This window comes from Blastococcus sp. SYSU DS0616 (assembly GCF_054051015.1).
In genome coordinates this window covers 56,402-112,912 of sequence record NZ_JBJHAJ010000013.1, presented here as the reverse complement: position 1 = coordinate 112,912, position 56,511 = coordinate 56,402, and the positions used below count along the sequence as shown (strand labels likewise).

54 protein-coding genes (2 of these 54 only partly in view) are annotated in these 56,511 nt (G+C 76.2%); 20 read left to right on the top strand and 34 right to left on the bottom strand.

Features of this window, described 5'->3' with window-relative positions; all coding sequences use genetic code 11:
- Window positions 1–756, top strand: partial view of a carbohydrate ABC transporter permease gene (locus ACI79K_RS11945; protein ID WP_456589454.1) — the 3' portion only. Its footprint begins 168 nt before the window's first position; 756 of the gene's 924 nt are visible here — the last part of the coding sequence; its start codon lies beyond the left edge, outside the window; the stop codon is at window positions 754–756.
- Between the two features lie 196 nt (window positions 757–952).
- On the opposite strand, the gene wag31 is transcribed toward ACI79K_RS11945, so the two are convergent.
- The 18 genes from wag31 to mraZ all read right to left on the bottom strand — a co-directional run bounded on the left by wag31 (window position 953) and on the right by mraZ (window position 20,996).
- Window positions 953–1,687, bottom strand: coding sequence for a DivIVA-like cell division protein Wag31 (wag31, locus tag ACI79K_RS11940; protein WP_456589455.1), 735 nt, complete (start codon window positions 1,685–1,687; stop codon window positions 953–955).
- A 98-nt stretch (window positions 1,688–1,785) separates the two neighbouring features.
- Window positions 1,786–2,073, bottom strand: a complete 288-nt coding sequence (locus ACI79K_RS11935) for a YggT family protein (RefSeq protein ID WP_456589456.1) — start codon at window positions 2,071–2,073, stop codon at window positions 1,786–1,788.
- Between the two features lie 51 nt (window positions 2,074–2,124).
- On the bottom strand, window positions 2,125–2,823 hold the full coding sequence (locus ACI79K_RS11930; protein ID WP_456599786.1) for a cell division protein SepF: 699 nt from the start codon (window positions 2,821–2,823) through the stop codon (window positions 2,125–2,127).
- Window positions 2,824–2,869: 46 nt separating this feature from the next.
- Window positions 2,870–3,670: a YggS family pyridoxal phosphate-dependent enzyme gene (locus ACI79K_RS11925; protein WP_456599785.1), complete on the bottom strand. Its 801-nt coding sequence runs from the start codon at window positions 3,668–3,670 to the stop codon at window positions 2,870–2,872.
- Between the two features lie 81 nt (window positions 3,671–3,751).
- Window positions 3,752–4,483 (bottom strand): peptidoglycan editing factor PgeF, encoded by a 732-nt coding sequence (gene pgeF / locus ACI79K_RS11920; RefSeq protein WP_456599784.1) that lies wholly within the window; start codon window positions 4,481–4,483, stop codon window positions 3,752–3,754.
- 92 nt (window positions 4,484–4,575) lie between these two features.
- Window positions 4,576–5,880 (bottom strand): cell division protein FtsZ, encoded by a 1,305-nt coding sequence (gene ftsZ / locus ACI79K_RS11915; RefSeq protein WP_456589460.1) that lies wholly within the window; start codon window positions 5,878–5,880, stop codon window positions 4,576–4,578.
- A 367-nt stretch (window positions 5,881–6,247) separates the two neighbouring features.
- Window positions 6,248–7,078: a cell division protein FtsQ/DivIB gene (locus ACI79K_RS11910; protein WP_456589461.1), complete on the bottom strand. Its 831-nt coding sequence runs from the start codon at window positions 7,076–7,078 to the stop codon at window positions 6,248–6,250.
- On the bottom strand, window positions 7,075–8,535 hold the full coding sequence (gene murC / locus ACI79K_RS11905) for a UDP-N-acetylmuramate--L-alanine ligase (protein WP_456599783.1): 1,461 nt from the start codon (window positions 8,533–8,535) through the stop codon (window positions 7,075–7,077). Before murC ends, ACI79K_RS11910 begins: the two co-directional genes overlap by 4 nt.
- Window positions 8,532–9,629, bottom strand: coding sequence for an undecaprenyldiphospho-muramoylpentapeptide beta-N-acetylglucosaminyltransferase (gene murG / locus ACI79K_RS11900; RefSeq protein ID WP_456589463.1), 1,098 nt, complete (start codon window positions 9,627–9,629; stop codon window positions 8,532–8,534). The genes murC and murG overlap by 4 nt, the downstream gene beginning before the upstream one ends.
- Window positions 9,626–11,152 carry a putative lipid II flippase FtsW gene (gene ftsW / locus ACI79K_RS11895; protein WP_456589464.1) on the bottom strand — a complete coding sequence of 509 codons (1,527 nt, stop codon included), beginning with the start codon at window positions 11,150–11,152 and terminating at the stop codon, window positions 9,626–9,628. The genes murG and ftsW overlap by 4 nt, the downstream gene beginning before the upstream one ends.
- Entirely contained in the window at window positions 11,149–12,591 is a 1,443-nt protein-coding gene (murD, locus tag ACI79K_RS11890; protein ID WP_456589465.1) for a UDP-N-acetylmuramoyl-L-alanine--D-glutamate ligase, read from the bottom strand. Before murD ends, ftsW begins: the two co-directional genes overlap by 4 nt.
- Window positions 12,588–13,667, bottom strand: coding sequence for a phospho-N-acetylmuramoyl-pentapeptide-transferase (mraY, locus tag ACI79K_RS11885; protein ID WP_456589466.1), 1,080 nt, complete (start codon window positions 13,665–13,667; stop codon window positions 12,588–12,590). Before mraY ends, murD begins: the two co-directional genes overlap by 4 nt.
- Window positions 13,664–15,055, bottom strand: coding sequence for a UDP-N-acetylmuramoyl-tripeptide--D-alanyl-D-alanine ligase (locus tag ACI79K_RS11880; RefSeq protein WP_456599782.1), 1,392 nt, complete (start codon window positions 15,053–15,055; stop codon window positions 13,664–13,666). Before ACI79K_RS11880 ends, mraY begins: the two co-directional genes overlap by 4 nt.
- Window positions 15,052–16,608 carry a UDP-N-acetylmuramoyl-L-alanyl-D-glutamate--2,6-diaminopimelate ligase gene (locus ACI79K_RS11875; RefSeq protein WP_456589468.1) on the bottom strand — a complete coding sequence of 519 codons (1,557 nt, stop codon included), beginning with the start codon at window positions 16,606–16,608 and terminating at the stop codon, window positions 15,052–15,054. The genes ACI79K_RS11880 and ACI79K_RS11875 overlap by 4 nt, the downstream gene beginning before the upstream one ends.
- A gap of 110 nt (window positions 16,609–16,718) precedes the next feature.
- Entirely contained in the window at window positions 16,719–18,563 is a 1,845-nt protein-coding gene (locus ACI79K_RS11870; protein WP_456599781.1) for a peptidoglycan D,D-transpeptidase FtsI family protein, read from the bottom strand.
- Window positions 18,564–18,566: 3 nt separating this feature from the next.
- A complete protein-coding gene (locus tag ACI79K_RS11865) occupies window positions 18,567–19,139 on the bottom strand; it encodes a hypothetical protein (RefSeq protein WP_456599780.1) in 573 nt (190 codons plus the stop codon).
- A complete protein-coding gene (gene rsmH / locus ACI79K_RS11860; protein ID WP_456599779.1) occupies window positions 19,136–20,131 on the bottom strand; it encodes a 16S rRNA (cytosine(1402)-N(4))-methyltransferase RsmH in 996 nt (331 codons plus the stop codon). Before rsmH ends, ACI79K_RS11865 begins: the two co-directional genes overlap by 4 nt.
- A gap of 430 nt (window positions 20,132–20,561) precedes the next feature.
- Window positions 20,562–20,996 (bottom strand): division/cell wall cluster transcriptional repressor MraZ, encoded by a 435-nt coding sequence (gene mraZ, locus ACI79K_RS11855; RefSeq protein ID WP_456589472.1) that lies wholly within the window; start codon window positions 20,994–20,996, stop codon window positions 20,562–20,564.
- Between the two features lie 226 nt (window positions 20,997–21,222).
- Between mraZ and ACI79K_RS11850 the strand changes: the two genes are divergently transcribed.
- From ACI79K_RS11850 to ACI79K_RS11840, 3 genes are read left to right on the top strand one after another with little or no spacing between them, the layout of a single operon-like run.
- On the top strand, window positions 21,223–22,206 hold the full coding sequence (locus tag ACI79K_RS11850; RefSeq protein ID WP_456589473.1) for an AAA family ATPase: 984 nt from the start codon (window positions 21,223–21,225) through the stop codon (window positions 22,204–22,206).
- 2 nt (window positions 22,207–22,208) lie between these two features.
- Window positions 22,209–23,555: a DUF58 domain-containing protein gene (locus tag ACI79K_RS11845; RefSeq protein WP_456599778.1), complete on the top strand. Its 1,347-nt coding sequence runs from the start codon at window positions 22,209–22,211 to the stop codon at window positions 23,553–23,555.
- Complete coding sequence (locus ACI79K_RS11840; protein ID WP_456599777.1) at window positions 23,552–25,888, top strand: transglutaminase family protein; 2,337 nt, start codon at window positions 23,552–23,554, stop codon at window positions 25,886–25,888. The genes ACI79K_RS11845 and ACI79K_RS11840 overlap by 4 nt, the downstream gene beginning before the upstream one ends.
- On the opposite strand, the gene ACI79K_RS11835 is transcribed toward ACI79K_RS11840, so the two are convergent.
- From ACI79K_RS11835 to ACI79K_RS11825, 3 genes are all read right to left on the bottom strand, one after another.
- A complete protein-coding gene (locus tag ACI79K_RS11835; RefSeq protein ID WP_456589476.1) occupies window positions 25,876–26,274 on the bottom strand; it encodes a DUF3040 domain-containing protein in 399 nt (132 codons plus the stop codon). The two genes, ACI79K_RS11840 and ACI79K_RS11835, sit on opposite strands and share 13 nt — an antisense overlap.
- Window positions 26,275–26,438: 164 nt before the next feature.
- Window positions 26,439–27,653 (bottom strand): DNA polymerase IV, encoded by a 1,215-nt coding sequence (gene dinB / locus ACI79K_RS11830; RefSeq protein WP_456597245.1) that lies wholly within the window; start codon window positions 27,651–27,653, stop codon window positions 26,439–26,441.
- 105 nt (window positions 27,654–27,758) lie between these two features.
- Entirely contained in the window at window positions 27,759–28,415 is a 657-nt protein-coding gene (locus ACI79K_RS11825) for a permease (RefSeq protein WP_456589478.1), read from the bottom strand.
- Between the two features lie 250 nt (window positions 28,416–28,665).
- Here ACI79K_RS11825 and ACI79K_RS11820 point away from each other — a divergent pair, with 250 nt between their 5' ends.
- From ACI79K_RS11820 to ACI79K_RS11810, 3 genes are all read left to right on the top strand, one after another.
- The gene (locus tag ACI79K_RS11820) at window positions 28,666–28,938 is read left to right on the top strand and encodes a BatC protein (protein ID WP_456599776.1); all 273 of its coding nucleotides are present in this window, start codon (window positions 28,666–28,668) and stop codon (window positions 28,936–28,938) included.
- A 68-nt stretch (window positions 28,939–29,006) separates the two neighbouring features.
- Entirely contained in the window at window positions 29,007–30,257 is a 1,251-nt protein-coding gene (locus tag ACI79K_RS11815; protein WP_456599775.1) for a cupin domain-containing protein, read from the top strand.
- A 13-nt stretch (window positions 30,258–30,270) separates the two neighbouring features.
- Window positions 30,271–31,239 (top strand): sucrase ferredoxin, encoded by a 969-nt coding sequence (locus ACI79K_RS11810; RefSeq protein WP_456597241.1) that lies wholly within the window; start codon window positions 30,271–30,273, stop codon window positions 31,237–31,239.
- A 10-nt stretch (window positions 31,240–31,249) separates the two neighbouring features.
- On the opposite strand, the gene ACI79K_RS11805 is transcribed toward ACI79K_RS11810, so the two are convergent.
- The 3 genes from ACI79K_RS11805 to ACI79K_RS11795 form a co-directional block, all read right to left on the bottom strand.
- Window positions 31,250–32,437 carry an alkaline phosphatase family protein gene (locus ACI79K_RS11805; protein WP_456599774.1) on the bottom strand — a complete coding sequence of 396 codons (1,188 nt, stop codon included), beginning with the start codon at window positions 32,435–32,437 and terminating at the stop codon, window positions 31,250–31,252.
- Complete coding sequence (locus tag ACI79K_RS11800; protein ID WP_456599773.1) at window positions 32,434–33,171, bottom strand: class I SAM-dependent methyltransferase; 738 nt, start codon at window positions 33,169–33,171, stop codon at window positions 32,434–32,436. Before ACI79K_RS11800 ends, ACI79K_RS11805 begins: the two co-directional genes overlap by 4 nt.
- 67 nt (window positions 33,172–33,238) lie before the next feature.
- Window positions 33,239–33,724, bottom strand: a complete 486-nt coding sequence (locus ACI79K_RS11795; RefSeq protein WP_456589484.1) for a VOC family protein — start codon at window positions 33,722–33,724, stop codon at window positions 33,239–33,241.
- A gap of 164 nt (window positions 33,725–33,888) precedes the next feature.
- Between ACI79K_RS11795 and ACI79K_RS11790 the strand changes: the two genes are divergently transcribed.
- Both ACI79K_RS11790 and ACI79K_RS11785 read left to right on the top strand, forming a co-directional pair.
- On the top strand, window positions 33,889–34,074 hold the full coding sequence (locus ACI79K_RS11790; protein ID WP_456589485.1) for a hypothetical protein: 186 nt from the start codon (window positions 33,889–33,891) through the stop codon (window positions 34,072–34,074).
- A gap of 69 nt (window positions 34,075–34,143) precedes the next feature.
- A complete protein-coding gene (locus ACI79K_RS11785) occupies window positions 34,144–34,449 on the top strand; it encodes a hypothetical protein (RefSeq protein ID WP_456589486.1) in 306 nt (101 codons plus the stop codon).
- Between the two features lie 28 nt (window positions 34,450–34,477).
- Here ACI79K_RS11785 and ACI79K_RS11780 read toward each other — a convergent pair whose 3' ends face one another.
- The 3 genes from ACI79K_RS11780 to ACI79K_RS11770 are packed head-to-tail and all read right to left on the bottom strand — an operon-like array spanning window position 34,478 to window position 39,086.
- The gene (locus tag ACI79K_RS11780) at window positions 34,478–38,257 is read right to left on the bottom strand and encodes a DNA polymerase III subunit alpha (protein WP_456589487.1); all 3,780 of its coding nucleotides are present in this window, start codon (window positions 38,255–38,257) and stop codon (window positions 34,478–34,480) included.
- Window positions 38,254–38,763, bottom strand: coding sequence for an SAV_6107 family HEPN domain-containing protein (locus ACI79K_RS11775; RefSeq protein WP_456589488.1), 510 nt, complete (start codon window positions 38,761–38,763; stop codon window positions 38,254–38,256). Before ACI79K_RS11775 ends, ACI79K_RS11780 begins: the two co-directional genes overlap by 4 nt.
- The gene (locus ACI79K_RS11770) at window positions 38,763–39,086 is read right to left on the bottom strand and encodes a DUF6504 family protein (protein WP_456589489.1); all 324 of its coding nucleotides are present in this window, start codon (window positions 39,084–39,086) and stop codon (window positions 38,763–38,765) included. The genes ACI79K_RS11775 and ACI79K_RS11770 overlap by 1 nt, the downstream gene beginning before the upstream one ends.
- A 235-nt stretch (window positions 39,087–39,321) precedes the next feature.
- Here ACI79K_RS11770 and ACI79K_RS11765 point away from each other — a divergent pair, with 235 nt between their 5' ends.
- The 6 genes from ACI79K_RS11765 to ACI79K_RS11740 are packed head-to-tail and all read left to right on the top strand — an operon-like array spanning window position 39,322 to window position 44,725.
- Entirely contained in the window at window positions 39,322–39,870 is a 549-nt protein-coding gene (locus ACI79K_RS11765) for a YbaK/EbsC family protein (protein WP_456589490.1), read from the top strand.
- On the top strand, window positions 39,867–40,460 hold the full coding sequence (locus ACI79K_RS11760) for a GNAT family N-acetyltransferase (protein WP_456589491.1): 594 nt from the start codon (window positions 39,867–39,869) through the stop codon (window positions 40,458–40,460). The genes ACI79K_RS11765 and ACI79K_RS11760 overlap by 4 nt, the downstream gene beginning before the upstream one ends.
- Window positions 40,457–42,127: a phytoene desaturase family protein gene (locus ACI79K_RS11755; RefSeq protein WP_456599772.1), complete on the top strand. Its 1,671-nt coding sequence runs from the start codon at window positions 40,457–40,459 to the stop codon at window positions 42,125–42,127. The genes ACI79K_RS11760 and ACI79K_RS11755 overlap by 4 nt, the downstream gene beginning before the upstream one ends.
- Window positions 42,124–42,936 carry a carotenoid biosynthesis protein gene (locus tag ACI79K_RS11750; RefSeq protein ID WP_456589493.1) on the top strand — a complete coding sequence of 271 codons (813 nt, stop codon included), beginning with the start codon at window positions 42,124–42,126 and terminating at the stop codon, window positions 42,934–42,936. Before ACI79K_RS11755 ends, ACI79K_RS11750 begins: the two co-directional genes overlap by 4 nt.
- Window positions 42,933–44,069 (top strand): glycosyltransferase, encoded by a 1,137-nt coding sequence (locus tag ACI79K_RS11745; RefSeq protein WP_456599771.1) that lies wholly within the window; start codon window positions 42,933–42,935, stop codon window positions 44,067–44,069. Before ACI79K_RS11750 ends, ACI79K_RS11745 begins: the two co-directional genes overlap by 4 nt.
- Entirely contained in the window at window positions 44,066–44,725 is a 660-nt protein-coding gene (locus ACI79K_RS11740) for a flavin reductase family protein (protein ID WP_456599770.1), read from the top strand. Before ACI79K_RS11745 ends, ACI79K_RS11740 begins: the two co-directional genes overlap by 4 nt.
- A 6-nt stretch (window positions 44,726–44,731) precedes the next feature.
- Here ACI79K_RS11740 and ACI79K_RS11735 read toward each other — a convergent pair whose 3' ends face one another.
- Together ACI79K_RS11735 and ACI79K_RS11730 are read right to left on the bottom strand one after the other, a co-directional pair.
- Window positions 44,732–45,709: a carbohydrate kinase family protein gene (locus ACI79K_RS11735; protein ID WP_456589496.1), complete on the bottom strand. Its 978-nt coding sequence runs from the start codon at window positions 45,707–45,709 to the stop codon at window positions 44,732–44,734.
- Between the two features lie 137 nt (window positions 45,710–45,846).
- Window positions 45,847–46,542: a CDP-alcohol phosphatidyltransferase family protein gene (locus ACI79K_RS11730; RefSeq protein ID WP_456589497.1), complete on the bottom strand. Its 696-nt coding sequence runs from the start codon at window positions 46,540–46,542 to the stop codon at window positions 45,847–45,849.
- A 65-nt stretch (window positions 46,543–46,607) separates the two neighbouring features.
- Here ACI79K_RS11730 and ACI79K_RS11725 point away from each other — a divergent pair, with 65 nt between their 5' ends.
- A complete protein-coding gene (locus ACI79K_RS11725) occupies window positions 46,608–47,414 on the top strand; it encodes a lipase family alpha/beta hydrolase (protein WP_456589498.1) in 807 nt (268 codons plus the stop codon).
- Here ACI79K_RS11725 and ACI79K_RS11720 read toward each other — a convergent pair.
- The 4 genes from ACI79K_RS11720 to ACI79K_RS11705 all read right to left on the bottom strand — a co-directional run bounded on the left by ACI79K_RS11720 (window position 47,411) and on the right by ACI79K_RS11705 (window position 50,909).
- Window positions 47,411–48,211: an ABC transporter permease gene (locus ACI79K_RS11720; protein WP_456589499.1), complete on the bottom strand. Its 801-nt coding sequence runs from the start codon at window positions 48,209–48,211 to the stop codon at window positions 47,411–47,413. The two genes, ACI79K_RS11725 and ACI79K_RS11720, sit on opposite strands and share 4 nt — an antisense overlap.
- A 5-nt stretch (window positions 48,212–48,216) precedes the next feature.
- A complete protein-coding gene (locus ACI79K_RS11715) occupies window positions 48,217–49,137 on the bottom strand; it encodes an ATP-binding cassette domain-containing protein (protein WP_456599769.1) in 921 nt (306 codons plus the stop codon).
- Window positions 49,134–50,243 (bottom strand): LolA family protein, encoded by a 1,110-nt coding sequence (locus ACI79K_RS11710; RefSeq protein ID WP_456589501.1) that lies wholly within the window; start codon window positions 50,241–50,243, stop codon window positions 49,134–49,136. The genes ACI79K_RS11715 and ACI79K_RS11710 overlap by 4 nt, the downstream gene beginning before the upstream one ends.
- A 69-nt stretch (window positions 50,244–50,312) precedes the next feature.
- Window positions 50,313–50,909, bottom strand: coding sequence for a TetR/AcrR family transcriptional regulator (locus ACI79K_RS11705; protein WP_456589502.1), 597 nt, complete (start codon window positions 50,907–50,909; stop codon window positions 50,313–50,315).
- A gap of 76 nt (window positions 50,910–50,985) precedes the next feature.
- On the opposite strand from ACI79K_RS11705, the gene ACI79K_RS11700 reads away from it, so the two are divergent.
- From ACI79K_RS11700 to ACI79K_RS11685, 4 genes are all read left to right on the top strand, one after another.
- A complete protein-coding gene (locus ACI79K_RS11700) occupies window positions 50,986–52,527 on the top strand; it encodes a class I adenylate-forming enzyme family protein (RefSeq protein ID WP_456597225.1) in 1,542 nt (513 codons plus the stop codon).
- The gene (locus ACI79K_RS11695; protein WP_456589504.1) at window positions 52,524–53,291 is read left to right on the top strand and encodes a crotonase/enoyl-CoA hydratase family protein; all 768 of its coding nucleotides are present in this window, start codon (window positions 52,524–52,526) and stop codon (window positions 53,289–53,291) included. Before ACI79K_RS11700 ends, ACI79K_RS11695 begins: the two co-directional genes overlap by 4 nt.
- 125 nt (window positions 53,292–53,416) lie before the next feature.
- Window positions 53,417–55,645, top strand: a complete 2,229-nt coding sequence (locus tag ACI79K_RS11690; RefSeq protein ID WP_456589505.1) for a DUF222 domain-containing protein — start codon at window positions 53,417–53,419, stop codon at window positions 55,643–55,645.
- 53 nt (window positions 55,646–55,698) lie between these two features.
- Window positions 55,699–56,334: a hypothetical protein gene (locus ACI79K_RS11685; RefSeq protein WP_456589506.1), complete on the top strand. Its 636-nt coding sequence runs from the start codon at window positions 55,699–55,701 to the stop codon at window positions 56,332–56,334.
- Between the two features lie 39 nt (window positions 56,335–56,373).
- On the opposite strand, the gene ACI79K_RS11680 is transcribed toward ACI79K_RS11685, so the two are convergent.
- Window positions 56,374–56,511, bottom strand: partial view of an AI-2E family transporter gene (locus ACI79K_RS11680; protein WP_456589507.1) — the 3' portion only. The gene runs 1,065 nt beyond the window's last position; only the last 138 of its 1,203 coding nucleotides appear in the window; its start codon lies beyond the right edge, outside the window; the stop codon is at window positions 56,374–56,376.

Below are 56,511 nucleotides of genomic sequence, written 5' to 3'. Positions count from 1 at the left end.
ATCACCTCGTTCCGCCCGGAGATCGACATCCGCCGCTCCGGCTGGTGGACGGCGTTCAGCAACCCCGAGTTCACCCTCGACAACTACAACGAGGTCCTCTACGGGGGTAGCACCAACTTCGCCCAGCTCTTCGTCAACTCGGTCGTCATCACGCTGCCCGCCGTGGTGATCCCCATCAGCCTGGCGCTGCTGGCGTCCTACGCCTTCGCGTGGATCCCGTTCCGCGGCAGCAACATGCTCTTCGTCGCGGTGTTCGCCCTGCAGGTGGTTCCGCTGCAGGTGACCCTCATCCCGCTGCTGCGGCTCTTCGTCGACGCGGACATCGCCGGCTCGTTCTGGACCGTGTGGCTCGCCCACTCGATCTTCGCGCTCCCCCTGGCGATCTTCCTGCTGCACAACTTCATGAAGGAGATCCCGGCGTCGCTCGTCGAGGCGGCCCGGATGGACGGCGCCGGGCACGTGAAGATCTTCTTCCAGGTGCTGCTGCCGCTGCTCACGCCGGCCATCGCCGCGTTCGGCGTCTTCCAGTTCCTGTGGGTGTGGAACGACCTGCTGGTCGGCCTCACCTTCGCCGGCGGCAGCTCGGACGTGGCGCCGCTGACGGTGCGGGTGGCGGAGCTGGCGGGCTCCCGCGGCTCGGACTGGTTCCTGCTCGCGGCGGGCGCGTTCGTCTCGATGATCGTCCCGCTCATCGTGTTCCTCGCCCTGCAGCGCTACTTCGTCCGCGGCCTGCTGGCCGGGAGCGTCAAGGGCTGAGCCCCTCTCCCCCGCTGCACCGAGGGCCCCGGACCGGATCGGTCCGGGGCCCTCGCCGTGGGGCGAGGGCGACCGCGCGCTGCCGGCCGCGCGCCCCCGGACATGACGAAGGCCCCGGACCGTGGGGTCCGGGGCCTTCGACCCCCTCCCGGGTCCCGCCCCGAGCGTGCGAGGGGTGGGGAGGAGGGGGCCTTTCTCAGGCGCTGGCGTGCTGGTTCTGCCGGCCCGCGCTGGCGGGCTCAGCGGAGCCGCGGCTGTCGAGGTCGCGCAGGTGCGACTCGAGGTAGGACCGCAGCCGGGTGCGGTACTCGCGCTCGAACGTGCGCAGCTCCTCGATCTTGCGCTCCAGGCTGCTGCGCTTCTCCTCGAGGCTGCCCATGACCTCGATGTGCCGGCGCTCGGCGTCCTGGTCGAGCGCGGCGGCCTTGGCGCGGGCCTCCCGCTCGACCGTCTCCGCGCGGGTCCGCGCGTCGCCGATCATGGAGTCGGCGCGGTGCTTGGCCTCGGCGACCATCTGCTCGCTCTTGGCGCGCGCGTCGCTCATCAGCCGTTCGCTGTTGGTCTTGGCGCCGCTGAGCATCTGCTCGGCCTGGGTCTTGGCCTCGTTGACGTAGCGGTCAGCGGTCTCGGTGGCCAGCGCGAGCATGCGCGAGGCCCGGGCGCTGTCGTCCTCCCGGGGCTGCTGGACCGGCGGCGGCGCCGGGGCGGCCGGCGGTGCGGGGGCGGGAGCCGGCGGCTCGGGCCGCTCCTCCGCGCGGGCGCCGGCACGGCCCACGCTGGAGCGCAGCTCGTTGTTCTCCTCGATCAGGCGGGCCAGCTCGGCCTCCACGACGTCGAGGAACGCGTCGACCTCGTCCTCGTCGTAGCCCCGCTTGCCGATGGGCGGCTTCTTGAAGACGACGTTGTGCACGTCGGCAGGCGTGAGTGGCATCGCAGGTCACCTCAGGTCGGACGGCGGGAACAGGTACGTGGTGGGACCGGCGGCGGAGCGCCACCGTCCGACGGCACTGACCCGGGGGGTTTCAGCGGTCATGCGAGTGCGAGCGTGACGTTCCGGAGAACCACCACGGCGATCAGCAGCACCATAAACCCGAGGTCCAGTCGGATGGACCCCAGGTTCAGCGGCGGGATCACCTTCCGCACCGCCCGCAACGGCGGGTCGGTGGTGGAGTAGACGATCTCGAGTCCGGCCGCGACGGCGCCCGAGGGCCGCCAGCTGCGCGCCAGCACCATCACCCAGTCGACGACGAAGCGCGCGAAGAGCAGGATGAGGAAGACGAGCAGCACCGACGAGACGATCTGCCAGAAAAGAGACACGGGCCCCGCTCGATCAGGGCACCCCCGGGTGCCGACTCCACTCCACGCCGCTCAGGACTTGTCGGAGAACCCGCCCTCGCGGATCTTCGCCTTGTCCTCAGCGGTGACGGCGACATCCTGCGGACTGAGCAGGAAGACCTTCGCCGTGACGCGCTCGATACTACCGCGCAGTCCGAAGCTCAGGCCCGCAGCGAAGTCGACGAGCCGCTTGGCGTCGGCGTCGTCCATCTCGGTCAGGTTCATGATGACCGGCATGCCGTCGCGGAAGCGCTCCCCGATGGTGCGCGCCTCGTTGTACGTGCGCGGGTGCAGCGTGACGACCTGGTAGCTCTTGGCCGCGGGTGCGGGCGCCGCCTCCGGCTCGGGCTCGGGGGCCGCCACCGGCTCGCGGACGGCCAGGCCGGCCGCGGCGACGGGGCCGCTGGTGGTGCTCAGCGCGCGGGCGCCGGTCGACCCGGACCCGGCGCCGACCGGCGCGAGGCCGAGCGGGCGGGCCTGGATGCGACGCACCGAGATGGGCTCGGGGTCGCGGGCCGCGGGGACCTCGGCGGGAGCGGGCTCGTCGTCGGCGTACCCGTCGGCGTAGTCGTCGTCATCGGCGTAGCCGCGATCGGCGTAGCCCTCGCCGTAGCGGTCCTCCTCGTAGCGGCCGTAGCGACGGTCGCGGTCGAGCTCGTCCGACGGGCGGGCGTCGTACCGGCCGTAGCCGCGGGGGTCGTCGTCCTCGACGAGCCCCAGGTAGATCCCCATCCTCCGCATGGTTCCGGCCATCGGACCTCCCCCTCTGCTGGTGTCCTCAGCGTCGCGTCTGCACGGTCGTCGTCACATCGTCCCCGTCCGCCCGGTGCTCGAGCGGCTCGTGTGACTGCTGTGACTCGCGTGGCTGGTGTTCCTCGAACTCACCGCAGGGTAGGGGGCGGGCACCGAACAAGGCGGTTCCGACACGCACGATCGTCGCGCCCGCCGCGACCGCCTCCTCCAGGTCGGCGCTCATGCCCGCGGAAACCTCCACCGCCTGCGGGTGGTCGGCGCGCAGGCGGTCGGCCAGGGCGGCCAGCCGGGCGAACGCGGGGGCCGGTCGCTCGCCCCGGGGAGCCACGGCCATGAGCCCGCGCAGCCGCAGCCCCGGCGCCGACGCGACGAGGTCGGCGAGCGCGGGGACCTCCTCCGGGCGCGCCCCGCCACGCGCGGCGAGCCGGCCCTCGGGCCCGCCGAGGTCCACCTGCACGAGCACGTCCACCGGCCGGCCGGCCTCCTGGCCGGCGCGGTCCAGCGTCGCGGCCAGGGCGGCTCGGTCCAGCGAGTGGACGACCGCCCCGGTCCGGGCCACCGCGGCGGCCTTGTTGCGCTGCAGCTGGCCGACGACGTGCCACCGCAGCTCCACGTCGGCGAGCGCCGCGGCCTTCCCCAGCAGCTCCTGCACGCGGTTCTCGCCGAAGTCCCGCTGGCCGAGCGCGGCCAGCGCGCGCACGTCGTCCGCGGGCCAGGTCTTGCTCACCGCGAGGAGGGAGACGGTCGCGGGGTCGCGCCCGGCGGCCCGGGCGGCGCGGTCGATGCGGGCGCGCACCGCGCGCAGGTTCTCAGCGAGCGAGCTCACGTCCTGGAGTGTCCTCCCAGCGACCGGCCCCCGCGCAGGGGCCCGCCGCGAGCCGGCGAGCGACGGGGGGCACGGGGGTCCTCATGCCAGCCAGACCAGCCCGGCCTGGCGGCCGGTGACGCCGTCGCGCCGGTGGGAGAAGAGGGTGGGGTCCTCGACGGTGCAGCGCGGGTCCTGCACCACCTCCGGGATTCCGGCGCGGCGGAGGACCTCCTTCACCCCGGCCCGGAGATCGAGCCCGGGGGTGCCCGAGCGGGTGCGGACCGCGGCCGCCGGTGCGACCCGCGCGACGTCGGCCTGCATCGCCTCGGGCACCTCGTAGCAGGCACCGCAGACCGCGGGGCCGAGCAGGGCGGTCACGTGCCGGGCACGGGCGCCCAGGCTCGCCATCGCCGACAGCGCCGCGGGCAGCACCCCCTGCCGGACGCCCTCGCGGCCGGCGTGCACGGCCGCGACGACACCCGTCTCGTGGTCGGCCAGCAGCACGGGCACGCAGTCGGCGGCCAGCACGGCGAGCACCAGCCCCGGGGTGGCGGTGACCAGGGCGTCGGTGGCGGCGACCGGCCGGTCCTGCGGCCCGTCGACGACGGCCACGCCGCTGCCGTGGACCTGGTCCATCCACACCAGGTGGCCCTGCGGCACGCCGAGTTCCCGGGCCACGCGGGCCCGGTTGGCCGCGACGTCCCCGGGATCGTCACCGACGTGGGACCCCAGGTTGAAGGAGTCGTACGGAGAGCGGGAACGGCCGCCCCGCCGGTCGGTGACGACCCTGCGGGGTCGCACCGCCGACGGAGCGGCCGGATTCGTAGGCATCGGAACGTGAGCCTACTGCCCTGGCCCCCTCTGGAAGGCCCCCTCGCAGGGCCCCGCGGCGAGCGTGCGAGGCGCGGGGGGCGAGGGGGTCCTCAACCCTTGAGGAACTCCGGGATGTCCAGCTCCTCCTCGAAGTCCTCGTTGGACAGCGGCCGACGGCCGTTCGCGGCCGGCCCCGGGATGGGCGGCAGCGGCGGCACGGTCAGCCCGCCCCCCGCAGCCGGCCGGCCCGCGGAGCCCGACGGCGCCTGCTGGGCGAGCCGCTCACCGGTGGCCGGCGGGGCGGCCGGGGCCGGGGCGGGTGCCGGCGCCGCGGCGGGCGGCGGGGCGCTGGCGACCGGCGGGGCAGCCACCGGCCGACGGGGCGCCGCGAACGGCGAGGCGCCGCCGGTGGACACCGGTGCCTGGACCGCACTGGTCACCGCGGCCCCGTCCGAGCGCGTGTTGGGCCGGCCGCCGTCGAAGCCCGCGGCGATCACGGTGACCCGGACCTCGTCCCCGAGCGCGTCGTCGATGACCGCGCCGAAGATGATGTTGGCGTCCGGGTGCGCGGCATCGGAGACCAGCGAGGCGGCCTCGTTGATCTCGAACAGACCGAGGTCCGACCCGCCCGAGATCGACAGCAGGACGCCGTGGGCGCCCTCCATCGACGCCTCCAGCAGCGGCGAGGCGATCGCCTGTTCCGCCGCCAGCAGGGCGCGGTTGTCACCGCGTGCGCTGCCGATCCCCATGAGCGCCGAGCCCGCGCCGGACATGACCGACTTGACGTCGGCGAAGTCCAGGTTGATCAGGCCGGGCGTGGTGATCAGGTCGGTGATGCCCTGGACACCGGAGAGCAGCACCTGGTCGGCGGTGCGGAAGGCGTCCATGACGCTCACGTTCCGGTCGCCCAGCTGCAGCAGCCGGTCGTTCGGGATGACGATGAGCGTGTCGCACTCGTTGCGCAGCTCCTCGATGCCCGACTCGGCCTGCACGGCGCGACGCTTGCCCTCGAACGCGAAGGGACGGGTCACGACGCCGATCGTCAGCGCACCGAGCTTGCGGGCGATCGAGGCGACGACGGGCGCGCCACCGGTGCCGGTGCCGCCGCCCTCCCCCGCGGTCACGAAGACCATGTCGGCGCCCTTGAGGACCTCCTCGATCTCCTCGCGGTGGTCCTCGGCGGCCTGCCGGCCGACGTCGGGCTGCGCGCCCGCGCCGAGCCCGCGGGTGAGCTCGCGGCCGACGTCGAGCTTGACGTCGGCGTCGCTCATCAGCAGCGCCTGCGCATCGGTGTTGATCGCGATGAATTCGACCCCCTTGAGGCCGACTTCGATCATGCGATTGACCGCGTTCACCCCGCCGCCGCCGATGCCGACGACCTTGATGACCGCTAGATAGTTGTGCGGAGGTGTCATGCGGCGCTCCCCAACTGGACCCTCATCCTCAAGTTCAGCCTTACAGTTATGTCAACTCGGTCGACGGGGATGAAGTTAGGTGTGTGCCGAACGGCGCTACAAGCACCCTCTCCGGGTCGGCGTGTCGGCGGTGCCGAATCGCACCGAACCCTCGGGACTCACTGGTCACATTCTCACCACGAGGTGTGACGACTCGCCCCGGATCCGTCTCATCCCGGGCTGCAGGCCCCACCGGCCGGGGTGAGCAGAAAGATCCGGGGCCGGAGCGCGTGTCGGGCGTGTCGCACCGACCGGCGTGTCGCCCGGACGGCTCAGCCGAGCCGCTGCGCAGCCACCTGGCGACGGTCCGCCACGGGCGGCCGCACGGTCAGCGCAGGACGACGGCGTCCGGCGCGCTGACGTCGATCAGCTCCGCCGGTGGGAGCTCGCCGTCAGCGATCCGGTCCAGCAGCGCGACGAGCACCTCGCCCTTGGTCGCCGACTCCTCGGCACCGCCCCAGGCCACCACCGTGCCGTCGGTCAGCGCGAGGCTGATCGACTCCGCGTCGGGGGCGGCGACCTCGACGACGTCCTCGCGCAGCCGGCCGGGCAGCGCGCCGATCGCGGCCAGCCCGGCCCGGGTCGCGGCGTCGTCCGGTCCCGGATCGGTCACGACCAGCGGCACCACCCCGCGCGGCGCGGGGCCGGTGAGGCTGTCGAACAGGACCCCGTCCGCGTCGACCAGCGACCGCCGGCCGGGCGGGCCGACGACGGCCACCGGCACCCGCTCGGCGACGGTGACGACGATCCGGTCGGGCCATCCGCGCGCCGCCTGGACGTCGCGGACCTGCGGCAGCCGGGACACGCGGTCCTCGACGGCGCCCAGGTCGACCCGCAGCAGCGGTACGCCGTCGGGCACCCGCGCCACCTCGCGTACCTGGTCGGCCGACAGCGTCGCCGTCCCGTCCACCTGCACCGTGCGGACCGCCAGCACCGGGCCCAGCCACAGCAGCCAGCAGAGCCCGGCCACGACCGTCACCGCCGTCGCGACCTGCAGGGAACGCCGCCGGCGGGTGCTCCGCCGCGACGGACGCCGATCGGGCAGCGGGGTGACCCGGGCGCCGCGGCGGTCGGCAGGCCTGCGGTCGGCCGGCGGGCGGTCGGCCCGGCCACGGCTGCGCCGCGTCCGATCGCGGGTGGTGCTGCCGGTCCTGTTCACCGACCGGTGTCCGCCGTGTCGCCCTCCCCGGCCGTCCCCTCCGCGGCGCGCAGCGCGTCGAGCACCTCGGGCCCCACCATGGAGACGTCCCCGGCGCCCATCGTCATGACCAGGTCCCCGGGACGGGCCCGGGCCGCCAGCGCCGGCCCGGCGGCCGACCAGGACGGTTCGAAGTACACCTGCTCGGCCGGCAGCGGCACGGCGTCGGCCACCATCGCCCCGGTCACGCCCGGCACCGGGTCCTCCCGGGCGCCGTAGACGTCCATGACCACGACCTCGTCGGCGAGGCCCAGCGCCGCGCCGAAGCCCTCGGCGAACTCCTGGGTCCGGCTGTAGAGGTGCGGCTGGAAGGCCACCACCAGGCGCCCCTCCCCCGCCACCGCCCGGGCGGCGCGGAGCTGCGCGGCGACCTCGGTCGGGTGGTGGGCGTAGTCGTCATAGACCCGCACGCCCCCGGCGGTCCCCTTGAGCTCGAACCTGCGGTGCACGCCGCCGAACCGGCCCAGCCCCTCGATCAGGCCCTCCGCCGGCAGCCCCAGCTCCAGGCCGGCGAGCAGCGCCGCCGCGCTGTTGCGCGCCATGTGCTCGCCGGGGACCCGGATCCGCACCCGGCCGAGCTCGGTGCCGCCCAGGAGCGCCGTGTACGTGGTGTGCTCGCGGCCGACCGCAAGGTCGACCAGCCGCAGGTCGGCGTCCTCGGCCGTGCCGTAGGTGCGCACCCGCGCCGGGGCGGGCACCGTCCGCAACCGCGCGGCGCCCGGGTCGTCGGCGCAGAGCACCACGAAACCGCCGGGGTCGACCGTCTGCAGGAACTGGTCGAACGCGGTCTCCACGGCCGCCAGGTCGCCGTAGTTGTCCAGGTGGTCGGCCTCGACGTTGGTGACGATCGCGGCGAAGGGCGACAGGAGGAGGAACGAGCGGTCGCTCTCGTCGGCCTCGGCGACGAAGACGTCGCCCTCCCCCGCGTGCGCGTTGCTGCCCGACTCGTTCAGGTTGCCGCCGATCGCGAAGGAGGCGTCGACCCCGCAGGCCTGGGCGGCGACGGTGAGCATCGAGGTGGTCGAGGTCTTCCCGTGCGTGCCGGCGACGGCGACGCTGCGCCGCCCGGCCATCACCGCGGCCAGGGCGACCGCCCGGGGGAGGATGCGCAGGCCCTGCTCCCGGGCGGCGGCGAGCTCGGGGTTGTCCGCCCGGATCGCCGTGGAGACGACGACCGTGTCGGCCTCGCCGACGTGCGCGCCGTCGTGCCCCAGCTCCACCCGCGCACCGAGGGCCCGCAGCGCCAGGAGGGTGGGGCTGTCCCGCCGGTCGGAGCCGGAGACCGGGACCCCGCGGGCGAGCAGGATCCGGGCGATCCCGCTCATGCCGGCCCCTCCGATCCCGATGAAGTGCACGGCCCCCAGCTCGGGGAGGGACGGGACCGGCCCGGTCCAGGCCGCGACGGAGTGGGCAGTCATGCGCTCGCCACCTCGCAGACGATGTCGGCCAGCCGCTCGTCGGCGTCGGGCACGCCGGCCGCGGCGGCGTGCCGGGCGAGCCCGGCCAGGGCGGTCGGGTCGGTGAGCAGCGGCAGCAGGGTGCCGGTGATCCACTCGGGGCCGAGGTCGGCGTCCTCCACCAGGAGCCCGCCGCCGGCCTCGATCACCGGCAGCGCGTTGCGCCGCTGCTCGCCGTTGCCGATGGGCAGCGGGACGAACGCCGCGGGCAGCCCGACGGCCGAGAGTTCGGCCACGGTGACCGCGCCGGAGCGGCACAGCGCCAGGTCGGCGGCGGCGTAGGCGAGGTCCATGCGCTCCAGGTAGTCGACGACGACGTACGGCGCCTGCCCCACAGCGCGGGCGGGGACGGTGACGTCGGTGTTCTTGGGCCCGCGGGCGTGCAGTACCTGCACCCCTGCGCCGGTCAGCGCGTCGGCCGCGGCGACTGCGGCGCGGTTGAGCGACGCGGCGCCCTGCGAGCCGCCGAACACCAGCAGGGTCGGCCGGTCGGGGTCCAGCCCGAACTCCGCCCGCGCCTCCGCCCGGAGGGCGGCCCGGTCGAGCGAGGAGATGGCCCGGCGCAGGGGCATGCCGACGTGCTCGCCCCGGTGCAGCGGCGTGCCGGGCACCGTGACCGCCACGCGGGCGGCGATGCGGGCTCCGACGCGGTTGGCCAGCCCCGGCAGGGCGTTCTGCTCGTGCACGACCACCGGCACCTTGCCCCGGCGGGCGGCCAGGTAGGCCGGGAGGGCCACGTAGCCGCCGAAGCCCACCACCACGTCGGCGGCCAGCTCGTCGAGCAGCGCACGGGTCTGCGACACCGACCGGACCACCCGGCCCGGCACGCGCAGCAGGTCGGGCGTGGGCTTGCGCGGCAGCGGCACGGGCGGGATGAGGCGCAAATCGTAACCGCGGGCGGGCACCAGCCGGGTCTCCATCCCGCGCGCCGTGCCGAGGCAGGTGAGGCGCAGGCCGCCGTCCCGCCGCCGGAGCGCGTCGGCGAGGGCCAGCATCGGCTCGATGTGCCCGCCAGTGCCGCCCCCCGCCAGGACGACCGACCGGACCGCGGTCATCGGTCGCTTCCCGGGCGGCCGCCGCGCGGCGCGACCGGTCGCTGCCGCGGGGCGGCGGCGCGCACGGGCTCCCGCGCCGCTGCCGGGGTGCGCACCGCGGCACGCGGGCGCCCCGCCGCACCGGGACGCCCGGCCGGCGCCGGCGACCGCCGGGGCTCGGCCCCGCGCGCGTGCAGGAGCGTGCGGGCGCCGCCCACCACCGGCCGCTCGGGGAGGTCGCCCGCGGCGGAGCGCCGCGGGCGCACCTGGTCCACGGCCACGGTCGGGGCGGGCGCGAGCAGGCGGGCCAGGCGGCCGCGCTCGGCGGTCCGCAGGGCCTCGATGGCGGCCGGCTCGGACCGGGCGAACCGGGCGAGCAGGCCGACGATGAAGAGGGTCAGGATCAAGGAGGTGCCGCCCGCCGAGATCAGCGGGAGCGTCACCCCGGTCACCGGCAGGAGTCCGACCACGTACCCCATGTTCATGGTCGCCTGCCCGATGAGCCACACGGTGATCGCGACGCAGGCCAGCTGGACGAACCGATCGGCCGAGCGCCGGGCGATGCGGAAACCGGCGTAGGCCAGGACCCCGTAGAGCGTCACGACCACCAGGCACCCGAGGAAGCCCAGCTCCTCGCCGATGATCGCGAAGATGTAGTCGGACTCGGCCTCCGGGAGGATGTTCCACTTCATCGCGCTGTTGCCCAGGCCGACGCCCCAGAGGCCGCCGGTCGCCAGCGCGTACATGCCGCGGATCGCCTGGAAGCCGGTGTGGTCGGGATCGGCGAACGGGTCGAGGAACGCGGTGATGCGGGCCATGCGGTACGGCGCCGCCTTCACCATGACCACGATCGCCACCAGCGCGACGCCGGCGAATGCGGCGAACCAGCGCATCGGCATCCCGCCGGCCCACAGCAGGCCGACGAGCACCAGGCCCAGGCTCACCACCCCGCCGAAGTCGGGCTCGAGGATGAGCAGGAAGGCCAGCAGGGCGAACACCGGGACCACCGGGACGAGGAGCGACTTCGTCGTCAGGTAGCGCTCGCGGAGCGCGATCACGTGCGCGCCCCACAGCGCGAAGACCAGCTTGCCCGCCTCCGACGGCTGGAAGTCGGTGACGCCCAGCGGGATCCACTGCCGGGCCCCGTTGCGCTCCAGCCCGATGCCCGGGATCAGCACGAGGACCAGCAGGCCGATCACCACGAGCAGCGCGATGGGTGACCAGCGGCGCACCAGTCCCACGGGCAGCCGCATCGCGACCACCATCGCGCCCAGGCCGATGCACGCCAGCACCAGTTGCTTGACGCCGGGCGCCCACGCCGGCTGGTCCGCCAGCGCCGCCTCGATCGCGGAGGCGGAGAAGACCATGACCAGGCCGATGAGCAGGAGCAGCCCGGCGGCGCCCAGCACGAGGTGGCAGCTGGTCAGCGGACCGTCGAGCCAGGCGGGGCCGGTCCAGCGACGCGGCGGGGTGCGGGGCGCCGAGGCTCGGGCGCGACCGCGGGCCGGCCGCGGGGTCCGCACCGGGCGTTCGGTCGTCGTCATCGCCCGGCCGCCAGCCCGCGCACCGCGTCGGCGAAGGCGCGCCCGCGGTGGCCGTAGTCCCGGAAGACGTCCATGGACGCAGCGGCCGGGGCCAGCAGCACGGTGTCCCCCGGCTGCGCCAGCCCGCGGGCCGCGGCGACGACGCGGGCCATCGTCGCCTCTGCCGTCACACCAGTCCCACCCACCCCGTCATCGTCGCCGCTCGGGACCTCGACGACGGGGACCGACGGGGCGTGTCGCGCCAGCGAGGTGGCCACCTGCGCGCGGTCGCGGCCCAGCAGGACCACTCCCGCGAGCCGGGGCGCGACCGCCGCGACGAGCGGGTCGACGTCGGCGCCCTTGAGCAGGCCGCCGGCGACCCAGACCACCCGGGGGTAGGCCGCCAGCGATGCTCCGGCGGCGTGCGGGTTGGTCGCCTTGCTGTCGTCGACGTAGTCGACGCCGTCGACGGTGGCGACCAGCACGTTGCGGTGCGCGCCGCCCCGGAAGCGGGCGAGCCCTCGGGCGACCGCCTCGGCCGGCACCCCGATCGCGCGGGCCAGCGCCGCGGCGGCCAGGGCGTTGACCGTGTTGTGCGGCCCCGGTACCGGTAGGTCCCCGCGCGTGAGCAGGTGCTCCCCCGCCGCGTCGACGGCGAACGCCCGGTCGACCAGCGCGCCGGCGCGCACGCCGAGCTGGCCCGGCGCCGGCTCGCCCAGGGTCACGGTGACCGGGCGGGGATGGGCGGCCACGAGTGCGGCGGCCACCGCGTTGCCGGCGTCGGCGACGGCGACCGGGGCGCGCTCGAGGATGCGGGCCTTCGCGTCGCGGTAGGCGGCGAAGGAGCCGTGCCAGTCGGTGTGGTCGTCCGCGACGTTGAGCACGGCAGCGGCGGCGGGTGCGAGCGACGAGGACCAGTGCAGCTGGAAGCTGGAGAGCTCCACGGCGATGACGTCGTAGGCGGGGGCGCCGTCGGCGTCCCGCGCGGTGACCACCTCGACCAGCGGACGCCCGACGTTGCCGGCCGCCACGGCGCGGTGGCCGGCGGCGATGAGGATCGCCTCCAGCATGGTGACCGTCGTCGTCTTGCCGTTGGTGCCGGTGACGGCGAGCCACGGTGCCGGTTCCCCGCCCGGGCCGGCGATGCGCAGCCGCCAGGCCAGCTCCGGCTCGCCGATCACCTCGACCCCGCGAGCCGCGGCGTCGACCAGCAGCGGGGCGTCCGGCCGCCAGCCCGGGGAGGTGACGACGAGGTCGACGCCCCCGGGCAGCGCCTCGGTGGCGCCGAGCCACTCCGCGCCGGCGCCGGTCAGCTCGTCGACCACCTCCGGCCGGGCGGCGTCGGCGAGCAGCACCCGGGTGCCGGAGCGCAGCAGCACCCGCGCGGCTGCGGCGCCCGAGACGCCCAGCCCGGCGACGAGGACGGTGCGGCCGGCAACCGCCGGGGCAGCCACGCTCACAGGCCCACGAAGTTCAGCCAGTCGGCGTAGAACAGCCCGAGACCGAAGGCGACCGCCATGCCGGTGACCAGCCAGAACCGCACGATCACGGTGTTCTCGGTCCAGCCGGCGAGCTCGAAGTGGTGGTGCAGCGGTGCCATGCGGAAGACCCGCCGCCGGGTGGCCCGGAAGAAGGCCACCTGGATGATCACCGACAGCGTCACCGCGACGAACAGCCCGCCGAGGACGACGAGGAGCAGCTCGGTGCGGGTGACGATCGCCAGGCCCGAGAGGAGCCCACCGAGGGCGAGCGAGCCGGTGTCGCCCATGAAGATGCGGGCCGGGCTGGTGTTCCACCACAGGAAGCCCAGGCACGCCCCCATGCCCGCCGCGGCCACGAGGGTCACGTCGAGCGGATCCCGGACGGTGTAGCAGCCCTCGATCAGCTCGTTGGCGCAGTCGTGGGTGAACTGCCAGAACGAGATGACGATGTAGGACGCCAGCACCATCGCCGAGGCGCCGGCGGCCAGCCCGTCCAGCCCGTCGGTCAGGTTCACCGCGTTGGAGAACCCGGCGATGAACAGGTAGGCCAGGATCACGAACGCGATCGGCCCGAGGGCCAGCGGCGCGATGTCGCGGACGTAGGAGACGACCGTCGACGCCGGGGTGACGTCGTTCCCGTCCGGGAAGTTGATCGCCAGCACCGCGAAGGTGACACCGACGACGAGCTGCCCCACCAGCTTGGCCGTCTTGTTCAGCCCCAGGCTGCGCCGGTGCCGGATCTTCAGGTAGTCGTCGAGGAATCCGACGGTGCCCATGCCGACCATGAGGAACAGCAGCAGCAGCCCGGTGGCGCTGAAGCCCCAGCCGGACTCGCCGACGAACACCAGGTGGGCGGCGACGTAGCCGACCACGGTGGCACCCACGATGACGGTGCCGCCCATCGTGGGCGTGCCCTTCTTCGACAGGTGGCTCTCGGGGCCGTCGTCGCGGATCTCCTGACCCAGGCCCTGCCGGCGGAAGGCCCGGATGGCCAGCGGCGTCAGGAGGATCGAGATGATCAGACCGACGGCCGCGGCGATGAGGACGCTCCTCACTGCGCGGCACCGCCCAGCAGATCGGCCGCGAGCAGCTCCAGGCCGTAGGAGCGACTGGCCTTCACGAGGACGACGTCCCCCGGGCGCAGCACCTCCGTGAGCCACGCGAGGGCAGCGCCCCGGTCCGGCACGTGCACCGACTCCTCCCCTGCGCGCCGCCCTGCGGCGGCCGCGCCTTCCGCTATGCCTACCGCATCGGCGCCGACGGCAACGACCAGGTCGACCCCTGCCGCGGCCGCGTCGCGGCCCAGCCGCTCGTGCTCGGCGGCGGCGTCCGGCCCCAGCTCGGCCATGCCCCCCAGGACGGCGATGCGCCGCTCCCCCGGCAGCCCGGTCAGCGCCGCCAGCGCCGCGCGCATCGACTCGGGGTTGGCGTTGTAGGCGTCGTTGACGACGGTGACGCCGTCGGCCCGCCGGTCGACCTCCATGCGCCATCGGCTGCGGCTCTCCGCTGCCGACAGCGCCGCGGCGACGGCGGCCGGGGCGAGGCCCACGGCCAGCGCGGCGCCGGCCGCCGACAGCGCGTTGGCGACCTGGTGCTCGCCGACCACCCGCAGCGCCACCGGGTGGCGCTCGCCCCCGGCGACCAGCGTGAAGCGGGCGCGGGCGTTCTCGTCCAGCCCGACGTCGACGGCGCGGACCGCGGCCTGCGCGGCGCGGCCCGTGGTCAGCACCCGGGCGCGCGTGCGGCCGGCCATGCCGAGCACCCGCGCGTCGTCGGCGTTGAGGACGGCGGTCCCCTCGGGGGGCAGCGCCTCCACGAGCTCCCCCTTGGCCTGCGCGATGCCGTCGGCGCTGCCGAACTCGCCCAGGTGGGCCGAGCCCACGTTGAGGACGATCCCGACCTCGGGCCGGGCCACCCGGCACAGGCGGGCGATGTGCCCCGGCCCGCGCGCGCCCATCTCGAGCACGAGGAACCGGGTCGTGACGTCGGCGGAGAGCACGGTCAGCGGCAGGCCGATGTCGTTGTTGTAGGAGCCCGGCGGGCTCACCGTGGGGCCGGCCGAGGCGAGGACCTGGCCGAGGAGGTCCTTGGTGGAGGTCTTCCCCGACGAGCCGGTGATGGCCAGCGTGCGCACGCCCGCGGCGGTCAGCCGCACGTGGACGCCGGCGGCGAGGCGGCCGAGCGCGTCGACCGGGTCGTCGACGACGACGCACGGGAGGGCCGGATCCGGGCGCGTGGCGAGCGCGGCGACCGCGCCGGCGGCCGCCGCCGCCCCCAGGAAGTCGTGACCGTCGGCCCGCTCCCCCACCACGGCGACGAAGAGGTCGCCCGCGGCGACCGCGCGGGAGTCCAGGGTCACCTTCCCGGTGACCGCGCCGTCGGACGGGACCGACAGCCGTCCTCCGGTCAGCTCCGCCACCTCGGCCAGCGACAGCCGGATCATGCCGGCGTCCCCGAGCCGGCGAGCACCTCGAGCAGCTGCGTGCGGTCGTCGAACGGGTGCACCGTGCCGGCCACCTCCTGGCCCGTCTCGTGCCCCTTGCCGGCGACCAGCAGGGTGTCGCCGGCCTCCGCCAGCCGCACCGCCGTCGCCAGGGCGGCGCGGCGGTCCCCCACCTCGAGCACCTCCGCGCGACGGTCGGCCGGCACCTCCCGGGCCCCGGCGAGCACCGCGGCGCGGATGCCGGCCGGGTCCTCCGACCGCGGGTTGTCGTCGGTGACCACCAGCACGTCGCTGCCCTCGGCGGCCACCCGGCCCATCTCCGGGCGCTTGCCCGGGTCCCGGTCACCACCGCACCCGAGCACGGTGATCAGCCGCCCGGGGGTGGCGCCCCGCAGGGCCGCGAGCGCGGTGCGCACGGCGTCGGGGGTGTGCGCGTAGTCGACGACGGCGACGAAGGGCTGGCCGGCCTCCACCGGCTCCATGCGCCCCGGGACCACGGTGGCGGCGAGCCCGGTGAGCGCGTCCTCGACGGCGACGCCGATGCCGTCCAGCAGGGCCACCGCCAGCACCGCGTTGGCCACGTTGAACCTGCCGGGCAGCCGCAGCCGCGCCGGCCAGCTCCGGCCCCCGGGCCCGTGCAGCGTGAAGGTCGAGCCACCTCCGGGCGCCGTGGCCACGTCCGAGGCGGTCCAGTCGGCCACCGCCCCCTCGCTGCTGGCGACGGTGACCGGCCGCGGGCGGTCGGCCCGGGCCGCCAGCCGGCGGCCGTAGGCGTCGTCGACGTCGACGACCTCCACGTCGGCCCGGCCGTCGAACAGCAGCGCCTTGGCCTGGAAGTAGTCCTCCATGTCGCGGTGGAAGTCCAGGTGGTCCCGGCCCAGGTTGGTGAACCCGGCCGCGGCGAACCGCACACCGCCCACCCGCCCCTGGACCAGCGCGTGGCTGGAGACCTCCATGACGACGGCGGACACCCCGGCGTCGGCCATGCCGGCGAGCAGCGCGTGCAGGGCGGGCGCCTCCGGGGTGGTGCGGACGCTCGGGAGGGCGCTGACGGTGCCGTCCGCGGAGCGGGTCCGGGTCTGGACCGTGCCGATCAGGCCGGTGGCCCGCCCGGCGGCGGTCAGCCCCGCCTCGACCAGGTAGCTCGTCGTCGTCTTGCCGTTGGTGCCGGTGATCCCCAGGACGGTGAGCCGGCGGCTGGGCTCCCCGTAGACGCGGTCGGCGACGGCCCCGAGCACCTGCCGTGGGTCGTCGACGACGCACACCGGCAGGCCGGTCGCCAGCGCGTCGGCCCGGCCGGCCGGGTCCGTGAGCAGCGCCACGGCGCCCCGGGCGGCGGCGTCGGCCGCGTAGCGCACGCCGTGCGTGCGGGCGCCGGGAAGGGCGGCGTACAGGAAGCCGGGGCGCACCTCGCCGGACGCCAGCGTGAGCCCGGAGACGGCGACGTCGGCGGCGGAGCCCTCGGGCGCGCCGATCAGGTCGGCCAGCCGGGCGAGGGACAGCGGGCGGTTCCCCGTCGGCCGCGGGGCCGTCCCGGGGTCGGTCGGGGTCACGGGACTCCAATCTACCGGCGGCGGATGTCCGCACGGCGTCACCGCGCCCGGGCGCCGCTGCAGGGCCCCGCCACGAGCTCGCGAGCGGTGGGGGGCAGCGGGGTCCTTCCTCAGGGCGCGCCGGTCAGGGTGAACTCGGGGCGCGCGGTGCCCGACGGCACGACACCGTCGGCCATGAGCGCGGCCCGCATGATGTCGGCGAACACGGGCGCGGCCACCTGGCCGCCCTCGGCCGAGCTGGTGGGTCGCTCCAGGTCCACCGCGACGACGTACTGCGGGTCGTCCGCCGGGGCGAACCCGACGAACGTGGTCACGTAGCCGCCGCCGGCGTAGCAGTTGCACTCGGGGTTGGCGCGCTGCGCGGTGCCGGTCTTGCCGGCCACCCGGAAGCCCTCGACCTGGGCCAGCGGCGCGGTGCCGCCCGTGCCGACGACGGCCTCGAGCATGTAGGCCATCTGCTCGGCGGTGGACTCGCTCACGACGCGCGTCCGGGCCGGCTCCCCGGGCGACGTGGGGCGGCCGTCGGCGCCGGTCACCGACGACACGATCCGGGGCTCCACCCGCACCCCGCCGTTGGCGATCGCCTGGTAGACCGAGGCCATCTGCAGCGTGGTCACCGAGACGCCCTGGCCGATGGCCACGTTGGCGGCCCGCACCTCGCTCCACTCGCCCGATTCCTGGAGGATGCCGCGGCTCTCGCCGGGCAGCTCGATGCCGGTCTTCTCACCGACGCCGAACGCCCGCAGGTACTCCTCGAGCTTCTCGTCACCGACCTCGCGGGCCAGCATGATCGTGCCGACGTTGCTGGACTTGGCCAGGATGCCGGTGACGGTCCAGTCGACGGGGTCGTGGTTGTGCGCGTCCTTGACGACGCGGTCGCCGGCCTCGGTCTGGCCGTCGACGGTCAGCACCCGGTCGGGCGTCGCGACGCCCTCCTCGACGGCGGCCGCGAGCGTCACCGCCTTCATGACCGAGCCGGGCTCGAACACGTCGGAGACCACGGGGTTGCCCAGCAGGGCGGGGTCGGTCGTGGCGTAGCTGCCCGGGTCGTACCCGGGGCAGGAGCCCATGGCCGCGACGCGTCCGGTCGCCACCTCCAGGACCACCGCCGAGGCCCGGGTGGTCGCGCCGTCGGCACAGGCCTGCCCCAGCCGCTCCTCGGTGACGAACTGCAGGTCCTGGTCGAGGGTGAGGGTGACGTCCCGGCCGTCGACGGCCTCGGTGACCTCGTCGATGCCCGAGGGGATCGGGTGACCGCCGCTGCCCACCTCCACGGTCCGCTCCCCCGGCGAACCGGAGAGCTGGTCCTCGAAGACCTGCTCGATGCCGGCCAGCCCGTTGCCCTCGCGTCCGACGAAGCCGACCACCTGGCCGCCCACCGCCCCGGACGGGTAGAGCCGCACCGGGTCGTCCCGGAGGTAGACGCCGGCGAGCTCCAGCTCCGCGACCGCGTCGGCCGTCTCCGGGGCGATCTGGGTGGCCAGGACCACGTACCGGCTGTCGGCGGAGAGCTTCTCGGTGAGCTCGGGCACCGGGACGTCGAGCAGCGTGGTGAGGGCGAGCGCGGTGCGCGCCGGGTCCCGGACCACGGTCGGGTCCGCCACGACCTTCGAGGCGTCGACGGTGTAGGCGAGCGGGTCGCCGTCCCGGTCGAGGATCTGGCCGCGGATCGCCGCCAGCGGGATGGTGCGCAGCCGGTCCTGCTCCGCCGCGCTGGCGTAGGAGCCGCCGTCGATGCCCTGGAGCACCACCAGCCGTCCGACGACGACGACGAGGAGGGTGATCAGGACGGCCAGCCCCCACCGGTTGCGGCGGCCGCGCTGCTCGACCGACAGCCCGGCACCGCTGCGCCGGGTACCGGGGATGCGACGGGGGACGAACGGCCCGGTCTCCCCCCGGCCGGCCGGGGACGGGCGGGGGGCGCGGGCGCCGGGTCCGCGGACGCTGCTCGGCACGGGTCAGTTCCCGCCCGGCGGCGCGGGCTCGGGCTCGGGCGCGGGCTCGGGAGCGGGAGCGGGCTCGGGTGCACCGCGCAGCGTCGTGGTGCCGTCGGGGCCGAGCACTAGGTAGCCGGCGACCCCGGCCGGGACCAGCCCGGCCTCCACCGCCGCCCGCGCGACGTCCGCAGGGGTGTTGCCGGCCACCACGAGCTGCTCCAGCCGCTGCACCTCCTGGGCACGCGCGGCGTTCTCGCCGCGCATCTGGGTCGCCTTCAGGCTGTCCACCGCGATGGCGGTGTTGAGCACCAGCAGCCCGAGGGTGGTGAGCGCGAGGAGCGCGACGACCAGGAGGACGAACGGCGCCTTGCGGGAACGCGCGGCGCTCCGCACCCTCCGGCGCGGCCGGGCGGCGGCACCGGTCGGTACCAGCCGCAGCTCCGGGCGGGGCGTGGCCCGGCCGGTGCCGCGCGCACCCGACGGCGAGGTGCGCGGAGCCGGACCGGTGGCCCGGGAGGGAGCGGTGCGGGCGTGGGGGGTGCGGGGAGCCGTGGCGCGCGGCAGGGGCGTGCGCACGGCGGCGGCCCGGGTCATGCCGCCCGCCGGATGCGCTCGGCCGCCCGCACCCGGGCCGACGCCGCCCGGGAGTTGCCGGCCGTCTCCTCCGGCCCGGGGGCCTCGCCACCGCGGGTGAGCAGGCGCAGCACCGGCCCGTGCTCCGGGAGCGGCACCGGCAGCTCCGGCGGGGTGCGATCCGCGGCTCCCGCGGCCAGGGTCTGCTTCACGATCCGGTCCTCCAAGGAGTGGAAGGTGATGACGGCGACGCGACCGCCCACGGCGAGGGCGTCGATCGCGGCAGGGAGGGCACGCTCCAGCGCGCCGAGCTCGTCGTTGACCTCGATGCGCAGGGCCTGGAACGTCCGCTTCGCGGGGTGGCCACCGGTCCGCCGGGTGGCCGCGGGGATGGACTCGCGGACGAGCTCGGCCAGCCGGGCGGTGCCCGTGAACGGCTCGCGGGCCCGCTCGCGGTCGATGGCGGCGGCGATCCGCGAGGCGAACCGCTCCTCGCCGTAGACCCGCAGTACGCGCGCGAGGTCCTTCGGCGGGTAGGTGTTCACGACGTCGGCTGCCGTCCGGGGCGCGCCCGGGTCCATGCGCATGTCGAGCGGGGCGTCGGTGGAGTAGCTGAACCCCCGGCCGGGCCGGTCGAGCTGGAGCGAGGAGACCCCGAGGTCGAACAGGACGCCCTGGACCTCGTCGATGCCGAGCCGGTCGAGCACCTCGGGGAGCTCGTCGAAGACGGCGGGCACGACCGTCACGCGCCCGGCGTGCCCGGCGGCCTCGATCCGTCGGGTGGCCTCGGCGCGGGCGTCCGGGTCGCGGTCCAGCCCGACGACCCGCAACCCCGGGTGCGCCTCGAGCATCGCGAGGGTGTGGCCGGCCAGCCCCAGCGTCGCGTCGACCATCACGGCACCGTCGGCGGCGCACGCCGGGCCGAGGAGCTCGAGGACCCGGTCCAGCAGCACCGGCACGTGCACCGGGGGCTGCCCGGGCCCCGGGGCCGCGGCAGGTCCGGTGCTGCTCATCGTCTGCTGCCTCTCGAGTGGTCCTGACGGGTCCCGCGATGGTGCCGCGCCGCGGGCGGCCGCTGGGGGACGCGGAAGCGGGGGCGTGCGGGATCGGGCGGGTGGGGGGCAGGAGGTGGGTGGGGCGCGGTGGGGTGGGTGGGGCGCAGTGGGGCCGGTGGAGCGCAGTGGGGCGGCGGGAGGCCGGATCCGGGGGGTGTCCGGCCCCGCGGCTCCGCCTGGCGTCGGGGAAGAGCGTCAGGTGGGGTTCCGCGGGGCCGGTGGGTCACCCCCTGCCGGCGAGGGGCCGGCCCGCTGATCCGTGCGGTCCTCCTCGTGGGACCGAGCCGCGGGGAAGGCGGCTGGGGCCCGGTCCGGTCGAGCCGCGGGGAAGGCGGCTCGAACGGGTGCGTCGCGGAGGCCGGTGGGAGCGGGTGGGGCGATCCCGGGATCACGACAGCGTCGGCATCCCCTCGCTCTCCATGTCGGCGAAGGCGGCCTCCTGCTCGGCCACGTAGGCGTCCCAGGTCGCGGAGTCCCAGATCTCGAAGCGGGTGTCCACGCCGACGACGACGACGTCGCGGTCCAGGTGGGCGTACTCGCGCAGGCTCGCGGGGATGGTGATGCGGCCCGTCTTGTCCGGCTCCAGCTCCACCATCGAGCCGAAGCTCATGCGGGCGCGCATGCGCGCCGCGGCGGTGTCGGAGGGTGCCATGGCGGCCATCGCGGCGCTCTGCTCGGCGACCCGGGCCATCGTCAGCCCGTAGATGCAGCGTTCCTGGCCCTTCTTGATCACCATGCCGTCGGCCACCTGGTCGCGGAAGCGGACGGGGAGGGCGAGCCGGCCCTTTTCGTCGAGGCGCAACTGGTAGCTGCCGACGAACACCGGATCACCCCCTGCATCGGTCCTCCCATGGCTCTGCAGCTCCCCCGGACGGGACCCTGCCTCCCCACCAGGCGACACAGTAACCCACTGGCCCCCACTGGACACCACCTGAGGCCGTGTCGTGACCCACCGCCCCCACCTCGCGGAACGCCCTCGCGACCGGGGTCGCGGAGCACCGTGATCCGCGCCCGGGACGGGGGGTCGACTGCGCACGTACGGTGGAGCGGTGACGGAGGCGACACGGTCCGCCGACGGGACGGCCGACGCGTCGGTCGACGTCGCCGCGGAGGGCGCACGCATCGCGGCCGCGGTCAGCCGCGTCGTCCAGGGCAAGGAGGACGTCGTCCGGCTGGCACTGGTCGTGCTGCTGGCCGAGGGCCACCTGCTGATCGAGGACGTGCCCGGGGTCGGCAAGACCACGCTGGCCAAGGCGCTGGCCGGCGCCGTCGACGCCAGCGTCCGGCGCATCCAGTTCACGCCCGACCTGCTGCCGAGCGACGTGACGGGGGTGGCTGTCTACGACCAGGAGACCCGGGCGTTCGAGTTCAAGCCGGGGGCGATCTTCGCCAACCTGGTCGTGGCCGACGAGATCAACCGCGCCTCCCCCAAGACCCAGTCGGCGCTGCTGGAGTGCATGGAGGAGCGGCAGGTCACCGTCGACGGCGTGAGCTACCAGCTGGCCCGCCCGTTCCTGGTCATGGCCACGCAGAACCCGCTGGAGATGGAAGGCACCTACCCCCTCCCCGAGGCCCAGCGCGACCGGTTCACCGCCCGCGTGTCCATGGGGTATCCCGATCCGGCCGCGGAGCTGGCCATGCTCGACGACCGCTCCACCGCCGACCCGCTGACCGCCCTGCGCCCGGTGGCCGACGCCACCCTCGTCCGGTCCCTGGTCGCCGCCGTGGGCCGGGTGCACGTCGCCGAGGCCGTCCGCCGGTACGTCGTCGCCCTGGTCGAGGCCACCCGCCGGTCACCCGACCTGCGCCTGGGCGCCTCCCCGCGCGCCGGCCTGCAGCTCCTGCGGGCCGCCCGCGCCTCCGCCGCCCTCGACGGGCGTGACCACGTGCTGCCCGACGACGTCCAGGCCCTCGCCGTGCCGGTGCTGGCCCACCGCCTCCTGCTCAGCGGGGAGGCCGTGGTCGGCCGGCGCAGCGCCGAGCAGGTGGTGGCCTCGCTGGTGGCCTCCGTGCCGGTCTTCCGCGGGCGCTGAGCGTGCGCGGCGTTCCCGGCCGGTCCGTCGGGGCCCTCACGACCCGCGGCCGCTGCCTCCTCGCCGGGGGCCTGACGCTCGGGCTGGTGGGGGCGGTGCTCGGCGAGCGGTCGCTGGTGCAGCTGGCCGCCTTCGTCCTGGTCCTGCCGCTGCTCGCCGCCGTCAGCGTGGCGCGGGGGCGGTTCCGGGTCACCACCCGGCGCACCGTCACCCCGCAACGGGTGCCGCGCGGCACGCCGGCCGAGGTCGAGCTGCAGCTGCAGAACGCCGACGCGCGGCGCGGCGGGCTCTGGCTGCTGACCGAGCAGCTGCCGGCGGCGCTGGGCCGCTCGCACCGGTTCACGGTGGCCGGCCTGGCCCCGGGCGCCGGCACCACCGTCAGGTACCGGCTGGTCGGTCGACACCGCGGCCGCTACCAGCTGGGGCCGCTGCGGCTGCGGGTCGTCGACCCGTTCGGCCTGGTCGAGCGCACCGCCGTCGGCTCCGACACCGCTCCCCTGGTCGTGGTGCCCCGCGTCCGACCGCTGGGGCGCGGTGGCCCGGGTGGCGGCCGGGGTGGCGACGACGGCACGCACCGCGCGTTCGCCGTCCACGGCGACGACGACGTCAGCGTCCGCGAGTACCGGCGCGGTGACGACCTGCGCAGGGTGCACTGGCGGGCGAGCGCGCGCACCGGCGAGCTCATGGTGCGGCTCGAGGAACAACCGTGGCGCGCCCAGGGCACCCTGCTGCTGGACACCCGGGCGCGCGCGCACCTGCTGGCTCCGGCGTGGGACGCCTCCCGGCGCGCTCCGGGGCCGCCGGGCGACGACCAGCCACCCGCCGACAGCCTGGAGTGGCTGGTCGAGGCGGCGGCCAGCATCGGGGTCGCGCTGGCCCGGCGCGGCGCCCGGCTGCGGGTCGTGACCAGCACCGGGGAGCTGACGCCCGATCCCGGCGCCGCGGCGCTCGGCGCCGAGGAGCTCCTGGACCGGCTGGCCGTCGTCGGGGCCTCCCGGGTCGGCGACCTGTCCGACGCCGCGTCGGCCGCGTGCCGCGCCGCCGGCGACGGGCCGCTGATCTGCCTGCTGGGCGCGGTCGGACCCGACGACGTGGCCGACCTCGTGCGGCTGCGCCAGGGACCGGTGCCCGGCCTCGCCGTGCTGCTGGACGTGGCGACCTGGGGCGAGCCGGGCCGCGGCCGGCGCAGCGCGACCGGTGCCGCGCTGGACGCGCTCTCGACCCAGCGCGACCAGGCCGTCGCCGCCCTCGCCGCGGCCGGCTGGCGGGTGACCACCGCGTCGGCCGGGCAGGACGTCGGCGAGGCGTGGGCCGCGCTGACCGGGACTCCCGTCGGGGCGCCGGCATGACCGCGACGGACGTCCGCACCCCGGTCGCCGCCGCGGCAGCGACCCTGCTCGGCGCGCTGGCGCTCTCCCCCGTCTTCACCAGCCGGGCGTGGGTGCCACCGGTGGTGACGGTCGTCGTCGCCGTGCTGGCCGGCGGCCTGGCGCTGCGCGCGGCGGTCGCCCGGCTCGCCGGCGACCGCACACGCTCGTGGCCGGTCGAGGCGCTGGGCCCCGTGGTGGTGCCGGTCGGTCAGCTCGTCCTCGTCGTCTGCGTGCTCACGGCCGTGTTCGTGCCGGATGCCGCGCCGGCCGGGGTGCTGCCCACGCCGGCCGCGCTGGCCCGGCTCGCCGAGGTCTTCGGGGCGGGGGCGGCCGAGATCCAGGAGCAGGCCACGCCCGCGCTCCCGCTGACCGGCCTGCTCGCCCTCACCACCTTGTTCGTCGGGCTGGTGGCCGTCGCGGTGGACCTGCTGGCGGTCACCGTGCGGCAGGCGGCGGTGGCCGGGGCCGCGCTGCTCCCCCTGGTGTGCGTGCCCGTGGCGACGGTGACCGGCGGCATCGGGCTGGTGGCGCTGGTCGGGCCGGCCGCCGGCTTCGCCGTGCTCCTGTGGGCCGACCAGCGCCGCTCCCTGGAGGGACCCACCGGCGGTGGCACCGCCGTGCGCATCGGCGTGGTCGCGGTGGCGGCGGGCGCCGTCCTGGGCACCGCGGTGCCCACCCTCCCCGAGGGCTCGTTCGCCACCGGGCTCGGCGGCGGGGCGGGGTCGGCCACGGGGACCTCCCTGGACCCGGCGGCGGAGCTGCGGGGGCAGCTGACCCTGCCCGAGCCGATCGAGCTGCTGCGCGTGGACACCTCGGTGGAGGACCCCGGCTACCTGCGCGCGGTGGCGCTCGACGAGTACGACCCGGTGGAGGGCTGGTCGCTGAGCAACCTCGACGGCGAGGTCTCGGTCGCCGAGGACGACCTCCTCGCTCCGCCGCCGGCCCGCCAGCCGGCCCGCCAGGTGGTCGCCGAGGTGCAGGTGCTGGACCACGACGACCGGTTCCTCCCCGTGCCGACCTCCCCCCTCTCGGTCCGCACCGACGGCGAGGACGGCGCGTGGCGCTTCGACGACGCGACCGGGACCGTGTTCGGCCGCGGGATCACCACCGCTGGGCTGACGTACCGGGTGACCGCGATCGAGCCGCGCCCGTCCGACGAGCTGCTCGCGCGCGCGGCCCCGCTCCCCGCGGACGACCCCCTGCAGCAGCGCTTCGGCGCGCTGCCCGAGCTGGACCCGGCGATCACCGACCTGGTCGCCGGGCTGACCGAGGGCGCAGGCACCCCGTACGAGCGCGTGCTGCGCATCCAGGCGTACCTGACCGACCGGTCCAACGGGTTCGTCTACAGCCTCTCCACCGCCCCCGGCACCAGCGGCGACGACCTGGTGGACTTCCTGCGGCTCAAGCGCGGCTACTGCGAGCAGTACGCCGGCGCCATGGCGGTGCTGGTCCGCCAGACGGGGCTGCCCGCCCGCGTGGCGCTGGGGTACACGCCCGGCGACGTCTCGCCCGACGGAACCCGGCTGGTCACCAGCGACGACGCCCACGCCTGGGTGGAGGTCTGGTTCCAGGGGATCGGGTGGGTGCCCTTCGACCCCACGCCGCTGGCCGCCGACCGGCAGGTGGAGCTCCCCTGGTCGCCGCGGACCACGGCGCAGGAGCGGCTGGACGCCGCACCGGCCGTCCCCGCGCCGTCGGTGGCGCCTCCGCCGGCGGCCCCCCGGACGGACCGCCTCCCGCAGGCGGCGCCCCAGGTCGTCGCCCCGACGCAGACCGGGGCCGACCGGGGTCCGCTGCTGATCGGCGCGGGACTGCTGGCGCTCGGCGCCGTCGTCCTGGCCGCCCCGGGCTCCGCGCGTGCCCTGCAGCGCCGCCGCCGGCTGGCCGGGGGCGGGACGTGGGCGGAGCTGCGCGCCACCGCCACGGACCTGGGCGTGCACCTGCATCCCTCGTGGACCCCGCGCCGGGTGGCCGACGCGCTGGCTCTCACCCTGACCCGGGGGCCCGGCGGACCGTCGGTGGAGTCGTCGGTGGCGGCCGTGCGCCGGCTGGCCCGCGCCGAGGAGGCAGCCAGCTACGGGCGGCCGGGCAGCGCGCGACCGGACGCCGAGCTGCAGGCGGCGCTGCGGACGGCCCGCCGGGGGCTGCTCGGGGCGCGCCCGCGGGCGGTGCGGGTGCGGGCGCTGCTGTGGCCGGCGTCACTGGTGGCCGAGATCCGGGAACGGGGCGCCCGGTGGGCCCGGTACGGCTCCGGCCGCCGTCCGGGGCGGACGGCGGCCGGGAGGTCGGTGCGCGAGGGCTACTGGTCGTAGCGGCGGCGGAAGCGCTCCTCGAGCCGGTTCTTCATCGGCTGCCGCCCGCGCTTGCCACCGCGGCCGGCGGCCGAGGAGCCGCGCGGCCCGGCGGGCCCGGCGGCCTCGACCGCACCGGTGGCCCCCCGGTAGTGCAGCACCCCGAGGGCGGCACCGCCGAAGGCGACCAGGAATCCCAGGACGCCGAGCGGGACGGACTCGGCGACCGCGCCGGCGACCAGGACGGCGAGGCCGACCAGCACCAGCAGGGCACCGAGTTGCAGTTTGCGGCGAGCCTTCTGACGGCGATCGCCGGTGCGGACCGAGGATGCGAACTTCGGGTCGTCATCGACGAGGGCGCGCTCGATCTGCTCCAGCAGACGCTGCTCGTGCTCGGAGAGCGGCACGTCGACCTCCAAATGGGCGGAGCCAGTTCCGTCGGAGGCTCCCGCCGACGGTATCTCCGAGGATACGAGCCGATTGGACGCGGCGAAAGGCGACGCCACGGTGACCGGCCCGACGCGCCGGCCGATCACTCCTCCGGGTGCAGCCCGCGGCGCGTCGTGCCTGGTCAGCGAGCCGCCCGCCCGACCGGCCCCGAGGAGCCCAGCAGCGTCGCCGGCCGGACCGCTCCCGCTCCGAAGCGCCGGGCGGCGCGATCGGCGGCCAGTTCCGCCTCCCGGCGGCCGTGCTCGCGCGCGCCGAGCTCCAGCTGCCGGGGGGCGGAACCCGCCTCGACGAGCCGTTCGGCCCGGACGCCGACCAGCCGGATGCGGGTCCGGTCCAGGCCCAGGGCGTCGTAGAGGGCGCGGGCCGTGTCGTAGAGCTCCTGCCCCACGTCGGTGGGCGCGGCCAGCGTGCGACTGCGGGTGATCGTGGTGAAGTCGGCGAAGCGGACCTTGATGCTGACCGTGCGGGCCAGGCAGCCGGTCGAGCGCAGCCGCCCGGCCGTCCGCTCCGCCAGCCGCAGCAGCTCGCGGTGGACCACCCTGGGGTCGTCGACGTCGGCGGCGAAGGTCTCCTCCGCGCCGGTGGAGCGCTCGGGCTCGTCGGGGACGACCCGCCGGGGGTCGCGCCCCCACGCGAGTTCGTGCAGGTGGGCGCCCGCGGCGGCACCCAGCGCCCGCTGGAGGGTCTTCGCCGGCACGTGGGCCAGGTCGCCCACGGTCCGCAGCCCGAGCCGCAGGAGCGTCTCCTCCGTCTTCGGACCCACTCCCCAGAGCGCACCCACCGGCAGCGGGTGCAGGAAACCCATGACCTCCGGGGGGCGGACGACGAGCAGCCCGTCGGGCTTGGCCCGGGTGGAGGCGAGCTTCGCCACGAACTTGGTGCCGGCGACCCCGACCGAGCAGGTGATGCCCTGCTCGTCGAACACCCGGGCGCGGAGGTACTCGCCGATGGCCACGGGGTCACCCAGCCGCCGGCCGGCGCCCGAGACGTCCAGGAACGCCTCGTCCAGGCTCAGCGGCTCGACCAGCGGGGTGATCGACCGGAACAGCGCCATGACCGCCCGGGACACCTCGGCGTAGAGCGCCATGTCCCCCGGCAGCACCGTCGCCGTCGGGCACAGCCGCAGCGCGCGGGCGGTGGGCATGGCCGCGTGCACCCCGTACCTGCGGGCCTCGTAGGTGGCCGAGGTGACCACGCCGCGGTTCCCGGCCCCGCCGACGATCACCGGCGTGCCGGCCAGCTCCGGGCGCCGGCGCACCTCGACGCTGGCGAAGAAGGCGTCCATGTCGATGTGCAGGACGGTGCACCCGTCCGCCCGTCCGACGCCGCCCGCCACCGCCACCTCCCGCACGTCCCCGTGGATCGAACATGCGTTCGACCCACGGGAACGATAACGGTCCGGCGCCGGGGCGGCCGACCGGCGCGCCCCGGCCCGCCGAGGTCAGCGGGCGACGACCTCGGTGTCCTGCTTGCCCGGCCACATCTTGGCGCCGATCACCCCGCCGAGCGCGGAGGCGATGATCGACAGACCCAGCCCGAGGACCGCCCAGCTGGCGGCCGAGCGCGCCGTCTCGGCGGCCTGGCCGGCCTGGATGTCGGGCAGGTTGGCCTGCTGGATGCCGGCGACGTCGGTGACCACGCCGGCCAGGGAACCCAGCAGGGCACCGCCACCGAACAGCGTCAGCAGCACGATGGTGACCACGGTCAGCGCCCACACCAGGATGCCGTGGAGCAGCCCCTCGCTGACCCCGCGCCACAGCGCGGTCGCCCCGGCGGTGAGACCACCCAGGAAGAGGGCGAGCAGCCCGTTGATGCCGCTGATCAGGTCGGCGTTGTTCCCGTCACCACCTCCCATGTCCCACCAGCCCAGGGCCAGCGTGGCCAGCTGCAGCAGCAGGAAGGTGGGCACCGCGACGATCAGGCCGGCCCAGACCGGGCCCCAGCGGACGCGGTCCCGGCGCGTGGGCGGCGTCTGGTGGTGCGTGTCCCGGAGGCCTACGCGGCTCGCCCCTTCGTCCCTGGCCGGGTCCAGCCGGCCACCCGACGTCTCCTGGGTCACGTCGGCGCTCGCGCCTGTCTGCGTACGACCCTCTGTCATGACATCTCCTCCTCGTGCGTCGTCTCGTGCCTCTGACCCCTCAGAGGTGCCCCTCAGGGGTGGACCCACACGAGATGCCCGCCAGGAAGGAGACGACTGCACCGGACGCCGAGCCGTCACGCGATCGTGACCCTCCCCGCACAGCGGAAACCGCTGGCCGGACGGCAGGTGTCAGACCCGGGTGAGGGAGGTAAGCAGCGACGCAGGGACGGCCGGCCGGCCGCCCCTGATCGACCTGGACGGAGATGCCATGGCGCTCGACGACGACGACATGACCAGCACGGAGGGCCCGGCCGACGGCGGCGCCTCGGGCACCCCGGGCGCCCATGACGGTGGCGCGGACGGCGGTGCCGACAGCGGCGCGGACGGTGGCGCCGACGGCGGTGCCGACAGCGGTGCCGACGGCGGCGCGGACGGCGGTGCGGACGGCGGCGCGGACGGCGGCGCGGACGGCGGTGCCGACAGCGGCGCGGACGGTGGCGCCGACGGCGGTGCCGACGGTGGCGCGGACGGTTCGGCCTGAACGAGCACCCGACCCCGCGGGGCCGGACGGAGCCACAGCTCCGCCCGGCCCTGCGGCGGTGCACGAACATGGCCCCCGAGCAGTTCGCCCGGGAGCACTGGGCACGGCGCCCGCTCCTGACCCGCGCCGAGGACACCGGCAACTCCTTCACCGACCTGCTCGACCTGCCGGCGGTCGACGAGCTGCTCTCCCGACGCGGCCTGCGCACACCGTTCCTGCGGATCGCCAAGGACGGCGCGGTCGTCGACGCGAAGCGGTTCACCACGTCGGGCGGGGCCGGCGCGGAGATCGCCGACCAGGTCTCCTCGGACGCGGTGCTGCGGCTGTTCGCCGACGGGAGCACCGTCGTCCTCCAGGGGCTGCACCGGCTCTGGCCGCCGCTGATCGAGTTCGCCGACCAGCTGGCCGCCGACCTCGGCCACCCGACGCAGGTCAACGCCTACGTCACCCCGCCGTCGTCGCAGGGCTTCAGCCCGCACTACGACGTGCACGACGTCTTCGTGCTCCAGGTGGCCGGTGAGAAGCACTGGACCATCCACGAGCCGGTGCTGCCCGATCCGCTGCGCACCCAGCCGTGGAACGACCGCGCTGCCGAGGTGGCGGCGGCCGCCGAGCGGGCACCGGTGATCGACGCGGTGCTGCGGCCCGGCGACGCCCTCTACCTGCCGCGTGGGTTCCTGCACTCGGCGAAGGCCCTCGGCGAGATCAGCGCGCACCTGACCGTCGGCATCCACTCGGTGACCCGCTGGGCGGCGGCCGAGTCGGTGCTGGACCTGGTGCGCACGCTGGCGGCCGAGGACCGCGCGCTGCGGAGCTCGTTGCCCCTCGGCGTCGACCTGTCCGGTCCCGACGCCCTGGCCGACGACGTCGCCGCCGTCGTCGAGGGACTGCGGGAGTGGCTGGGCCGGGTGGACCCGGCCGACGTCGCCGACCGCCTGCGGGCCCGGACCTGGGCGCAGGTGCGGCCGGAACCGGTCGCACCGCTGGCGCAGTCCGTCGCCGCGGCCGCGCTGGACCCGGGGACGGTGCTGCGACTGCGCCGCCACCTGCGGTGCACCCTGCGCGACGCCGACGACGGCCGGGTGACCCTCGTGGCGGGCCGGCGCACCCACTCCTTCCCGGAGGACGCCCGGGCCGCGCTGACCGAGCTGCTGGCCGCCGGCGAGCTGAAGGTGGGCGACCTGCCCGGCCTCGACCCGGCGGACCGCCTGACGCTGGCCCGCCGGCTGGTGACCGAGTCGATCGCCACCGTGCCCGACGCGACCCTGCCCGCCACCGGGCACGGCGGGCGGGGGGCGGCGTCCGGGGAACCCCGGTGACCCGGTGGAGGGCGTGACCGCACCGGACCCGGCGGGGAAGGACGACTTCTGCCGCACGGAGGTCCCCGCCCGCCCGCCGGGCCGGCTCGACGCCGGCCGCTGCTCGGTGCAGGCGCTCGAGCGCGGCGACTCGGGGGTGGCGACGGCCTCACCGGTGTCCCGCTGGCTGCTGGTCGAGCAGCCGGGGCCGTGGGGACGGCAGGCGCTGCTCCAGTCGAGGTTCGACGCACGCGTGGCCCGGTTGCTCGCCGAGCGGGCCGAGCGGGAGGGGGTCCGGGTCCTGCTGGTCCGCCGGCCCGGCGACCGGCTGGCCGACTCCGGCCGGCGCTGGGCCTACGCCGACAGCCGGCTGGGCCGGGAGGGGCTGTGGTGGTCGGTGCGCTCGACCGACGCCGACCTGCTCAGCGCGCCGTGGGACGGGTCGGTCGGCGAGCCGGCGTCCGGGCCGGCCTACCTGGTGTGCACGCACGGCGGCCACGACGCCTGCTGCGCGCTGCGCGGCCGTCCGCTGGCCCGTGCCCTGCCCGCGCCCGGCCCGACCGACGTGTGGGAGTGCAGCCACCTCGGGGGCGACCGGTTCGCGGCGAACGTGCTGGTGCTGCCGCACGGCTTCTACTACGGGCAGGTCCCCGGGGACGGCGGGCTGGTCGTCGCCGCGCACGACCGGGGGCAGGTGGCTCTGCCGTGGTTGCGCGGACGGGCAGGGCTGCCCGCACCGGTGCAGGCCGCCCAGCACTACGCGCGCGAGGAGCTCGGCGTCCTCGGCGTCGACGAGCTGCCGCCGGTCCGCTCGACCCGGCGGGAAGCGGCGGACCCGGGCGCGGAGCGGTGGGAGGTCATCCTGACCGGCCCGGCGGGGCCGGTCACCGTCACCGTGGAGAGCCGGCCGTCACCGGAGACGGTGCACCTCACCTGCTCCGCCACCACGGCCGGCCGGGTGCGCACCTGGCACCACCTGTCGCTGTCGGCACCGCCGGGCTGACCCGCCCGGCTCAGCGGAGCGCGCGTCCCCGGGCGGCGAGCAGCGGGATCGCCAGCTCCGTCGCGGTCAACGACCCGTGGTAGGCGGCCAGCCGGCTCGGCCCCGGCTCCAGCCGGGGGCTGATCAGCGCCCAGCTACCGCGGGCCAGCGCCACGACGTCCCCGATGCGGGCCGCCAGCGCGTCGTCCACCGGCCCGAAGACCCCGCTGGCGACGGCCTCGTCGCGCCCCACCACCCACGCCCGGTCGCCGAGGACCCCGCGCCAGCGGGCCAGCACATCGGCCTCCGCCCCGGGCTCGGTGTGCACGTACCGGGCGCGGGGTTCACCGGCGAGCACCCGCACCCCGTCGGCGAGGTCGGGCTCGTCGTCGAGGTCCAGCCGCGTCGCGGCGGGGACGTCGAGCATCCCGTGGTCGGCGGTGACCAGCAGCGCGGCGTCGTCGGGCAGGCCGTCGACCAGCTGCGCGACGACGCGGTCGACCAGGGCGAGCTGCGCGCGCCAGCTGGGCGAGTCGACCCCGCGGACGTGGCCGGTGAGGTCGAGCTCGGCCATGTAGCCGTAGACCAGGGACCGCCGGCCCGCCTCCAGGCCCGAGCGCATGAGCGCGGTGAGGTCCCCGGGCCCCACCGCCCCGGTGTACTCGGCCCCGCGGTAGGCGGCCACGGTGAGGCCCGATCCCGCATAGGCCCACGGCCCGACGGCGGTGACCGCCACCCCGTCGGCGGCGGCGCGCTCGAAGACGGTGGGCTGCGCCTGCCAGTCGGCGGGGTCGGGGTCGTCGGTCCACTGGGTGTGGTTGAGGGTGCGCCCCTCCCCCGGCACCTCGGTGACGAAGCCCAGGATCCCGTGGCTGCCCGGGGGCAGTCCGGTGCCGATGGTGGTGAGGCTGACCGGGGTGGTGCTGGGACAGGGCGCCTGCAGGGTTCCGGCCGGGCTGCTCATGCCGGCCAGCGTGGGCGCCAGGTCGGCGTGCGCCCGGACGAGGTCGGCGCCCAGGCCGTCCACGAGCAGGACCGCCACGCGGCGGGCCCCGTGCAGCGCGTCGGCCAGGCCCAGCGGGTCGGCGGGCAGGTCCCCCCGGGGCACCGGCGTCCCCAGCGCCGCCGCGACGCCGGGCAGCACGTCGGCGAGGGTGGCGACGCCGTAGGCCGGCCGGTGCAGGTCGGGCGGCAGCACGCCGTCGCCCTCCCCGGTCACGCGCGGGTCGCCAGCAGGTGGAGGCCTGCGGCGACCTCGCGGTAGGGCGAGGTCTCGGCGAGCGCGAGCTCGAGGTCCCGGACGGCGGCCGGATCGGCCCCGGAGGCGGAGTCGAGCAGGTCGGCGACGACGGAGACCCCGCGCCAGGCGCCGGGGGTCAGACCGGCACCGCCGACGAGCGCCAGGAGCTCGTCGGGGCTGAACCGGCGGCGGAGCGGCCGGCCGGGGTGGGCGTCCTGGTCCCGGAGCTGGGCCAGCGCCTCCGCGGGGTGGCCGCCGACGGCTCGGGCGAGGACCGCGCCGGCCCGGTTGGCGACGGCGAGGCTCACCCGGCCGCCGGGCCGCAGCGCGCCGGCGATCTCGGCCAGCGTGACCCCGGGGTCGTCGACCACCTCGAGCACTGAGTGGCACAGCGCGAGGTCGTACCCGCCCTCGTCGTCGGCGAGGACCTCGTGCAGCAGGTCGCCGTCCCCCTGGACACCGCGCACCCGCCCGCCGACACCCGCCGTCTCGGCACGCCGGCGCAGGGTGGCCAGGGCGTCGGCGCTGGGATCGACGACGGTGACGGTGTGCCCCAGGCGGGCCAGCGGGACGGCGAACATCCCGCTCCCCCCGCCGACGTCGAGCACGCGCAGCGCGTCACCGGCGTCGACCAGCGGGTCGAGCGCGGCCCACACGGCGGCGGTGCGGGCGGGCAGCTGCTCCGCGGTCGGCGGAGCGGGAACGGTCGGCACCCACCGGAGCCTAGTGGCGGAGCGCGGCGCCCACCGCTTCCCCGCCGGTGGGCGCCGCGGGCCCGGGCTACGCGTCCGCACCGTCGGCGGCCCGCCGGATCTCGGCCAGGTCGATGCGGCGCATCTGCAGCATCGCCTGGGTGGCACGCTGGGCGCGGCCGGGGTCGGGGTCACCGAGCAGCGTCATGAGCTCCGCCGGGATCACCTGCCAGGAGACACCGAAGCGGTCCTTGAGCCACCCGCACATGCTCTCCTCGCCGCCCTCGGTGAGCCGGTGCCAGTAGTGGTCGGCCTCCTGCTGGTCGGCGCACATGATCTGGAAGGAGACCGCCTCGGTGAACGAGAACTCCGGGCCCCCGTTGAGCGCGGTGTACTCCTGGCCGTCGAGGGTGAAGTCCACGGTCACGACGTCGCCCTCCTTCATCGGTGGGGGCAGGCCGGGCCCATAGCGGGTGACCTTCCCGATGCCGGAGTTCGGGAAGACCGAGGTGTAGAGCGCCGCGGCCTCCTCGGCGGTGCCGTCGAACCACAGGCACGGGATCTGTTTGGGCATGGCCGGTCCTCCTTCGCGCCGGCCGGATGCCGACGTCGGTGGTCGGACCGCGCCCGGCCCGTGGACTCATCGGTCCGTCGACCCTGCGTTGGTCGATCGTTTGGCCGGCCCTCGTCGACGGGCACCCGAACGGGTCATCACACGCCGACCACGAGGAGATCCCCATGGGCCGTTCCGCCCGCCCCCGCCTAATTCGCCGGACCGCGGCCGCGTTCGCCATCACCGCCGCGTCCCTCACGACGGTCGCCTGCGGGGACGACGTGGTCGACGACGACGTGGAGCAGAACATCGAGCAGGGCGTCGACGACGTCGAGCAGGAGGTCGAGGACGCCACCGACGGCGAGGGCTGAGCGCACTGGCCGCAGACCACCGGAACGCACGGTTCCGGTTCGGGCGGGATCGCGGCTAGCCTGCTGCCCGTGACGGTCCTGATCGGTGCCGGGCTGATCCTCGCCGGGGCGGCCGTGGCCGTGCTCCAGGTACGGCTCGCCGCGGCCTCCTCGGGACCGCCGCCGCGCAGGTGGCACGTGTCCGAGTCGCTCCCCCGTGGTCAGCGGTACGGCTCCGACATCGCCATCGCGGTCCTGCTCTGCGCCGGTGCGTTCGTCGTCGCGCACGGCCGACCGGGGTGGGTGTTCTACGTGGCGATCGTCGGCGCCGCGCTCGTCACCGCCGCCGCGCAGGCGCTCGCTCTGCGCGCGCTGCCCGAGCGCGCCGAGCACTGACGGGCGAGCGTGCGGTCGGGAGCCCACCTCAGTGACCGGAGCTGCCCGGGCTGGAGTGCCAGAGCTTGCGGGGTGGCGCGGCCGCGGCCCGCCGGGCGGCGCCCTTGGTCTCGTCGCCGGCGGGCTTGATGTCGGCGTAGGGCGACATCCGGAACCCGGTCGGGTGGACCAGGACCGGCCGCACGACCACCGGCCGGGAGCCGTGCGAGGCCGCGGCCCCCGCGATCGCCTGCTCGGTGTACTCCCCCGGAGCCGCCATCAGCTCGGCGACCGACTCGAGCCCGCCGGCCTCCCAGGCCTCGTGCAGCGCCGGGAGCTCCCACGCCCCGGTGGCCCGCAGCGACACCCCGCGCGGCCCCGTCCGGCGCAGCACCCCGCGGATGACCAGCAGCCACGAGTGGAAGACCGTCGCGGCGTAGGGGCCCTGCGCGTCCTCGAAGAAGGTCGAGTCGGTGCAGCCGGTGCCGTCGTCGAGGGTCACGAACACCACCCGGCGCCCGGACCGGATCGGCGGGGTCTGGGTGGCCACCTTGACGCCGGCCACCAGCACCTCCGCGCCGCTGCGGCAGCCGAGGAGCTCACCGGCCGGCACCGCGCCGAGCGCCGACAGGAACGGCCGGTAGAAGTCGATCACGTGCCGGCTGGCGTCCAGCCCGAGCACCTCCAGCTCTGCCCGCACCAGCTCGGCGTCGGTGAACTCGGGCAATCCGCTGCTCTCTGCCCACTCCGGGCCGGCCGGCTCCCCGGCGGACTCTTCGGACAGCTCCAGCCCCATGAGGTCCAGGCTCAGCTGCCCGTCGGACGTCGCCCGCGCGCCGCTGCGGCTCCACCGGTCGAGCTCGCTGATCTGCAGCAGCAGGTCGCGCCGGGTCACCTGCCGGCGCCGGCGGGTCGGCCGGCCGGCCTCCCGGTCCCGCATGCCGAAGCCGTAGAGCGAGTCGAAACCACCGGCCAGCACCAGCCGCTCGACCACCGGGCGGGACACCGACGCCCGCGCCCAGAAATCCGTCAGTGACCGATAGGGCTGGCCGGCGACGACCCGCGCCACCTCGTCGTCGGATATGCCCTTCACGTCGGCCAGCGACAGCCGGATGCCGTACCGCGTCGGGTCGGGCATCGCCGCGGGCATCCACTCCGGACGCCGCCAGCCCGAACTCTCAGCCTCCACCTCACGGTCAGGGCTCGTCGCGTCGTCGTCCACGTCGTCGTCCGCGACCAGCCGTTCGACGCGGTAGCTGCCGGTCGAAGCGTTGACATCCAGGCCGAGCACCCGGATGCCGAAGTTGCGGGCATCGTCGAGGATCAGCCGCTTCGGGTACATGCCGGGGTCGTGGGTGAGGACCCCGGCCAGGAAGGCCGCCGGGTGGTGGGTCTTCAGCCAGGCCGACTGGTAGGTGGGGAGCGCGAACGCCGCGGCGTGGGCCTTGCAGAAACCGAACGACCCGAAGGACGCCAGCACCTCCCACACCCGCTCGGCCACCTCCACCGGGTAGCCGGCAGCCAGCGCCCGCGGCACGAACCACGCCCGCACCTCCGGGTGGGCGTCCTTCTCCCCCAGGGCGCGGCGCACCTCGTCGGCCTCGGCCAGCGTGCAGCCGGCCATCCGGGCCACCACCTGCAGCACCTGCTCGTGGAAGACGACCACCCCGGCGGTCTCGGCGAGCGCGAACTCCAGGTCCGGATGGGGGTACTCCACCTCGCGCCAGCCGTTCCGGGCCATGAGGAAGGGGGTGACCATGTCGCTCTTCACCGGTCCGGGCCGGAACAGCGAGATGTCGATGATGATGTCCTCGAACGTCCGCGGCCCGAACTTGCCGACCAGCTCGCGCTGCCCCGGCGACTCGATCTGGAACATGCCGAGCGTGCGGGTGCTGCGGATCAGCTCGAAGGTCGTCGGGTCGTCCCGCGGGACGGCGTCGATGTCGACCGCCTCCTCGTCGACCCGCTCGATCTCGTCGAGGGCGTGCGCGATCGCCGACTGCATCCGGATGCCGAGCAGGTCCAGCTTGAGCAGCCCCAGCTCCTCGACGTCGTCCTTGTCGAACTGGCTCATCGGGTAGCCGAGGTAGCTGCTCTCCACCGGGGTGCGGTCCAGCAGCGTGGCGTCGGAGAGCAGCACCCCGCACGGGTGCAGGGCGATGTGCCGGGGCAGCCCGTCGAGCCGGGACACGAGGTCGAACAGCAGGTCGAGGTCGCCGGTGCCGCCGGCGCGGCGCGAGCCGTACCGGCTGGCCCGCAGCTCGGGGAGGTCGCGCAGCGCGGCGTGCACCTGATTGGCCCGGATGTGCGGGAACGCCTTGGCGACGGCGTCGACCTCCGCCTGCGGCAGGCCCAGCGCGGCCCCGACGTCGCGGATCGCGTGGCGCACCCGGTAGGTGTCCATCATCGAGATGCAGCTGACCCGGTCGGCGCCGAAGCGGTCGATCACCGCGTCGTAGACCTCCATCCGGCGCGCGGACTCCACGTCGATGTCGATGTCGGGCAACTGGTGGCGCAGCGGCGAGAGGAACCGCTCCATCAGCAGCCCGTAGCGCAGCGGGTCGACGTCGGAGATGCCCAGCAGGTAGGTGACCAGGCTGCCGGCGCCCGAGCCGCGAGCCGCCGCGCGAACCCTCAAGCTCTTAATGAGGTCGACCACGTCCGCGACGGTGAGGAAGTAGGACGGGTAGCCGAGGGAGTCGATGACCCCGAGCTCCTCCTCCAGCCGCTGCCGCACCCGGGTCGTGGGCACCACGCCCCGCCGCCCGAGCCCCGCCTCGCACCGGGCGCGCAGCACCTGCGCCGGGCCCATCCCCCGCTCCGCCGGCGTGGTGACGACGTCCAGCTCGGGGTACCGCACGCTGCCGATGCCCAGGTCGCCCGCGGGGTCCACGGCGCACTGCTCGGCCAGCCGGGCGGTGCGCTCGAGCAGCCGCAGGGCGGCGTCCCGGTCGGGGCCGGTCAGGTCCTCGGCGACCTCGGCCATCTCCTTGCCCGACTTCAGGTAGCCCTCGGCCGTGGTGCGGTCGACGTGCCGGGCGCCGAGCGGGACCAGCCGCCGGGCGGCGTCCAGCACGTCGGCGGTCGGGGCGTCGAGGGCGTCGACGTACCGGACCGCGTTGCTCAGGACCACCGGCACCTGCTGCTCGGCGGCGAACCGGAGCAGCGCCTGGGCGCGCTGCCGGTCACCCCGGCCCCGGTGGTGCACCACCTCCAGCGCCAGCCCCGGCCCGAAGACCGCCCGCCAGGCGTCCAGCTGCTGGCCGGCCAGGTCGGCCCGACCCGCCAGCAGCGCCCGGCCCACCGGGGAGTCGGGACCGAGCAGGGGGACCAGCCCGGAGGCGTGCTCGGCGGCGATCGCCAGCGAGCTCACCGGCTCGCCGCGGGTGCCGCGCAGGTGGGTGGCGCTGGTCAGCCGGCACAGCGACCGCCAGCCGGCCCCGTTCCGCGCGAGGAAGGTGACCCGGGGCAGCCGCGGGTCGACGTTCACCCCGCCCCGGGCCGGGGTCCGGCGCGGGGGCGCCGCGGCCCGCGACCGCGAGGACCGGGCCGCGGAGGGCTCCTCCCCCAGCACGTGCGCGAGCGCCGGCGGCACGCTGGTACCCAGCGCCGGCGCCACCGCCAGGTCGACCCCGAAGATCGGCCGCACCCCGGCCGACCGGCAGGCCAGCGCGAACTTCACCGCGCCGTAGAGCCCGTCCCGGTCGGTCAGGGCCAGCGCCGGCATGCCGTGCTCGGCGGCCCGGGCCACCAGATCGGCGGGGTGGTTGGCCCCGTACCGCATGGAGTAGCCGGAGGCGACGTGCAGGTGGACGAAGGGGTCACTCACGTCCGGGACCCGGTGGACCGGGACCCCGACCGGGACGGCGCCCCGCCGACCACGTGCGGCCTCGGGTAGCGGGGCGGCTCGGGCGGTGCGTCGACCCCGAGCCCGGCCTCGACCACGGCGAGGAAGCCCCGCACGTCACGGACCAGGTCGTCGGCCTCCCGCTCGGTGACCGCCCGGGACAACCCCGCCTCCGCCGCGGCGCGTTTGGCCGCACCGGCGGCGAAGAAGGTGGCCCACTCCCCCAGTTCGGGGGCGACCTGCCCCAGCAGGACCCAGGCGCTGCGCGGCCGCCGGCGGCCGCCCTCGGGACGGGTGCGGGCGGCCAGCACCGCGGCGGCGGCCCGGAGCGCCGCCAGGTGCGCGGTGGCGTACCGCTCCCGCGGATCGGTGGCCGCGGCCGCCTCGGCCAGGCCGCGGTGCGCCTGGCGGAGCAGCCCGGCGGCCGCGGCGGGCAACGCGGGCGGCAGCGGCAGCTGGCCGGCCGGCACGGCTCGTGCGGCGCCCATCAGTCGTGCACCCGGACGAGCCACCAGCGGTTGCCGGCGGCGTCCCACGTCAGGTCGTAGACGCCGGCGAAGCTCATCCGGGACCGCCCGGCCCGCACCGCCTCCACCCGCCAGACCTCACGGGGCGCCACCAGGTCGTCGGACGCACCGCCCGCCTCCGCGTCCCGCAGCCACCACGGCGCGGTCTCCAGCCAGGAGTCGAGCAGCTCGCCCACGACGTACCGGGACTGCCCGCGCCAGAACTGCACCGGCCCCAGCGGGCCGCGCTCGACCTGCACCTCTTCGCCGGCCCGACCGACGACCTCACCGAGCACCCGGCTCATGACAGCCTCCCCACGCCTCACCCCGCGCGCACGCCCGCCACCCCACCGGCGGGGAAGAGAGCCGGGAAGGACGGGCCGGACGTCGTTCGAACACGCGTTCGAACGACGACCAGTAGACCCGAGCGCCCACCCCTCGTCAAGCCGGGCCACGGCGTGTCCGTCGACCGCGCCCGCACCCCCCGCCGGACGGGACACACCGGGCGCGCCTCTTTCCGGGCGGTGGCAGGATCAGTGCATGAGCCCACCCCCGCACCCCCGGGTGGCCGCCGTCGCCCGGGCCCTCGCCGCGGCCGGCGCCGAGGGTGAGGTGAGAGTCCTCCCCGCCGAGGTCCGCACCGCGGCCGCAGCCGCCGCCGCGCTGGGCGTGCCGGTCGGTGCGATCGTCAACAGCCTGCTCTTCCTCGCCGACGGCGCGCCCCTGCTCGTCCTCACCAGCGGCGCGCACCGCGTCGACGTCGTCCAGGTCGCGGCGCTGCTCGGCGTCGGCTCCCTGGCGCCCGCCCCCGCGGACGTCGTCCGCGAGCACACCGGCCAGCCCATCGGCGGGGTGGCCCCGGTGGGGCATCCGGCCCCCCTCGGCACCCTCGTCGACGTGGAGCTCGCCCGGTACGACCGGCTGTGGGCCGCGGCGGGGCACCCGACGGCGGTCTTCCCGACCAGCTACGACGAGCTGCTCCGCATCACCGCCGGCACCGCGGCCGAGGTGGGCGGCGGTCCGCTCGACGGGACCGCCACGACGGTCGGCGGCGGCGACCTGTCGGACGCCACCGGGGTCGCGCCGTGACGGGCACCCGCCCGGCCACCCGGATCCTCGAGCTCCCCGTCCCCTGGATGCGGGAGCACATGCACGAGGTGCTGGCCATCTACGGGCTGGCCATGGGCTACGACTCCGGCATCGTCGCCGGCCGGTACGGCTACGCGATCCAGCACACCGAACGGCCCGGCTTCCGCGCCGTCGGGGCCTTCGCGCAGACCCCGGAGGGCGAGCGGCTGGTCGGCTTCGGGTACGGCTACCTCATCGCCCCCGGGCAGTGGTGGCACGACCAGGTGCGCGCGGCGCTGGACCGCCGCACGGCGAAGAAGTGGCTGCCCGGCGCCTTCGAGGTCTGCGAGCTGCACGTCCACCCCGACGCGCAGAGCCAGGGGCTGGGCCGGCGGCTGCTGCACGCGCTGGTCGAGGGCCTGCCGCACCCGGTCGCCCTGCTCTCCACACCGGACGCCGACACCAAGGCGTTCCGGCTGTACCGCGCCGACGGGTTCGTCGACCTGGCCCGCGGCTACCACTTCCCCGGCGACTCCCGCCCCTTCGCGATCCTGGGCGCACGGTTGCCGCTGCATCCGCGCGACCCCTCCGCGACGAACTCCCGGTCGTGACCGCCCCCGAACCCGCCGCACCCGTGGACGTCGCACCCGTGGACGTCGTCGTCGTCGGCTCCGGCCACAACGGCCTCGTGGCCGCCTGCTACCTCGCCCGGGAGGGCCTGTCCGTGGAGGTCGTCGAGTCCGACGACGTCCTCGGCGGGGCGGTCTCCACCGTGGAGCGCTGGCCCGGGGTCCGCGTGGACCGCGGGTCCAGCGCGCACGTCATCGTCCGGCACAGCGGCATCGTCGAGGAGCTCGACCTCGCCGCCCACGGGCTGCGCTACGTCGACTGCGACCCGTGGGGCTTCGCGCCGGCCCCCTCGCCCGGCGATCCCGGGCCGGCCGGCCGGCCGCTGGTCTTCGCCGTGGACCTCGACGCCACCTGCGCCTCGATCGCGGCCGCCTGCGGACCGGCCGACGCCGCGGCCTACCGCCGGTTCGTCGAGGTCTGGGGTCCCCGCAGCCGGGCCGTGGTCGCCTCCTTCGGCCGCGCACCGTCGGCCGGTGGCCTGGTGCGGTCGTTCTGGCCGCTGGGTGCGCCCACCGAGGGACGGCCGCGCACCCCGGGCGGTGAGCTGGCGGTCGACTTCCTCGGCTCCGGCGACGCCCTGCTGGACAAGTGGTTCGGCAGCGAGCGGCTCAAGGCGGCGCTGGCGTGGTTCGGCGCCCAGTCGGGCCCACCGATGTCCGAGCCCGGCACCGCGGCGATGGTCGGCTGGGTGGCGCTGCTGCACGACGTCCCACCCGGGCACCCCGTGGGCGGCTCCGGCGGGCTGACCCAGGCGCTGCGCCGGCGGCTGGAGTCCGACGGCGGCCGGGTCGTGCTCGGCGACGGCGCCGCGCGGCTGCTCGTGGAGGACGGCCGGGTCGCCGGCGTCGAGACCCGCGCCGGCCGGGTGGTCCGGGCACCGGCGGTGGTGGCCGCCTGCCACATCGGCGTCACCCGGGAGCTGGCCGGCGACGCGGCCCCGCCGGTCCTGGCCGACGCCGCCCCACCGGTCGGCAACGGCTTCGGCCTGGTGGTCCGTGCCCTGACCGACGCCGAGCCGTCCTACCCCGGTGCCGGGTCGGAGGCGTTGCAGGGCCTCCAGCTGCTCTGCACCGACCGGGCGCAGCTGGCCGCCGCGCACGGCGACTGGGGTGCCGGGCAGCTGCCCCGCGAGCCGGTGCCGCTGGCCATGTCGTTCTCCGCGAGCGACGACACCCTGGCCCCGCCCGGGCGGCACGTGGTCACGATCTGGGGCCAGTGGTACCCGTACGCACTGGCCGACGGCGGCGACTGGGACGCCCTGGCCGACACCGAGGCCCGGCGGCTGATCGAGGCCGTCGACCGCCACGCCCCCGGGTTCGCCGCCTCGGTCCGGGAGACGTACGTGCAAACCCCGCTGGCCCTCGAGCGGGAGCTGTCCCTCCCCCGTGGCAACGTCATGCACGTGGAGATGGGCCTGGCCAGCATGTTCGCCCTGCGCCCGGCCCCTGGCCTGTCGGGCTACCGCGTGCCCGGGCTCCCCGGCCTGTACCTCTCCGGCGCCTCCACCCACCCCGGCGGCGGGGTCTCGGGCAACTCCGGGCGGACGGCGGCCCGCACGGTCCTCGCCGACCGCCGGGCGCTGCCCCGCGCGCGGGCGGCGGCCGGCCGCGCGGTCCGCCGGATCCGGGACGGAGCGGGAAGGGCGTGACGACCACCACCGCGGCACCGCCGGCACCGACCGCGGCGCGCGTGGTCCCCGTCCTGCTGGTCGCGGCGCTGGTCGCCACGGCGATCGCCTACCCGCTCACCTCGGGCCCCGACCGGGACGTCGTCTCCTGGGGCATCGTGCTGCTCGGCTCGGCGCTGTCGGTCGCGCACGCGGGGCTGAGCCGGGGTGCCCGCACCGGGCTGGGCGTGCTCGTGCTGGTCGCGTCGGTCGCCATCGCGTTCGAGTCGGTCGGGGTGGCCACCGGGTTCCCCTACGGCAGCTACCGCTACAGCGACGTCCTCGGCCCCACCCTGCTCGGCGTCCCGTTCCTGGTGCCGCTGGCCTGGCTGATGATGGCCTGGCCCAGCTGGTTGCTCGGCGAGGTGCTGGCCCGCCCGGTACGCGCGAGCCGCCGCCGGCCGGCGCGGGTCGCCTGGGCGGCGGCGGTCTTCGCGGCGTGGGACGTCGTCCTCGACCCGCAGCTGGTGCAGGCCGGCTACTGGACGTGGGAGCACCCCTCCCCCGGCCTGCCGGGCATCGAGACCGTGCCGCTGACCAACCTCGCCGGGTGGCTGCTGGCCGGGCTGGTGCTGATGACGCTGCTCGACGTGCTGGTCGCCCGCACCGCGAGCGAACCACGCGTCGGCCCGGGCGCCCCGTTGTTCGCGCTGGCGTGGATGACCCTCGGCGGCGCCCTCGCGCACGCCGGCTGGCTGGGCCTGCCCGGCTCGGCGGCCTGGGGGGCGGCGCTGGGCGCCTGCGTCCTGGCCGTCCTGGCGCTGCAGCGCCGGCGCGCGGGGCGGCCGTGAGCGGGCGCCTGCTGCGCACGCTGGCCGGTGTCTCGGTCGCCGGCGCCGTGCACGCTGCCGTCAACACCGCGCTGCTCCGCCGCCCGCCGGCGGATCCCCCGGCGGTGGACCGGCCGGTCACCGTCGTGCTGCCGGTGCGCGACGAGGCCGAGCAGGTCGCCGGCTGCCTGGCGGCGCTGCTCGACCAGCGCGGCGCCGAGCGGCTCCGGGTCGTCGTGGTCGACGACGGCTCCACCGACGGCACCGCCGACGTCGTCCGGGCCGTGGGCGACCCGCGGGTGCGGCTGGTGACCGCCCCGCCCCTGCCGGCCGGGTGGCTGGGCAAGCCGCACGCCTGCGCGGTGGGGGCGGCCGAGGCCGGGGACGCCGAGGTGCTGGTGTTCGTCGACGCCGACGTCCGCCTCTTCCCCGACGCCGTCGCCGCGGCCGTGGCGGTGCTCGACGCCCACCGCCTGGACCTGGTCTCGCCGTGGCCGCGGCCGTTGGCGGTGGGCCCGGCGGAGCGCCTGGTGCAGCCCCTGGCCCCGTGGCTCTGGCTGACGACCCTGCCCCTGCGGCTCGCCGAGCGCTCGCCCCGCCCGTCGCTGGCCGCCGCCAACGGCCAGTTCCTCGTGGTGCGGCGCTCGGCGTACGAGCGCGCCGGGGGCCATGCGGCCGTGCGCGGGGAGGTGCTCGAGGACATCGCCCTGCTGCGGGCGGTCAAGCGCGCCGGCGGGCGGGGCGTGCCGATCGACGGTTCGTGCCTCGCCGCCTGCCGGATGTACGACGGGTGGGCAGCGGTCCGCGACGGCTACGCGAAGTCGCTGTGGGCCTCCGTGGGCGGGACGCCGGTGGCCGGGCTGGCGGCCGCGGCCACGCTGACCGCCGTCTACGTCGTCCCGCCCCTGGCTGCCCTCCGTGGCTCGCCCGCCGGGCTGGTGGGCTACCTGGCCGGGGTGGCCGGCCGCCTCGCCGGTGCACGGGCCAGCGGAGCGCGCGCCTGGCCGGACGCCCTCGCGCACCCGGTGTCGGTGCTGGCCCTGGACGTCCTGATGATCCGGTCGGTCCGGGGGCGTCGGCGGGGCACCCTGCGCTGGCGCGGCCGACCCGTCGGCGCGACCCGGCCGGCGGCGTCGGCGACGATGAGCCGGTGACCTCCGCCAAGCAGCAGCGCCCACGCACCTCGTTCGACCCGGCCGCGATGGACGCCGGCGCCTTCTACCGGGTGCTGAACTCCGTCGTCGTGCCCCGCCCGATCGCGTGGGTGTGCAGCCGCTCCGCCGCCGGCGTGCACAACCTCGCCCCGCACTCCTTCTACACCGTCGCCTGCGTCGACCCGCCGGTCGTCCAGTTCACCTCGGTGGGCCGCAAGGACTCGCTGAGCAACGTGGAGGCCACCGGCGAGTTCACCGTGAACCTGACGCCCGAGGCCCTCTTCGAGCAGGTCAACGCCACCGCCACCGACTTCCCGCCGGACACCAGCGAGGCCGAGCAGGCCGGGGTGCGGCTCGAGCCCGCGGACACGGTCGCCGCGATGCGCGTGGCGGAGTCCCCCGTGTCCATCGAGTGCGTCCTGCACTCGACCCTGCGGCTGGGCGACAGCACCGTCGTCCTCGGCCGGGTCCGGCACATCAGCGTGTGGGCCGACGCCGTGCGGGACGGGCGGCCGCGGATCGAGCACCTCAAGCCGCTGGCCCGGCTCGGCGGCAACGAGTGGACGACGGTGGGCGAGATCCGCGAGATCGCGCGCATCCCCTACCGCCGGTGGGCCGAGGACCCCGCGATCGGGGAGACCGTCCGCGGGGAGTGACCGCGGTCAGCCCGGCAGGTGGGCGGCGACCTCGTCGGCGGCCTCGGCCCCGAACGCCTCGGCGAAGCGGGCCAGGAAGCTCTCCCGTGGCAGGTCGTACTCCTGCGTGCCGATGACCTCGACCGCGGCGGTGGCGACGGCGGAGCCCAGCTGGGTGGCGCGCTCCAGGCCCAGCCCCCACGTCCGTCCGGCGATGAACCCGGCGCGCAGCGCGTCGCCACCCCCGGTGGGCTCCACCGGCTTGGTCTCGGGCACCGCGATCACCGACAGCGGCTCCTCGCCGGCCCGCCGCACCAGGACGCCGTCGGCGGCGCGGGTGGTCACCCAGATGCCCACGCGGGCGAGCACCTCGTCGGCCGTCCAGCCGGTCTTCTGCAGGAGCAGCGCCGACTCGTACTCGTTGGTGAACAGCACCTCCGCGCCGTGCACCAGCTCGCGGATCATCTCGCCGTCGGCCCAGGCCAGCTGCTGGCTGGGGTCCGCGGCGAAGGCGTAGCCGCGCTGCCGGCACTCCTGCGTGTGGCGCACCATCGCGGTGGGGTCGTTCGGCCCGACCACGACGAGGTCGGGACCGCCCACCCGGTCGACGACCGGTGCGAGCTCGATCTGCGCGGCCTCGGCCATCGCGCCCGAGTAGAACGACGCGATCTGGTTGTTGGCCTCGTCGGTGGTGCACACGAAGCGGGCGGTGTGCTTGAGCTCCGACCAGTGCACGCTGCCGGTGTCCACCCCGTGGCGCGACAGCCAGGCGTCGTAGTCGGCGAAGTCGCTGCCGACCGCCCCCACCAGCACGGGTGCGAGCCCCAGCAGGCCGAGCCCGTAGGCCATGTTGGCCCCGGCGCCGCCGCGGTGCTGCACCAGGTCGTCGACGAGGAAGGAGAGGGAGACGTTCTCCATCTGCCCCTCGACGAACTGCTCGGTGAACCGACCGGGGAAGGTCATCAGGTGGTCGGTGGCGATGGATCCGGTGACGACGACGGGCACGAGAGGCGCTCCTCCGGGTCGGGCTGCCTCCGGCCCGCTGCGCCGCGGGTACCGGGCGGGGAACGGGAGAGGAACGGCGAGGGTCGGGCAACGCACACCCTAGGTGCCGCGCACGGACGCCGCCGCCCCGAGGGCCGTCAGTGCGGCGGTGCGACGTCCTCACCGGGACCGGCCAGCTCGGCCCCCAGCCACCGGCCGAGCTGCACCGTGCCCACGACGCCGAGGAGGAGGCCCGCGGCGGCGCCGGCGGTGACGGCCAGGGTGGCGCCGTCGACCCCCGCGACCTCCAGCCCGCTGACCACCCCGGCACCGCCGAGCGTCAGTCCCGCCATGGCCACCCGGGTGGGCCGCTCCCACAGCGAGATCGGGCCGGTCCGGTCCACACCGGCCTGCCCGGCGCGGGCGCGCAGGTAGTCGGGCAGCCAGCACAGCGCCCCGAAGGCGACCGCCAGCCAGCCGGGCGCCCCGGCGACCCACAGCGCCGCCGCGTAGGCGGCCTCGGTGAGCCGGTCGACCACGGAGTCCAGGACGAAGCCGCGCTGGGAGGCGCGCCCGGTACCGATCGCCAACGCCCCGTCGAGGCTGTCCAGCAGGCCGGAGAGCCCCACCAGCACGCCGGCCAGGAGGAGCCAGGCGCCGCCCGCGGCCGCCGGGGGCACGGCCGCGACCGCGACGACCACGCCGGCGGCCGTGGCGAGCGACGGGGGCAGCGCCGCGAGGGGGCGGGCGAGCGCGTGCGCGAGGGTCAGCCAGCCCCGCACGATCGGTGCCTGCGTGTCGGCGCCGCCGTGCCAGCGCGACCAGGCCTCGAGGTACTCGTCACGGCTCAGCACGGCGCCCCCTCCCGCGACCGGCGCCCTCCGGTGACGCCGGCCCCTCCGCCAGGGACAGTAGGTGAGTGCTCGCCGGTCTCTCCCCCGCCCGCCGCCGTCTGGTCGTCGCGGTGCTCGTCCTCGTCACCGCCGCGGTCGTGGGCCTCGGCGTGCTGCTGGCCACCCGGACCACCGACGTCGAGGGCCCGGGCCCGGGTCCGCAGGCGCGGCCGGGGCCGGTGCTGCTGGTGCCCGGGTACGGCGGAGGGACGGCGTCTCTGGTGACGCTGGCCGACCGGCTGGAGCAGGCCGGCCGCGACGCCACCGTGGTGCCGCTGCCCGGGAACGGCACGGGCGACCTGGGCGAGGCTGCCGCGGCGCTCGACGAGGCCGCCCGCGCGGCCCTGGATCGCACCGGCGAGGAGAGCGTGGACGTCGTCGGGTACTCGGCCGGCGGGGTGATCGCCCGGCTGTGGGTCGCCGACGGCGGCGCGGAGGTGACCCGCCGCGTCGTGACGCTCGGCTCGCCGCACCACGGCACGGGGCTCGCGGACCTGGCCGGGCAGGTGGCGCCGTCTTCCTGCCCGGAGGGGTGCCGGCAGCTGGCCACCGACAGCCCGGTCCTCGCCCGGCTCAACGCGGGCGACGAGACGCCGGGTGACGTGGGCTGGGTGTCGGTCTGGACCACGCTCGACCGCACGGTCACCCCGCCGGACTCGGCCCGGCTCGACGGTGCGCTCAACCTGACCGTGCAGTCGGTGTGCGCGGAGAGCCGGGTCGGGCACGGGCAGCTGCCCGGCGACCCGCTGGTGCAGTCGATCGTGCTCGAGCAGCTCACCGCCGGGGAGCCGGTGGCGCTGGACGCCGCCGACTGCGCCCGCCTGAGCGGTTAGCTGGTGACGTCCTTGGTGGTGAAGTTCGCCCAGGCGGCGGCGAGCAGCACGCCGACGTAGACCGCCTGCAGCGCGAGCCCGCGGGTGATGTCCCGCCACAGGATCGGGTCGCGGAACAGGTCGACGAACGCCAGCCAGTAGCGCGTCGGGAGGTAGGGCGCGATCGGCGAGGCGGCGTCGAGGGTGAACAGCAGCGAGGACGTGACCAGCACGGCGAGCGCGCCCATCGTCGCGCCGAGCGGTGAGTCGGTGAGGGTCGAGAAGAACAGCGCGAACGCTGCGACGCCGAGCATGGACATCCCGACGTAGCCGACGGCCAGCACGGTGCGCATGCCCAGCTCCTCCGCGCTGAGCGACGTCCCCGACACCGACGTCCCCGTACCCGGCCGCGCCTCGAACAGCGTCGTCCCCACGAGGTACCCGACGGCCGCGACCACGACCACGGTGACCAGCACGAAGGCCAGGACGGCCACGAGCTTGGCCACCAGCAGCCGGGTCCGCCCCGCCGGCCGGGCCAGCAGGTAGCGCAGCGTGCCCGCCTGCGCCTCGCCGGCGATCGAGTCGCCGGCGACCACCGCCACCGCGATGGGCAGGAACAGCGGCAGCACGATCGCCAGCGCGGCGAGCGGGTACAGCGCGCCGTTGGTGAGGACGGCAGAGAGGAACGGCGGGCCCTCGCCCGGCCGCGGGGCCAGGTCGGTGAGCACGAGCAGCACGGCCACGAGCACCGGCAGCGCGTTGAGCACGGCGATCGTCGCCCAGGTGCGCGGCCGCCGGAACAGCTTGCGCAGCTCCACGGCGATCACCGTGCGCGCTCCACCCGGTCGGCGCTGGTGGCCGCGGCCGCCAGCACCACCTCCTCGAGCGTCGGGCGATCGGCCGCGAGGCCGGTGACCGGTACGCCGGCGCGCACCAGCAGCGCGTTGACCTCGGCGGGGTCGCCGCCGCGCACCACCACCCGCTCGCCGTCCACGGCGGTGACGCGGCCGTCGAGCACCGCGCGCACCTGCCCGGGCGCGGGCGTGCGGACGACGGTGGCGCCGGTCGGGGCGGTGAGGGTGGCCAGGTCGTCCTGCAGCACGAGGCGGCCGCGGTCGAGCACGCCCACGCGGGTGCAGAGCTGCTCGACCTCGGCCAGCAGGTGGCTGGAGAGGAAGACCGTCGTCCCGCCGCGGTGCAGCTCCAGCAGCAGCTCGCGGATCTCGGAGATGCCCTGCGGGTCGAGCCCGTTGGTCGGCTCGTCGAGCACCAGGAGCTCGGGACGGCGGAGCAGCGCGCCGGCCAGGCCGAGGCGCTGCCGCATGCCGAGCGAATAGGCCTTCACCGGCCGGCGTCCCACGCCCCCCAGCCCGACCTGGTCGAGCACCTCGGCGACGCGCCGGCGCCGGTCGCGGCGCGGTCCACCGGGGCCAGCGGCGTCGAGCAGCGCGAGGTTCTCCCTGCCGGAGAGGTGGCCGTAGGCGGCAGGCGACTCGATCAGCGCTCCCACCCGGGGCAGCACGCGGCGGCCGGCGCGCGGCATCCGCCCGCCGAGCAGGTCGATCTCCCCGCGGGTCGGCAGGACGAGGCCGAGCAGCATCCGCACGGTGGTCGTCTTCCCCGAGCCGTTGGCGCCGAGGAAGCCGTAGACGTCGCCGGCGCGCACGTCCAGGTCGATGCCGTCGACGGCGCGCACCCGCCCGTACTGCTTGGCCAGACCGCGGGTCGCGATGACCGTGCTCACCGCTGCCGCCCCAGCACCGGCAGCTCCGCGGCGGCCTCGACCAGTGCGTCGAGGGTGACCGTCCCGGTGAGCAGGTACGGTTCCGCGTCCTGCGGGTCCACGAGCATGAGTGCGACGGGGCCGGCCGCGATGCGGGTGCTCGTCTCGTCGGTGACGGCGTCCGGGCTCTGCGCCAGCGTGCGGCGCAAGGCTTCCGCCACCAGCCGCGGCACGGGGGCGACGGCGAGCAGGGTGACACCGCGCCCGTAGAGCCCGATGCCGGGCGGAGCGCCGTCGAGCGTCCGGCGCGGCAGCCCGGCCAGCGTGGGGAGGAAGCGCACCGGCGGGAGCCGCCGCCCCGCCTCGAGCACGATCTCGGCCTGGTCGGCGGTGCGCAGGTGGGCGTCCGGGGGCGGGGCGAAGGACGTGGTCGCGGCATCCGGGACCGCCAGCTCCAGGTCCAGGAAGCGGGTGTCCAGCGCCGGCACCTCGGAGGTCTTGCCGAGGACCACCACCTGCACCGGCAGGCCGCTGGCCCGGTCCACCCACACGTCGACCTGCCGCACCGACGAGGCGGGGTCCGCCGGGGTCGAGCGCAGCCCGAGGGCATCACGCCCGGCGATCCGCCGGGCCCCGATGCGGGTCAGCTCCTCGTCGGCGGCCTCGGACAGCAAGCGGCGGCCCAGGGTGGCGGGCAGCAGGTCCGGTGGGGCGGGGAGGGCGAACGGCGTGGCGTCCGCCCACGTCGCGGTGGCGCGCTCGTACTCCCAGGTCCAGGTGCCCCGGGCATCGCGGTGGATGCCCGTCTCACCGGCCGTGGTGATGACGGCGACCCGATGGTCGTCGGGGCCCCGCCACCACACGCGCATCTCCGTGCGGTCGCTGAACAGGTCCGCGAGGGAGTCCAGCTGGTCGGTCACCGGCAGGGCCAGCCCGCCGGCCGATTCGGCGTACCCGGAGTACTGCACGTCCCGCGAGGCCAGGACCGCCGCACGCAGCTCGGCCGCGGGCACCGCCGAGTCTTCGACCGGGAGCGCGCCCACCAGCGCCGGGAGCGCGACGAGGACCGCGACGACCGCCCCCACGACGGCCCAGCGCGGAGCCGCCGCCCGCGGTCCGGACGCCATGCGGTCACCGTAGCCCCGGCCGGCCCGGTGGGTCCCGCGGCGATCCTCACCGGGAACTCACCGGGAGGGCTATCGGGCGGCTCGGTCCACGGACACCACGGGCGCGGCGCCGAGCACCCGGCCGACCCACAGCTGCAGCACGCGCCGGTCGCGGTCGCCGTCCTCGCGCAGGACGCTGGTGAGAGCCAGCCCGCGGTAGAGGGCGAGCAGGCCGTCGATCTCGGTCCGGTCCCGGGAGGAGCCGGGGAACAGCTCGGCGACCAGGTCGCGGACGGCCGCCCCCACCCGCCGCTCGGCGGGAAGCAGCGCGGCGCGCAGCACCGGCTCGGTGCGTGCGGCGGCCCACAGCTCCAGCCCGGCCAGGAACAGCGGGCCGGACATCACCCGGTGCAGGAGGTCCACCTCGCTGGCCACCCGGCCGGTCGCGGCATCGGCGCGCACCTGCTGGATCTGCGCGTCGGCGACGTGCGAGACGGCGGCGACCAGCAGCGCCTCCTTGGTGGCGAAGTGGTGCAGCAGCGCCCCGCGGGACAGCCCCGCCCGCTCCTGCACCCGCTGCGTCGTCGTCCCGGCGTAGCCGTGCTCGACCAGGCAGTCGATGGTCGCGGAGAGCAGCCGCGCCCGGGTGTCCGCCCGGCGCTGCTCCTGGGTACGTCGCTCCGTCACCGCGTCAGGATAGGTACTGACAAACCGTCCGAACGGACTGTAAGTTGCCGTCCGACTCGAGAGGGAGTGGTGACCGGTGTTGACGGTGGAGCTGGTGCGGAGGGGCGCCCGGCGGTTCGCGGACCGCACGGCAGTGATGAGCGGCGATGCGTCGCTGACCTTCCGGGAGGTGGACGAGACCGCCAACCGGATGGCGCACGTGCTGATCGGGCTGGGGGTGGCCCGTGGGGACCGGGTCGGCCTCCTGGTCGAGAACGGGCTGTGGTCGGTGCCGATCGACTTCGCCTGCCTCAAGGCCGGCGCCGCGCGCGTGCCGCTCAACGCCCGGCTGTCGGCCGACGAGCAGGCGCGGATGCTCGCCGCCACCGGCGTCCGGATGCTCATCCACGGTGCGGCGCTCGCCGACCGGGCGGCGGAGCTCGCCGGGCGGGTGGACGGCCTCCGGCTGGTCAGCCTGGGCCAGACCTCCGACGTCGAGGCACTCGACCTGCTCGACGAGATGGCCGACGCGAGCGCCGCCGACCCGCGGTTGCCCGCCGAGCCCACCGACCCGGTGCTGATCCTCTACACCTCGGGCACGACCGGCGCGCTCAAGGCGGTGGTGCACACCCAGGCCAGCTACGCCGCCATCTGCGCCAACATCCTGGCGAACCTGGTCTCCCCCGGCCGGGACTCGGTCATGCTGCACGCGGCGTCGCTGATCCACGCCAGCGGCACGTTCGTGCTCCCCTACTGGATCCGCGGCGGCGCGGCCGCCGTCCTGCCGGGCTTCGACCCCGCCAGCTACCTGGACTCACTCGCCCGCTACCGGGCCACCGAGATCAACCTGGTACCCACCATGCTCGGCATGCTGCTGTCCTCCGGCGCCGCCGAGCGCGCCGACGTCTCCAGCCTTCGCACGGCGGTGTACGGCGCCAGCCCCATGCCCGGCCCGGTGCTGGCGCAGGCCCTCGACGTGTGGGGTCCACGCCTGGTGCAGTACTACGGGCAGACGGAGGCACCCCTGGCGATCACCGTGCTCGACGCCCTCGACCACACCGACCCGTCCCTGGCCGGCTCGTGCGGCCACCCCTCGGTCGACGCCGAGGTCCGGGTCGTCGGCAGCGACGGCGGCGCCCTGCCGGCCGGCGAGATCGGCGAGCTCCAGGTGCGTGCCCCCTTCGGCATGGCCGGCTACCACGACGCGCCCACCCTCACCGCCGAGACGATCAGCGGGGACGGCTGGATCGCCACCCGCGACCTGGCCCGGCTGGACGACCGCGGCTACCTCACGCTTGTCGACCGGACCAGCGACATGATCATCACCGGCGGCTACAACGTGTACCCGCGGGAGGTCGAGGAGGTGCTCATGGCCCACCCGGCGGTGTCCGGTGCGGCCGTCGTCGCCGCACCCGACCCGACGTGGGTGGAGGCGGTGACCGCCTTCGTCACGCTCCGCCCCGGGTCGAGCGCCACCCCCGACGAGCTGCGGGACGCGGTGCGCGGCGCGCTCGCCGGTTACAAGGTCCCCAAGACCGTGCACGTCGTCGACCAGCTCCCCCTCTCCCCCGTCGGGAAGATCCTCCGCCGGGCCCTGCGCGAGCCGCTGTGGGCCGACGCCGCGGGGCGCTCGTCGTGAGCGAGACGGTGACCGTCGAGCGGAACGGTCCGGTGACGACGGTGCGACTGTCCCGCCCGGCGGCACGCAACGCCGTCGACGGGCCCACCGCCGCCGCGCTCGCCGACGCGTTCCGGGCCTTCGACGCCGACGACGAGGCCGCCGTGGCGGTGCTGCACGGCGAGGGCGGCACCTTCTGCGCCGGCGCGGACCTGCGGGCCATCGGGACCGACCGCGGCAACCGCACCGAGACCGACGGGGACGGGCCCATGGGCCCCACACGGATGCGGCTGCGCAAGCCCGTCATCGCCGCGATCGCCGGGCACGCGGTCGCCGGCGGCCTGGAGCTCGCGCTGTGGTGCGACCTGCGGGTCGCCGACGAGACGGCGATTCTCGGGGTCTACTGCCGCCGCTGGGGCGTGCCACTGGTCGACGGCGGCACCGTGCGGCTGCCGCGACTGATCGGCACCTCCCGGGCCATGGACCTGGTGCTCACCGGGCGAGGGGTGGACGCCGCCGAGGCGCTGCAGATCGGATTGGTCAACCGGGTCGTGCCCGCCGGGCAGGCGCTGACCGAGGCCCGGGCGCTGGCCGCCCGGATCGCCGCCTTCCCCCAGACCTGCCTGCGGGAGGACCGGGCCTCCCTGCTGGAGCAGGACGGCCTCGACGAGGAGGCGGCCATGGCCAACGAGTTCCGCCACGGCATGGCCTCCCTCGCCGTCGACGCGCTGCCGGGGGCCGCACGCTTCGCCGCCGGGGAGGGCAGGCACGGCAGCGGCGTCTGACCCGGTCCGGGTGGCCACCGCGGCGCGGGACGACACGACTCCGCGCCCGGGGCCGCACCGCGCTGAGCAGCACCTTCGCACAAATCCGTCTTGCCTTCCGGGGCGATCGAACGTATGTTCGATGCATGGCGGACGTCGGGGCGGTGAGCGACTGGTACGCCACCGCCCGCGCCCGGGCGGTGGCCGCCGGACGGCGCCGGCGAGCCCGCGAGGCGTCCACCGAGTGGCCCGAGTTCGCCCCGCCGGTGAGGCTGGCCGCTGGCCCGCTCGGCGAGGTGCAGGCCGCGGACCGCGAGATCGCCCGGCAGACCGCGCTGCGCGCCCGCGCGGTCGCCAGGTTCGCCGCGGACCGGCCCGCCGACGGCGACCGTGCCCAGGGTGAGCCGGGCGCGATGAGCCCGGAGCGGTGGGCCGCGCGTCCCGAGGTGCTGCGCGGGGTGAGCGAGTGGGCGACGCAGGAGCTCATGATCGCCCTCTCGCTCTCCGCCCGGGCCGCGGAAGCGTTGCTGGTCCGCTCGCTGACGCTCGTGGAGCGGCTGCCCGGCACGCTGGCCGCCCTGGAGGCGGGGGCCCTGCACCCCGGGCACCTCTGGACCATGCTCGAGAAGGTCGCTCCCATCGCCGACGACCGGGTGCGTGCCGAGGTCGAGGCGGAGCTGCTGCGCTGGGCTGCGGGCCGGGTGGTGACGCCTGCGCAGCTGAACGACAAGGCGCGCCGCGAGGTGGCCCAGCGGGACGCCCGCGCCGCGGCCCGCACGCTGCAGGAGGCGCTGAAGCGGCGCGGGGTCCACATCCGCCCGGATGCCGTCGACGGCATGGCGACCGTGAGCGTGTACGCCACCATGCCGGAGGCCCAGGCGCTGTACCGGGCACTGACCGCCTGCGCGGAGGCGCTCGACGGCGACGACGATCAGCGCACGCGGGGCCAGAAGATGGTCGACTGCCTGCTCGACCTGGTGCTGCGCCCGGGCGAGACCGATCTGCCGCCGGTGCAGGTGCTGCTCACCGTCGTCGCCTCGCTGGCCACCCTCGCCGGCGGAGACGGTTCCGGGGAGATCGACGGGCAGGTCGTGCCGGCCGAGATGATCCGCCACTTCCTGACAGCGCTCACCGGCCGGCCGCTGGGATCCGACTCCGCGGAGCCGGCCCCGGGGCAGCCGTCCGGCTCGATGTCGTGGCAGGCGCAGGAGCAGGCCGAGCTGGAGTGGTGGCTGGCCGAGACGGAGCGCCGGCTGCTCAGCGGTGAGCTGGTCGATCCCGACCCCGACGGCAACGGCGACCTCGCCCCTCCCCCGGACGTCGCCGGCGACCCCGCCCTTCCCCCGGACGTCGCCGGCGACCCCGCCACCACCCACGACGCACTCCCGGGCGACACGATCGAGGACGCCGAGATCGAGGACGCGCCCCGCGCCGACACCGGTACCGACGCCGGTACCGACGCCGCCGTGGCCCAGGAGCGCCGGGGGTGCACCGCAGCCTCACCGACGTCGCGAGGGCCAGACCGGCGGCGCGGTGATCCTCCGGCGCCGGAACCGGAGGACACCCCGCCGGATGCCGACAATTCCTCACCGGCAGCAGCGACCACGGCCGGGGCGGTACCTCCCGGGCCGGCGGCCACCTCGCCCGGAACCGGCTGGTGGACGCTGGCCGACGAGGCGGTCGAGACCGCCGGCCTCGCCGTGCTCCGCGCGGAGCAGGAGCTCTCCCGCGCCGGTCGACTGGTCCGCACGGCAGTCACGGCCGACGCCGACGACGAGGCCACCTGGCGGGCCGGCCCCGGAGGGCGGCTCACCGCAGCGGAGGACGCCCTGGCGGCGCTGCGGTCGGCCTCCGACGGGCAACGGGCGTGGCTCGCCGACCTGCTGGGGAGCACCGGTGGCGGTGGGCTGGCCGAGCGGCCGAGGATCGCCCTGACCGACGCGTTGTCCGGCACGCTGCTGGCCCTGACCGACCTGCCCGGTCTGCGCCGCGCGGGCAGCTGCGACCGTCCGTGCTGCCGTCGGAGCACCGGTCGCTGCACCCACGACCTCTCCGACCGGCCCGGCCTCGGCGCCCCGGGGCCCAGCACCGGCTACCGCCCTTCGGGCGAGCTGGATCGGTGGGTGCGGGCGCGGGATCGTCGCTGCCGGTTCCCCGGCTGCCGTCGACGGGTGCCCCGCGGCGGCGAGCTCGACCACCACCGCCCGTATCCGGACGGTCCCACCAGCGCCGGCAACCTCGCCGGCTACTGCACCACCGACCACCGCGGCAAGCACCAGGCACCGGGGTGGCGCCACGACCTCGGCAGCGAGGGGACCCTCACGGTCACCACCCCGAGCGGTCTGGTCGCCACCACCTCGCCGCCGCCGTACTGAGCGCCACACCACCGCCACGCATCGAGAAACCGGGTACGGGGCACCCCGTGCCCATGGCTGCTCAGATCAGCGACGCCGTCGTCGTCGACGTCCTCCGCCGGCTCGACCGGCTGCTGACCCCGCTGGCGGACCGGATGGGCCGGCCGCCGGAGCTGCCGCGCGAGGAGCGCGACCGCTGGTGGGCCGACCGGGTGTCCCGGGTGGCCGCGGGCGTGTCGGCGGTCCCCCGCTTCGCCGGCAAACTCGCCGATCTGCTGCCGCTGCAGAACAGCGTCGGCACCGCGGTGCAGTCGTTGGTGGTGCTCGGTGTCGCCGGGGAGCACGGGGTGACCGCCCCGGCCGACCGGGTGTCGCTGCTGGCGCGGGTCCTGCTGCGCCGGGAGCTCACGCCGACCCAGGTCGAGCCGCTGCTCACCCGGAGCAAGGGCACCTACGTGGAGGGCGCGTTCGGCCCCCGGGACGAGCGCCGCGGGGCGAAGGGCGCCGTCCGCACGCTGTGGCGGGCGGCTCGGCTGCTCGGCCGAATCGACGACGCGCTGGACGCCCGCCCGAAGGGGAAGCTGTTCGCCCGCGCCCTGTCGAACCTGCCGGTCGTCGGTGTGGCCGGCGGGTACGCCTCCGAGCGCGAGGGGCTGCGGCGGGCGGCTGCCCGCGCCGCCGACCTGCTGGAGGGGACGCGGCAGGGCTGACGCCCAGGTGGTGCGGGCCGGCCGCCCCGGCAGTCCGCCCTACCCGGTGCGGGCGCTCGCCGGTTCCGCGGGGGCGGCGTCCCGGGCACCGCCCCGGCCCTCGTCCCGGTCCTCGTCCCGGCTCTCGTCCTGCGCGTCGTCCCGCTCCGGGTCGCGCCAGCCCGGCCCGGCAGCAGG

Excerpts from the sequence above, each read along its gene's own strand:
- wag31 (WP_456589455.1), bottom strand. The coding sequence starts at position 1,687 with ATGCCACTCACGCCTGCCGACGTGCACAACGTCGTCTTCAAGAAGCCG.
- ACI79K_RS11930 (WP_456599786.1), bottom strand. The coding sequence starts at position 2,823 with ATGGGGATCTACCTGGGGCTCGTCGAGGACGACGACCCCCGCGGCTAC.
- pgeF (WP_456599784.1), bottom strand. The coding sequence starts at position 4,483 with ATGCCTACGAATCCGGCCGCTCCGTCGGCGGTGCGACCCCGCAGGGTC.
- ftsZ (WP_456589460.1), bottom strand. The coding sequence starts at position 5,880 with ATGACACCTCCGCACAACTATCTAGCGGTCATCAAGGTCGTCGGCATC.
- murC (WP_456599783.1), bottom strand. The coding sequence starts at position 8,535 with ATGACTGCCCACTCCGTCGCGGCCTGGACCGGGCCGGTCCCGTCCCTC.
- murG (WP_456589463.1), bottom strand. The coding sequence starts at position 9,629 with ATGACCGCGGTCCGGTCGGTCGTCCTGGCGGGGGGCGGCACTGGCGGG.
- ftsW (WP_456589464.1), bottom strand. The coding sequence starts at position 11,152 with ATGACGACGACCGAACGCCCGGTGCGGACCCCGCGGCCGGCCCGCGGT.
- ACI79K_RS11880 (WP_456599782.1), bottom strand. The coding sequence starts at position 15,055 with ATGATCCGGCTGTCGCTGGCCGAGGTGGCGGAGCTGACCGGAGGACGG.
- ACI79K_RS11865 (WP_456599780.1), bottom strand. The coding sequence starts at position 19,139 with ATGACCCGGGCCGCCGCCGTGCGCACGCCCCTGCCGCGCGCCACGGCT.
- rsmH (WP_456599779.1), bottom strand. The coding sequence starts at position 20,131 with ATGAGCAGCACCGGACCTGCCGCGGCCCCGGGGCCCGGGCAGCCCCCG.
- ACI79K_RS11840 (WP_456599777.1), top strand. The coding sequence starts at position 23,552 with ATGACCGCGACGGACGTCCGCACCCCGGTCGCCGCCGCGGCAGCGACC.
- ACI79K_RS11825 (WP_456589478.1), bottom strand. The coding sequence starts at position 28,415 with ATGACAGAGGGTCGTACGCAGACAGGCGCGAGCGCCGACGTGACCCAG.
- ACI79K_RS11820 (WP_456599776.1), top strand. The coding sequence starts at position 28,666 with ATGGCGCTCGACGACGACGACATGACCAGCACGGAGGGCCCGGCCGAC.
- ACI79K_RS11815 (WP_456599775.1), top strand. The coding sequence starts at position 29,007 with ATGGCCCCCGAGCAGTTCGCCCGGGAGCACTGGGCACGGCGCCCGCTC.
- ACI79K_RS11795 (WP_456589484.1), bottom strand. The coding sequence starts at position 33,724 with ATGCCCAAACAGATCCCGTGCCTGTGGTTCGACGGCACCGCCGAGGAG.
- ACI79K_RS11790 (WP_456589485.1), top strand. The coding sequence starts at position 33,889 with ATGGGCCGTTCCGCCCGCCCCCGCCTAATTCGCCGGACCGCGGCCGCG.
- ACI79K_RS11775 (WP_456589488.1), bottom strand. The coding sequence starts at position 38,763 with ATGGGCGCCGCACGAGCCGTGCCGGCCGGCCAGCTGCCGCTGCCGCCC.
- ACI79K_RS11770 (WP_456589489.1), bottom strand. The coding sequence starts at position 39,086 with ATGAGCCGGGTGCTCGGTGAGGTCGTCGGTCGGGCCGGCGAAGAGGTG.
- ACI79K_RS11765 (WP_456589490.1), top strand. The coding sequence starts at position 39,322 with ATGAGCCCACCCCCGCACCCCCGGGTGGCCGCCGTCGCCCGGGCCCTC.
- ACI79K_RS11710 (WP_456589501.1), bottom strand. The coding sequence starts at position 50,243 with ATGGCGTCCGGACCGCGGGCGGCGGCTCCGCGCTGGGCCGTCGTGGGG.
- ACI79K_RS11690 (WP_456589505.1), top strand. The coding sequence starts at position 53,417 with ATGGCGGACGTCGGGGCGGTGAGCGACTGGTACGCCACCGCCCGCGCC.
- ACI79K_RS11685 (WP_456589506.1), top strand. The coding sequence starts at position 55,699 with ATGGCTGCTCAGATCAGCGACGCCGTCGTCGTCGACGTCCTCCGCCGG.